The sequence below is a fragment of the Lentzea sp. NPDC037011 genome, from assembly GCF_055607425.1.
Genome location: NZ_JBVJRT010000001.1, coordinates 1 through 56,825, shown reverse-complemented (window position 1 = coordinate 56,825; position 56,825 = coordinate 1). Strand labels below are relative to the sequence as shown.

Here is a 56,825-nt window from a genome sequence, read left to right as displayed (position 1 = left end):
CCGCGCCGGCGTGCGCAAGGTCTGCTTCGCCTCCTCCGGTGGCTCGATCTACGGCACCCCGGACGTGCTCCCGGTGTCCGAGGCCGTGCCGATCAACCCGAAGTCGCCCTACGCGGCGTCGAAGGTCTCCGGCGAGGTGTACCTCAACACCTACCGCCAGCTCTACGGCCTGGAGTGCACCCACCTGGCGCTGGCCAACGTCTACGGTCCCCGCCAGGACCCGCACGGCGAGGCGGGCGTGATCGCGATCTTCGCCAACGCCCTGCTCGCCGGGAAGCCGACCAAGGTCTTCGGCGACGGCGGCAACACCCGCGACTACGTCTACGTCGAGGACGTCGTCTCGGCGTTCGTCGCCGCGTCCGGTGAGGCCGGCGGCGGGCAGCGCTACAACATCGGCACCGGCCACCAGGTGTCCGACCGCGAGCTGCACACGCTCGTCGCGAAGGCGGCGGGTGCCGCGGACGACCCGGAGCACGCCCCGGCCCGCCTCGGCGACCTGCGCGCCTCCGCGCTCGACGCGAGTGCCGCGGAGCGCGACCTCGGCTGGACCCCGGAGGTCGACATCGCGACGGGCGTGTCCCGCACGGTCGACTACTTCCGCGCTCAGCTCTGAGCGACCGGCCGGGCCTGGCGGAAGGTCAGGCCCGGCCGCCCGTCAGGCCTGGGCGACCGCCTGGTCGGCCACGTACCGGGCGATCTCCAGCGACGACGTCGCCGCCGGCGAGGGCGCGTTCAGCACGTGCACCTGGGCCGGTGCCGTCTCGATGAGGAAGTCGTCGACCAGCGAGCCGTCCGGCAGCATCGCCTGCGCCCGCACGCCGGCCTCGGACCTGACCAGGTCCGACTCCTGCACCGCCGGCACGAGCCGGGCCAGCGAGGCGGCGAACCGCTTCTTCGAGAACGACCGCAGCACCTCCTCGGCCCCGGTCTTCGCGAACTTGCGGGCGAGCTTCCAGATGCCGGGGAACCGGGCCACGTCCCAGAGGTCGGCGGGCGAGATCTGGGTCCACCGGTAGCCCTCGCGGCGCAGCGCGAGCACGGCGTTGGGGCCCGCGTGCACGGAACCGTCGAGCATGCGGGTGAGGTGCACGCCGAGGAACGGCAGCGTCGGGTCCGGCACCGGGTAGATGAGGCCCTTGACCAGGTGGCGCGCCTGCGGGGCGAGCTCGTAGTACTCGCCGCGGAACGGCACGATCGTCGCGCGCGGCTCCAGGCCGGCGAGGCGGGCGACGCGGTCGGACTGCAGACCGGCACAGTTGACCAGCAGGTCGGCGCGCAGCACCTCGGTGCCGGTGGCGACCTCGACCCCGCCGGTGCGGCCGGGGCGGATGCCCAGCGCGGGCGTGAACAGGCGCAGGTCGGCGCCGGCCGCGTTCAGCGACCGGACCAGAGCGCCGCAGATGCCGGGGAAGTCGATGATGCCGGTGCTCTCCACGCGCAGGGCGGCCACGCAGGAGACCTCGGGCTCGTAGTCGCGCGCCTCGGCGGGGGAGATCAGCTTGGCGGGCACGCCGTTCGCCTCCGCGCGCTCCGCGAGCACGTTCAGCGCGGGCAGCTCGTCGGGGGAGGTGGCGACGACGAGCTTGCCGCACACCTCGTGCGCCACCCCGTTGGCGCGGGCGAAGTCGATGATCGAGCGGTTGCCCGCCACGCTCATGCGCGCCTTGAAGGAGCCGGGCTTGTAGTACAGCCCCGCGTGCACCACGTTGGAGTTGTGGCCGCTCTGGTGGGCCGCCCAGTGGCCCTCCTTCTCCAGAACCGTTACCCGGTAACCCCTGCTGACCAGCTCGTTCGCCGTTGCCAGACCGAGGATGCCGCCACCGATCACGATCGCGTGCCGCAAGACGTCTCCCTCATTCACCTCGTGGACCGCACGCCCGCTCCGGTGGACCGCGCGTACGGCCGACAAGGATACGTCCGGCCGGGATCGGCGCGGTCGGCCCCGGTATGGTGACGGCCGCTGTGTCATCTGGGCAGCACGCAGAAACTCCGTGGTATGAGCCATTCGCCGGTGCGGTGTCACCGCGGTGGGGAAAAGGGGGCACCGCGATGACTCAGGTCGCGGCAGCACGACGTCATCCGCTGTTGGAGGACGTGCACAGGATCATCGAGGACCGGTCGTGCTCCGTCCTCTCGTTCGACATCTTCGACACGATCCTGTGGCGGCGCGTGCCCCGGCCCGCGGACGTGTTCGGCATCCTCGGCGCCCGCCTGCGCGCCGCGGGGCTCGCGCCGGAGTGGGTGACCGACGCCACGTTCCGCCGGATGCGCGTGGTCGCGGAGGACAAGGCGCGCAACGGCCGCGAGGCGCTGGGCACCGAGGTCTCGCTGTTCGACATCTGGCGCGCGATGCCGTCGAACGTGTTCCCCCGCGAGCGCCTCGACGAGCTGGTGAAGGCCGAGATCGAGACCGAGCGCGAGTACACGGTCGTCGACCTCGACATGGCCGAGGTGGTGAAGAGCGCGCTCAAGCACGACGTGCAGGTCATCTTCGTCTCCGACACCTACTTCACCGAGGAGCACCTCAACTACCTGCTCGACCGCCCCGAGCTGGGCAGCCTGAAGGACGTCAAGATCTTCCGCTCGCACCAGCACGGGCTGGACAAGGCGAGCGGGCTGTTCGAGATCGTGCTCAAGGAGATCGGCAAGGAGCCGGAGCAGGTCGTGCACATCGGCGACAACGTGGTCGCCGACATCGAGGTGCCCGGCGAGATGGGCGTGCGGACCGTGCTGTTCCGCCGCCTCGACGACGAGCTGACGAACGTGCTGGAGCGCGAGAACGACACGGTCGAGCACTTCGGCCCGTACGCGCCGCACTTCGACGCCGTCGAGGGCGACTTCGGCATCACCAGCCTGCGCGCCAAGACGATCCAGGCCGGCCGGCACCAGTCCAACTCGGCCGTCGACACCGCGTGGCGGTACGGCGCCTCGGTGTTCGGCCCCGTCCTCACCGGCTTCGCCGAGTGGGTGGCGTGGAAGGCGCACACGGCGGGCAAGAAGGTCCTCTGGTGCCCGATGCGCGAGGGCGAGCTGCTCTCCGAGCTCGTCAACAACGCGGCGAGGGCCCGCGGCTGGGACGTCACGGCCAAGCCGATCTGGCTGTCCCGCCACGTCACGTCGATCGCGGGTGTCACGGAGTTCGACACCGACTCGATCCACGAGTTCATCCGGCGCAGCTACCAGCTGAACGTGCGCCAGGTGCTGTCGACGATGGGGCTGCGCGCGGGCGACGTGCCGAGCCTCGCCGGCGACCTGAACACGGTCATCGACAACGGCGGCATCGCGGAGCGGGTCAGCATCGCGCTGACCGAGACCCCGCACATCCAGAACCGCCTCAAGGGCAACCTCACCGCCGCCCGCGAGCGGCTGATGCTCTCGCTGCGCAAGGCGGGCGCGCTGGACGGCGACGACATCACCCTCGTCGACCTCGGCTGGGGCGGCACGATCCAGTACATGCTGGCCAAGGCGTTGAAGGCGGCGGGCAGCGACATCGTCCCGGCCGGTCTCTACATCGCCACGGACCACCGCGCCGCCCGCGCGTACCTCGCAGGGCTCCAGGTCGAGGGCTACCTCGCCCAGGCCGGTCACCCCGAGGACACCTGCGCCACCATCGTGCGCAGCCCCGAGGTGTTCGAGCAGTGCGTCAACTCGATCTGCGGCTCGCTCATCGGGTTCACCGAGGACGGTGCGCCGGTGCTCGGCCCGGTCTCCGAGTCGACCTCGCAGAACAACGAGCGCAGGGCCGTGCAGGACGGCATCAAGGCGTTCCAGGCGCAGTGGAACCGCTACGTCACCCACTCCGACGGCCGGTGGGCGGACCTCACCACCTCCCCGGCGGCGAAGGACCGGCTCGCCAACATCCTCGTGTCGGCCCTCAAGGCGCCGACGCCGGAGGAGGCGGCCGTGTTCGGCAACTGGGCGCACGAGGACAACTTCGGTTCCTCGGTCGTCACCAGGATCGTGCCGGAGGACCTGAAGGCCGTGCTGCCGTACCTCTCGCCGGCCGACCTCGACGACCTGCACATGCGCGACTCGTTCTGGCCGGCCCTGCTCGCCGCGTCCGACACCGGTCTCGGTGCGGCCGCGCGCGGTCTCGCCACCGGCCGGATCGAGCCGTCGGTCTTCGAGTCGAGCGGTGAGCCGATGGAGACGGCGCTGTACTACCGCACCGCCGAGGACAAGTGGCGTGAGGCCGGGCGCAAGCGCGTGCGGATCAACCACAACGGCCTGTCGTTCGCCCGGCTGCGGTTCGAGCACCACGACACCATCGACCTCTCCCTCGCACTGCCCGGACGTCCCGCGATCGTGCGGGTCGACTGGATCGAGGCCGAGGTCGTCGCCGCGGGCGGCCGCAAGGTCACCGTCCGCTGGGAGGGCCACGACGACTTCGCCGGCATGAGCTACCGCGAGTGCCGCTGGCTCGGCGCGAACATGGTCGAGTTCGACAACGAGCACTCCGCGCTGATCCTGCCGATCGCGCAGCGCGCCGGCGGCTGGGTGTCGTCGGGCCAGGTCACCGTCGGGTTCGCGGTGCTGCCGCAGTCCATCTCGCACCTCTCCCCGCACCTGCCGACCGCGAAGAAGCTCGCGCGGGTGTCCGGTCGCCTCAAGCAGGAGTACAGGACTCGCGGTCCGGCTGGACTCGCGGCAAGCGCGGCGCGGATCGCGATCCGCAAGCTGGGAGGTAACACGTGATGCTCGACCCGGCGATGACCGGCGACAGAACCGATCCCCACGCCCAGGCGAGGACCGCGCGGCAGCAGCCCTTCCTGCTGCACTCGATGTCCGTCTTCCACGAGATGTTCAAGATCCTCTTCACCTACAAGAAGATCGAGAGCGTCCTCGAGGTCGGTGTCGAGTCCGGTCAGGTCAGCTCGATCTACACCGAGCTGGGTGCGTCGAAGGTCTACTGCATCGACCCGTACCCGACGGCGGAGCTGCGCGAGACGCTCGCGAAGAACCCGAAGCTCGAGCTCGTCGAACGGCCGTCGCCGCAGGTGCTGGCCGAGCTGCCGGCCGCCGACCTGTACGTGCTGGACGGCGACCACAACTACGCCGTGCTGCACGGCGAGCTGACGTACCTGCTCAAGAACACGCCGGACGCGGTCATCGCGCTGCACGACGTGCTGTGGCCCTGGTCGCGCCGCGACCTGTACTACGAGCCGTCGCTGCTGTCCGGTGACGCCAAGCACGAGGTGTCACTCGTCGACGGACCGACGATCTGGCACGACGAGCTCACGCCCGCCGGTTTCGTCGGGCACGGCTCGTACAGCGTCGCCGTCGAGGCGGGCGGCGAGCGCAACGGCGTGCTGACCGCGATCGAGGACGCCATCGCGGAGGCCGACGAGGACTGGCTGTTCGTCATCGTGCCCGCCGTGTTCGGCATGGGCGTGATGGTGCGCAAGGACGCCCCGTTCGCCAAGAAGCTGCTCGACGCGCTCAAGCCGTACACGTCGTCGAAGCTGCTCGCGATGATGGAGAACAACCGCGTCGCCATGTACACGCGCGTGCTGCAGCTGCAGTACGAGGCGGTGGCCGCCGCGGAGAACCACGACCGCTTCGCCGAGGAGGTGGCCCGGCAGCGCGTGGAGATCGAGCGGCTGCACGGCGAGCTCGCACGGCGGAACCACGAGCTCGGGGTGCTCCGCACGCAGAACGCGGAGCTGCAGCGCCACCTGCGCGACCCCGACCTGGCGGGGGAACCCAACATCGGCACCGTGCTGCACCAGCTCAGCCGCGTCGCCGGCAAGCAGATCCGCAAGGCGCGCAACGGGTCCTGACCGGACTCAAGACGAGAGGCCCTCCCGGCGCTGTGCCGGGAGGGCCTCTTCGCGTTGTCAGGCCCGCGGTTGCGTCAGACGGACGTCGTCACCTGCTCCGGTTCGGACTGGACGTGCACCCGCTCCGGAACCCTCGACGCCCACCAGTAGGCGGCGAAGAGCACACCGGCCCCCACCACCCCCAGCACGATCGGCAGCACCGAACCCAGCGGCGGCGTCCACTCGCCCTCGAGCGGGTTGAGCGACTTCAGCCCCGACTGCCAGCGCGTCATCGCGTACAGCAGGCACGCCACGTGGACCGGCAGCGTCAGCACCGCGAACAACCGCGTCATCGTCCGCATGTGCCGGGCGGTGAAACCGTGCCGCACCAGCACGTACGCGGCGAGCATCGGCAACGCCACCGCGACGGTGAGGAAGTACCTGCCCTGGTTGAAGAACCAGATCCGGTTGGCGCTCAGCACCTCCAGCGCGAGCAACGGCACGAACGCGCCGAACGCCAGCGCTCCCAGCCGCCACCGCTCGACCCGGTCGCCGAGTGCGAAAGCGGCCAGCAGCGGCAGCCCGACCACCATGATCCACACGATGTAGACGAGGCGGGGCATCTCCAGCTCGGCCCAGCCGGGCACGGAGATCATCTGGTAGACGTTGTTCGGCCACGCGTGGACGAACGCGTGCTTCAGCACCATCGCGAGCGTCTGCTTGCGGTCCCACCCGGTCGGGTCGGCCGGCTTGACGACCAGCGTCCACGCGAGCGACGCGACGGTCGCCAGCACGACGAGGACCGACCAGCGCTTCACCGACGCCGACCGCCACAGCTCGCGCAACCGGTCCTTCGAGGACGGCAGCAGCACCACACCGAAGATCACGCACAGCCACATGGCACCCGTGAACTTCGGCGTCACGAGCACGGCCGCCGAGATCCCCGCCAGCGCCACGGCCGCGCGGTTCACCCCGGCCCGCTGCTCGTGCACCAGGGCCAGCAGGCTCGCGAACAGCGCCGCACCGGCGGCGATCTCCACGCCCTGCGGGTTCACCGCACCGGCGAGGTGCGCGACCATCGGCGTGGTCGCCGCGACGACACCGGCGAGGAGCGCCCGGTGCCGCGTCCACCGCACCGCGGCCACCACCGTGCCGGCGAGCAGCGCAGCCACGGCGGCACCGGTCAGCAGGCGGGTGAGCATGATCCCGGTCCAGTTCGGCCACGGCAGCAGCGGCCAGCCCGTCACCGCGTAGTAGACCGGGTTGTACCGCGCCGCGGTCGTGTCGAGCTCCCGCAGCGTCTCGTCACCACCGGGCTCCGGCTCGCAGTCGGCGGGCACCGTCGCCTTGGTGGGGAAGCAGAAACCGGGGTAGAGGCTGTCCGGCACGAGCTGCAGACCGCCGTTGATGTCCTGCTTGGCGATGATCTCGCCGCGCACGACCCCCGCCGCGCGCAGCACGTGCTGCGACTCGTCCGGCGGGCCGTTGTACGGCGTGGCGAACGCCCAGCCCGCGAACAGCGCGGCGAAGCCGACGAACGACACCAGCCACAGCCGCACTCCGGCACGTTCAGCTGTTGGCGGCACGGATCGGCTCCTTGACGGGTTCTTCGTCGGTCACGGGCTTCGGCTCGGCCGCCGCGGGAACCCGGGAGATCCGCCAGTGGACGACGAGCGTGATCGCGATCCCGGCCACGGCCAGCACGAGCGGCAGGACCGAGCCGTACGCCGGGGACCAGCTGCCCCGCAACGGGTTGATCGACGCGAGGCCCGACTGCCAGCGGGTCATCGTGTACGCGAGGCACACGAGGTGGATCGGCAGCAGGAACACCGCGAGCAGGCGGGCGATCCGGCCCATCTGCTCGTCGTTCAGCGCCCTGCGGGAGATGACCCACGCCCCGAGCATCGGCAGCGCGATCGCTCCCGGCAGGAAGTAGCGGCCCTGGTTGAACCAGCCGATCTGGTTGGCGCTCAGCAGCTCCAGCACGAGCAGCGGTGCGAACGTGCCGAAGAACAGGAAGAGCAGCCGCCACCGGTCGGTGCGGTTGCCGACGACGAGACCGCCGAGCACGAGCAGTCCGGCCGCCATGAACCAGGCGACGTAGACCAGCCGCGGCATCAGCGTCTCGTTCCAGCCGGTCACCGCGACCATCTGGTAGGCGATGTTCGGCCACAGGTCGGCGATCACGAACTTCGCCATGTAGCCGAACGTCCAGCCGTGGTCGTAGCCCGACGGGTCCGCCGGCTTCACCAGCACGGTCCAGGAGAGGCCGAGTGCCGTCGCGAACGCCACGAACACCGACCAGCGCTTGACCGTCGCCGACCGCCAGAGCTCGCGCAACCGGTCCTTCGAGGACGGCACCAGCGCGACGAGCATGATGCCGACCAGCCACATGATGCCGGTGAACCGCGGCACCACGAGCACGGCGGCGGAGATGCCCGCCAGCGCGACCGCGGCCCGGTTGACGCCCGCACCGGCCTTCTCGGCCTGCACCAGCGCCATCATCGAGGCGAACAGCGCCGCGCCCGCCGGGATCTCCAGGCTCTGCGGGTTCACCGAGCCGTAGACGTGGAACACCATCGGGGTGGCCCCGACGATCAGACCGGCGGCCATCGCCCTGCTGCGGTTCCAGCGCGCCGCCGCCACGACCGTGCTCGCGAGCAGCGCGGAGGCGATGGCGCTGGTGACGAGCCGGCTCAGCACGACACCGGTCCAGTTCGGCCAGAACGCGAGCGGCCAGGCGGCGACCACGTAGTAGGCCGGGTTGTTGCGCCCGGCCGGCGTGGACTCCTCGTGCAGCGCCTCACCCTCGGAGGGGTAGCGCGCGTGCAGGCAGTCCGCCGGCACGGTGACCTGCTGCTGGAAGCACCAGTTGACCAGCAGGCTCGCCGGGACGTCCTGGACCGCACCGGCCGCGTCCTGCTCGGCGATGACCTGGCCCTCGAAGATGCCCGCGGCACGCACGGTGTGCCGCGACTCGTCCGCCGGCCCCTCGTAGGGTGCCGCGATCGCCCACGACGCGCTCAGCAGGAAGAACCCGAGGAACGCGAACAGCCAGAGCCGGGCGGACGACCGGGACACGGTCACGGTGCGCTCTCAGTCACGGCAACGGCTGCCAGGCCCTCGGTCTCGGAGATCAACCGGTGCCGGGTGCCGTCCTGCGGACAGGTCAGGTCCTCGTCCAGGCGGGTGGCGCACCGGCACACCCAGCCCTTCTGCACGGCCGGGTTGCCGACGACGAACGCGTGCGCGGGCACGTCGCGGGCGACCACGGCACCGGCACCGACGAAGGCGTTCTCGCCGATCACCGTGCCGCACACCACGACCGCGTTCGCGCCGATCGTCGCGCCCGACCTCACCAGGGTCGGCAGCAGCGCGTCCGAACCCAGCTTCTGGTGCGCGCGCGGGCGCATGTCGTTGGTGAACACCGCGTTCGGCCCGAGGAACACGTCGTCCTCGCACGTCACGAGGTTGAACACGAGCACGTTGTTCTTCACCGTGACGTTGTTGCCCAGCACGGCCTCGTTCTCGACGAACGCGCCGTCGCAGATGTTGCAGTCGCGCCCGATGCGCGCGCCCTTGAGCACGTGCGCGAACGCCCACACCCGAGTGCCTTCCCCGACGGTCTCGCTCTCGCAGAGACCGTTGGGGTGGACGAAGACGCCGGTCACTTGACCGCCTCCGCGAGGACCTCGACCACGCGCTCCTGCTGCGCACGGGTCAGGCCCTGGTACATCGGCAGCGAGAGGATCTCGCCCGCGGTCTGCTCGGCGTTGGGGAACGAGCCGGCGGTCGCGAACGCCTCGGTCTTGTGGATCGGGGTCGGGTAGTGGATCTGCGCACCGACGCCGTTGTCCTGGAGGTGCTTGAGCACCCGGTCGCGCTCGGCGACGCGGACGACGTAGAGGTGCCACACGTGCTCGTTGCCCTCAAGCGTCACCGGCGTCCGCACGCCCTCGACGCCCGCGAGCAGCTCGCCGTAGTACGCGGCCACCTCCTGGCGCATGACGTTCCACGCGTTGAGGCGCTTGAGCTTCGCGTGCAGCACGACGGCCTGCAGCGTGTCGAGGCGGCTGTTGAAGCCCAGGGTGCTGTGCACGTACTTGGTCGGCGAACCGTGCTGCGAGAGCAGGCGCACCTTCTGCGCGAGGTCGGCGTCCTGCGTGGTCACCGCACCGGCGTCGCCGTACGCGCCGAGGTTCTTGCCGGGGTAGAAGCTGGTGCCGGCGGCGTGGCCCACCGAGCCGGAGATGGCGCCGTTGCGCTTGGCACCCTGCGACTGCGCGGCGTCCTCGATCAGGAAGATGCCCTGCTCGTCGCACGCCGGCTTGAGCTCCTCCAGCGGCGCCATCTGGCCGTAGAGGTGCACCGGCAGGACGGCCTTGGTGCGCTCGGTGAACGCGGCGACCGCTGCCTTGGTGTCGATCAGGTAGGTGTCCGGGTCGCAGTCGACGAACACCGGGGTGGCGCCGGCGCGGGCCACGGCCTCGGCGGTCGCGATGAAGGAGTTGGCGGGCACGATGCACTCGTCACCGTGGCCGACGCCGACCGCGCGCAGGGCCAGCTCCAGCGCGTCGGTGCCGTTGCCGACGCCGACGGTGTGCGCGACACCGCTGTACTCGGAGTACGCCTTCTCGAACTCGGCGATCTGCGGCGCGCCGATGAACGCGGTGTTGGCCAGCACCTGCTCCCAGCCCGCGGCGACCTCGTCGGCGATCTCGGCGTGCTGGAACTTCAGGTCAACGGGAGGGATCTTCATCGCTTGTTCGTCCTCATGAGATCGTCGGACTGCGGGAGAACCCGCAGGCGGCGCGCGGGGGTACCCGCCCACACCTCGTACGGCGGAACGTCTTCGAGCACCACCGCGCCCATGCCGACCAGCGCGTGCTCGCCGACGGACAGGCCTTCCCTGACCAGCGCACCGCTGCCCAGGTAGGCGGCCTCACCCACGGTCACGCCGCCGGCCAGGGCGACCCTGGCCGCGAACGTGACGTGGTCGGAAATCTGGTCGTCGTGCGTGATGGTCACGTGCGGCATCACCACGACGTGCGCGCCGATCCGCTGCGGAGCGGTGACGGCGACGAACGCGAGCAGGACCGACCCGTGGCCGATCTCGACGCCGTGGGCGACGCTCGCGAGGGGGTGGACGACGGTGGCGTAGCGCTCGTCGGGCAGGCCGAGCCGGGCGGAGATCGTCCGCCGCGACGCCTGGTTGCGCGAGCTGGCCGTGCAGATCAGGACCTGCGCGTCGGGGTGCTCGTGGACCGTGTCGGCGCCACCGAGCACCGGCAGGCCGTCGACGAGCTCACCGTGCCGGGCCGGGTTGTCGTCCAGGAAGCCCAGCACCTCGAACGCCGGCGAGGCGGTGTTGAGCGCGCGGACCGCGCCCAACACCTCCCGAGCCAGTCCGCCCGCACCGACGAGCAGCAACGGGCGAGCCGCGGTCACCTCAGCGACTCCGCCAGTGCCGACACGACCTGGTCCTGCTCGGACTCGGTCATCTGGTGGAACAGCGGCAGGATCAGCGAGCGCCGGGTCAGGTGCTCGGTCACCGGCAGCTCGGCGCGCTCGGCCTCCTCGGCACCCGCGTAGGCGGGTTCGAGGTGCGCGGCCATGATGCCGCGGCGGCCGGAGATGCCCTTGCCGAGCAGGTCCGTGAGGACGTCCACGACGGACTTCTCCACCGAGTCCGGCAGCACGACCCAGAACGACTGGTAGTTCGTCGTGCCGTACTCCGGGTCGCTCACCCAGGTCAGGCCGTCGATCTCGGCGAGCATCTTGTGGTAGCGCTCGGCGAGCTCGCGGCGCTTCGCGATGACGCCGTCCAGCTTGGACAGCTGGATGATGCCGACGGCGGCCTGCATGTCGGTCATCCGGTAGTTGAACGCGAGCTCCTCGTACGCCTCCAGCTTGACGCTGCTGGTGGCGTGCCGGTCGGCCGCGGAGACGCTCATGCCGTGCTCGCGCAGCTTGCGCAGGCGGACGGCCAGGTCGGCGTCGTTGGTGGTGACCATGCCGCCCTCACCGGTGGTGAGGAGCTTGCGCGGGTGGAACGACCACGCGGCGAGGTTCGCCGACGCGCTGGCCGGACCGCCCTTGTACGTGGAGCCCGCCGCGCACGCGGAGTCGTGCACCAGCTGGACGCCGTGCTTGTCGCACACCGCCTGCACCGCGTCCACGTCGAACGGCATGCCGCCCTGGTGCACCGCGATGACCGCGCGCGTCCTGGGCGTGATGACCGCCTCGACCGTCTCGGCGGTGACGTTGCCCGTGGCCGGGTCGACGTCGCAGAACACCGGCGTCGCGCCGACGTAGCGCACGACGTTGGTGGTCGCGATGAACGAGAACGACGGGATGACGACCTCGTCGCCGGGGCCGAGGCCCAGCACGTGCATCGCCAGGTGCAGGCCGGTGGTGCAGTTCGAGACCGCGACACCGTGACCAGCGCCCTGGGCGAGCGCGAACTGCTTCTCGAACTCGGCGACCCGCGGGCCCTGGGCGACCCAGCCGGAGCGGACGACCTCCGCCGCGGCGAGCGCCTCCTCCTCACCGAGGAAGGGCTTGATAACCGGGATCATCAGACGTCGCCCTTCACGCTGCGCCACCACTGCACCAGCTCGACGAGACCGTCGTGCATGGAGATGGTGGGCTTCCAGCCCAGCTCGCGCTCGGCGGCCGAGATGTCCGCGAGCCGGCGCGGCACGGCGTTGACCGACCGCTCCGGACCGAACTCCAGGTCACCGGTCGCGCCCATGGCCTCCTGCAGCGCACGCGCGAGGTCGATGAGCGAGGTCTCGGTGGCCGAGGCGATGTTGTAAACGGTGTCGGTGACGTCCGCCTGCGCCGCCAGGATGTTCGCGCGCGCGATGTCCTTGACGTGCACGAAGTCCATCGTGGCCTTGCCGTCGCCGAGGATGAGCGGCGGCTGGCCGGCCTCGATGCGCTCCATCCAGCGGATGAGCACCTCGGTGTACTTGCCGTGCGCGTCCATCCGCGGGCCGTACACGTTGAAGTAGCGCAGCGCCACGTAGTCGAGGTCGTGCATCGCCTTGAAGCTGCGCAGCATGCCCTCGTTGAACGCCTTCGAAGCACCGTAGAAGGTGTCGTTGTTGTACGGGTGGTGGCGCTCGGTGGTGGGGAACTCCTCGGCCAGGCCGTAGACCGACGCCGTGGACGACGCGATGACCTTCTCGACGTTCGCCTCGACGGCCGCCTCGATGATGTTGAACGTGCCGTCGACCAGCACCTCCAGCGCCACGCGGGGCTCCGCGGCGCAGCGCGTGATGCGCAGCGCGGCGAGGTGGAAGACGGCGTCCGCGCCCGCGACGGTCTTCTTGACCAGCGGGATGTCGCGGATGTCGCCCTCGACGAGCTCGACCTTCTCCGGCGCCCGCTCGAGCGCCTCCGCGATGTTCTGCACACGGCCGCGGCTCAGGTCGTCGATGACGACGACCTTCGCGGCACCCGCGTCCAGCAACTGGTCGACCACGTGTGAGCCGATCGTGCCGGCACCGCCGGTGACCACGATCCGCCGGTCGGTCAACTCCATCTTCGGTGCTCCTCAGTTATGCGTTCACTACGGGCACGAAAGTGCCGCCCTGGGCAAGGCTCTGGGATGCGGCCTCGAGCTGCGCGAGCACGCGGAGGCCCGCCCGCCCGTCGGTGAGCGGCGCGCGCTTCTCGGTGATCGCCGCGGCGAACTCCGCCATCACGGCGCGCAGGGCCTCGCCACCCTTGAGGGCGGGCGCCACGGCGTCGCCGATGCGGTAGGAGATGCGGCGTTCCTCGTCGGTCGGCCAGTCGACACCGCGGTCGTAGACGGCCAGCGGCTGCGTCGGGTCCAGGTCGTTCCACACGGCGGTCTTGCTGGAGCCGCCCACGATCATCGTGCGGATCTTGGTGGGGGACAGCCAGTTCACGTGCGCATGCGCGATCGCCCCGTTGGACAGCTGCACCGAGAGGTACGCCACACAGGCGCGGCCCAGGTTCGCCGGGTCGGAGCCGTGGGCGGCGATGGCGACCGGGCGCACGCCGTCGGGGAGGATCGCGTCGAGGATCGACAGGTCGTGCGGGGCGAGGTCCCACAGCACGTCGATGTCGGGCTGCACGAGACCCAGGTTGATGCGCACCGAGTCGACGTACTGCAGCTCGCCGAGCTCACCGCCGCGCACGAGCTCGCGCAGGTGCTGCACGACCGGCGTGTAGACGAAGGTGTGGTCGAGCATGAGGGTGAGTCCGCGCTGCTCAGCGGCCTCGACCAGCTTCAGGCCGTCGGCGTAGGACGACGCCAGCGGCTTCTCGACGAGCACGTGCTTGCCCGCCTCGATCGCGGCGAGCGCGACGGGGAGGTGGGTGGCGGCGGGGGTGGCCACGGCCACGGCCTCGACCTCGGGGTCGGCCAGCACCTCGTCCAGGGACCCGCTGACCTTCACCGTGCTGTACTTGCCCAGCACCTGCTGGGCGCGCTCCACGTTCAGGTCGCACAGGGTGGTCAACCGGAAGTCCGGGGTCGCCTGGATGTTCCGCACCAGGTTCGGGCCCCAGTAACCGGCGCCGACGACGGCCACACCAACCATCGAGAAGTCCTCTCCAAGATCGGAAAACCCCTGACCAAGGCGCAGACCGATCGGGTCGCGCGGGTACCGCGGTGGTGGCCGGGGCAGTACCCGAGGCAGTGTAGAGGGGTGCCGTTGCAGTACGCTCCGGCCGGGTCGTGCGTGCGACGTGTGACGACCCCGTCCCCCATGTAGCGGCTTCTTTGGAGTTCCGTTGTGACCGATTGGCCAGACGTGTGGCTCATCGTCCCTTGCTACAACGAGGGGCAGGTCATCGAAGAGGTCGTCCGCCACGCGCGCCAGACGTTCCCGAACATCGTGTGCGTCGACGACGGCAGCAAGGACGACTCCGCGCAGGGCATCCGCGCCGGCGGTGCCCACCTCGTGCAGCACCCGGTCAACCTCGGTCAGGGCGCCGCCATCCAGACCGGCATCGAGTACGCCCGCAAGCAGCCGGGCGCCAAGTACTTCGTGACCTTCGACGCCGACGGCCAGCACCGCGTCGAGGACGTCCTCACGATGCTGGAGCGGCTGCGGTCCGAGGACGTCGACATCGTCGTCGGCACGCGCTTCCGCGGCGACGTGCAGGAGAGCGTCCCGCTGATCAAGCGGATCGTGCTGAAGACGGTCGTGCTGCTGAGCCCGCGCACGCGCAAGCTCGGCCTGACCGACGCCCACAACGGGCTGCGCGTCTTCAACAAGAAGGTCGCCGACGAGATGAACATCACCCTCAACGGCATGGGGCACGCGTCGGAGATCGTCGAGCTCATCGCCGTGCGGAACTGGCGGGTGACCGAGGAGCCGGTGACGATCCTCTACACCGAGTACTCGATGTCCAAGGGCCAGTCGCTGATCAACGGCGTCAACATCCTCTTCGACACGATGCTGAAGGGCCGGGCGCACTGACATGCCTATTCAGTACATCCTCGTCCTCCTCGTCGCGGGCCTGCTGATCCTCTTCGTGCGCAAGCGGGGCAACGCGAAGTCGGCAGCGAGCGTCAAGCTGGCGTTCATCCTGTTCGTGGTCTTCGGCGTCTACTCGGTGCTCCGGCCGAGCGACCTCACGGTCATCGCCGGCTGGCTCGGCGTCGGCCGCGGCACCGACCTGCTGCTGTACGGCGTGGTCATCGTGTTCACCGCCGCGACCCTGAACACCTACCTGCGGTTCAAGGAGCTCGAGCTGCGCTACGCGCGGCTGGCGAGGGCGATCGCGATCCGCCAGGCCGAGCCGCCGACCGAGGAAGCTGGGAAGTAAGTCATGACCGTCCACTTCGTGGCGCCGTACTACCTCGAGCCGAAGATCCTCTTCGAGATGATCGACAGCGTGTGCGCGCAGACCCGTGACGAGTGGCTGCTCACGGTCGTCGACGACCAGTACCCCGGCACCGCGGCCGAGGACTACATCAGGGAGATCGGCGACCCGCGCATCGAGTACGTGCGCAACGAGGTCAACCTGGGCGCGACGGAGAACGTCACCAGGTCCATGTCCATGGGCCGGGGCACGTACCTGGTCGTGCTGGGCGCGGACGACGCGCTGGAGCCGAACTACGTCGAGGTCGTGCTCGGCATGTTCGAGCGGCACCCGAACGCGATCATGGCCCACCCCGGCGTGATCGTGGTCGACGACAACAGCAAGCCGCACGACCCGCTGCCGCTGGCCGACCGCGTGAAGGTCTTCGCGGGCCGCAACGCGTGGAAGCAGCGCGAGCTGGACGGCCCCGAGGCGCTGGCCAGCCTGATGAACGGCAACTGGCTGTACGTGCCGGCCATGGCCTTCCGCCAGGACGTCGTCGCGGGCACCACCATCCGCCACGACTTCGGCTCGATCGGCGACCTCGGCTGGGTCACGGACCTGCTGCTGGAGGGCGGCACCCTGGCGCTCGACCCGACGCCGGTGTTCCGCTACCGCCGCCACATGGCGAGCCACTCGTCCAACCACGCCAAGGACGTCATCCGGTTCGACGAGGAGAAGCACTTCTACCTCGACGCCGCGAAGCGCCTGGAGGCGAAGGGCTGGACGAAGGCGGCCCGCGCGGCCCGCCTGCACGTCTTCAGCCGCCTGCACGCGATGCAGTCCGCTCTGGACGCCCTCAAGGGCGGCGACGTGAAGCGGACGATGGCGCTGGCCAAGCGCGGCCTGAGCTGACCCGCTCCACACGCTGAACGCCGAAGCGGCCCCCGTCACCGACGGGGGCCGCTTCGCGTTCGGGCCGTTCTCAGCGTTCGGCGGCGGCGACCGCGTCGCTGCGCTGCTGCGCCGCGGCGGACAACCGGAAGAAGCTGACCAAGATCACGAGCAGCGTCAGCGCAGGCCCCACGACCTGCGCGGCGGCCGCCATCGTGGGCACGTCCCCCGGCAGCAGCGCGAAGCCGAACGTCGACGCGGTGCCGATGGCCCACGCGATCGTGATGGTGCGGTCGTGGCCCATCGCGACGAGCGCCGGTTGCACGGCGAACACGCCGATGAGCACCACCGTGCCGAACGCCAGCAGGCCCATGACCAGCGCGGTCAGCGTCGAGGTGTCGGTGGCCATGAACACCCGCAGCACCCACGAGCCGACCAGCACGAACAGCACGGAGTAGACGAGGCCCACCGCCGTGACCGCGCCGAGCGTCAGCATGATGCGGCGCTTGACGAAGGCGAAGTCGCCCCTGGTCACGGCGGCCGTGAGGGCGGGCAGCAACATCGTCTGCACCGGGAAGAACGCGAGCTGCGGGATGCGGGCGACCACCACGGCCTGGGCGAACGCCAGCGCCACCACGCTGCCCTCGCCGAGGCGGGAGGACACCATCAGCGGCGCGAGGTTCGGCAGCAGCTGGGCCAGCAGGCTGGCCGTCGCGAGCGCGGCGAGCGCCTTGGTCAGCAGCGGCACCTCGCCGGGGACGCGGTCGTCGCCCCCGCTCGGGGCGGCGCGCAGCCACAGCAGGCCGGCACCCACGGCGACCAGCGAGCTCGCGAGGTAGCCGATGCCGAAGACCCACGCCGACGACACGTGCCCGAACACCAGCAGCGACACGACCACGATCCGCGCGCCGCCCTCGACCATCAGCGACACGGCGTAGCCGGTGAACCGCTGCAGGCCGCCGAGCGCGCCGCGGACGATGCTCAGCGCCGCGAGGATCGCCGGGGTGGCCAAGACCCCCAGGAACAGGCCCCAGTCGCCGTACAGGGTGTTGGGCAGCAGGTACGGCGACATCAGCAGCAGGCCCGCCATCACGACGCCCACGAGCGCCGCGCCGCCGATGCACGTCTTGCGCACGACCGGGCGCAGCGCGTGCCCGGAGGCGACGGCCGCGCTCACCGACCGGCTGGTGACCTGTTCCAGCGCGAAGAAGATGCCGGGACCGACCACGTTGACCACGAAGTAGAAGTTCGTCGCGCGCAGCGCCTCGCTCGTGACGAGCGTGCGGCTGGTCAGCGTGACGAACAGGTACCCGGCCAGGCCGAAGACGCCGAGCCCGGCCGCCATCAGGACAGGAGGGCTGAGCAGCTTGGGACGTACCGAGAACAGCACCCGGCCACCTTAGACAGTGCCCGCGCACGCCTGAGCGGAAGGCGGCGCTGAGGGGGCGTCGGCAGCGGTGGCCGCCGTCACGGCTACCCTCTTGTGGGTGAGCTTCGCAGGTTATGACCTGATTGTCGTCGGTTCCGGGTTCTTCGGTCTCACGGTCGCCGAGCGCACCGCGTCCCAGCTGAACAAGCGGGTCCTGGTGCTCGATCGTCGTGACCACATCGGTGGTAACGCCTACTCCGAGGCGGAGCCCGAGACAGGGATCGAGGTGCACCGCTACGGCGCGCACCTGTTCCACACGTCCAACAAGCGCGTGTGGGAGTACGTGAACCAGTTCACCGAGTTCACCGGCTACCAGCACCGCGTGTTCGCGATGCACAACGGTCAGGCGTACCAGTTCCCGATGGGCCTGGGCCTGCTCTCGCAGTTCGTCGGCCGGTACATGTCGCCGGAGGACGCGAAGGCCTACATCGCCGAGCAGTCCGCGGAGATCGACACCAAGGACGCGAAGAACCTCGAGGAGAAGGCGATCTCGCTGATCGGCCGCCCCCTCTACGAGGCGTTCATCAAGGCCTACACGCAGAAGCAGTGGCAGACCGACCCGAAGGAGCTGCCCGCGGCGGTCATCACCCGCCTGCCGGTGCGCTACACCTTCGACAACCGCTACTTCAACGACACCTACGAGGGCCTGCCGGTCGACGGCTACACCGCGTGGCTCGAGAAGATGGCGGACCACCCGAACATCGACGTGAAGCTGTCGACGGACTTCTTCGACGTGCGCGACGAGATCCCCGCGGGCACGCCGATCGTCTACACCGGCCCGCTGGACCGGTACTTCGACTACTCCGAGGGCTGGCTGGGCTGGCGGACGCTCGACTTCGAGCAGGAAGTGCTGCCGATCGGCGACTTCCAGGGCACGCCGGTCATGAACTACAACGACGCGGACGTCCCGTACACCCGCATCCACGAGTTCCGGCACTTCCACCCCGAGCGCGACACCTACCCGTCGGACAAGACGGTCATCGTCCGCGAGTTCTCCCGGTCGGCGGAGAAGGACGACGAGCCGTACTACCCGATCAACACGGCCGAGGACCGCGAGAAGCTCGAGCGCTACCGCGAGCTCGCGAAGGCCGAAGCCGCGGAGAAGAACGTGATCTTCGGCGGCCGCCTCGGCACGTACAAGTACCTCGACATGCACATGGCGATCGGTTCCGCCCTGAGCGTGTTCGACAACAAGATCGCCCCGCACCTCAGCGGGGGCGCCGCGCTCGACGGTTCACTCGACTGATGTGATTAGCCCGCCTGACCTGCGGTAACCTGTGGTTCAGGCGGGCTTTTCCGTGCCCATCTCCTACCATGCAACCCGACGGCACGCACGCCGCGTTCACCTGGTGTGGCAGGTGCCGTCGTCGCCATCGACTGAGCTGACTCGAACCGTCGACGCACCCGTGGCGGTTCGCCGGAGGAAGCACGTGACTGAGCAGGCCAAGGCCAAGGCCGCCGTTAAGACGATCGACCCGACGAAGGTCCTCCAGCGCGTGATCCTGCCGCGCGACGAGGACCCGCTCGACGTCCGACCGCTGTACCTCGACGAGCCCGAGCACGTGCACAGCCACGTGTCCTCGCGCCAGGCGGTCACCATCCCGCAGTCCGCGCGGGTCTCGTTCGCCTCGTACTTCAACGCGTTCCCCGCTGCCTACTGGCGGCGCTGGACGGTCATCGACGACGTCGTGCTGCGCATGTCCGTGCGCGGCGCCGGCCGCATCGACGTCTACCGCTCCAAGCCCAGCGGCGACATCGTGCACCTCGAAGGCACCACGGTCCGCAGCCCCAAGACCGCGACCGAGGTCACCTTCAAGATCAACCTGAAGCCGTACGAGGACGGCGGCTGGATCTGGTTCGACGTCTTCACCGACGACTCGACGCTGGAGATCGACCACGCGGCGTGGACCACCGAGCAGGACCTGCCCGCGCAGAAGGTCGCCATCGGCATGACGACCATGCGCCCGGTCGACGCGGTCATCGCGCTGCGCACGCTCGGCGAGGACCCGGCCGTGCTCGACGTCGTGCAGAAGGTCTTCGTCGCCGACCAGGGCGCCGTGAAGGTCCGCGACACCGAGGGCTTCGCCGAGGCCGCCGCGGTGCTGGGCGACCGCCTGGAGGTCATCGAGCAGGAGAACCTCGGCGGCTCCGGCGGCTTCACCCGCGGCCTGTACGAGGCGATCGAGCACACCGACGTCGACCAGATCATGCTCATGGACGACGACATCCGCCTGGAGCCGGACGCGCTGCTGCGGTCCAACGCGTTCGCGCGCGCCGCCGCCCAGCCGGTCATCGTCGGCAGCCACATGCTGAACCTGCAGGCCCGCTCCCGGCTGCACAGCATGGGCGAGGTCGTCGACCTGGGCACCTGCTTCTGGCGGGCCGCCCCCGGCGCGCTCACCGACCACGACTTCGGCGCGTCCTCGCTGCGGGAGACCGCGGAGATGCACACCCGCATCGACTCGACCTACAACGGCTGGTGGATGTGCCTGTTCCCGCGTGAGGTCGTGCAGCGCACCGGCTACCCGCTGCCGCTGTTCATCAAGTGGGACGACGCGGAGTACTCGCTGCGCGCGCTCGACCGCGGCTACCCGACGGTGTCGCTGCCCGGCTCGGCCGTGTGGCACATGCCGTGGACGGACAAGAACGACGCCACCGACTGGCAGGCGTACTTCCACACCCGCAACCGGCTCGTCCTGGCCGCGCTGCACAGCCCGTACGACGTGCGCAAGACGCTGCTCAAGCAGGGTCTGAAGCAGTCGCTGGTGCACCTGCTGTCGATGGAGTACTCGACCGTCGCGATCCAGCAGAAGGCGCTGGAGGACTTCCTCGCGGGCCCGTCGAAGCTGTTCGAGTCGCTGCGCACGGCCCTGCCGGAGATCCGCGAGCTGCGCAAGAACTTCCAGGACGCGCAGACCCTGCCGTCGGCCCGCGAGTTCCCGCCGCCGACCTTCGACATGGTCCGCACCGAGCAGATGCTCAGCAGGCCCTCGAACAAGGTCGTCATGGCCCGCGAGGCCGGCAAGGCCGTGCTGCACAACCTGCGCAGCCCGCAGCCGTCGACCACGGCCCGCCCGCAGGTCAACGTGCCGTCGGCGAACGCGCGCTGGTACCTGCTGGGCAACCTGGACAGCGCGACGGTCTCGCACCCGGACGGCAGCGGTGTCGCGTTCCGCAAGCGCGACCCGAAGGAGTTCCGCGCACTGATGAAGCGCGCGGTCGCCAACTACCGCCGGCTGTCCGCGGAATGGCCGCGGATGCAGAAGATGTACCGCGACGCGCTGCCGGAGCTGACCTCCGTCGAGTCGTGGCGCAAGGTCTTCGAGAACTGATCCGCTGAACGGTCGACGGGCCCCGCTGTTGTGCAGCGGGGCCCGTCGCCGTTCTCAGCCCTTCACACCGGTCTCGGTGACCCCGCGCACCAGGAACCGTTGCAGCGCCACGAACACGACCACCAGCGGGGTGATGGACACGGCCGCGGCGAGGAACAGCTGCACGACGTCGATCGACTGCGCGGTCAGGAACGTCGACAGCGCCACCTGCACCGTCCACGAGTCCTGGTCCTGTGCGATCACCAGCGGCCACAGGAACTGGTTCCAGCTCGTCACGAACGCGATCACGCCCAGCGCCGCGAAGAACCCCTTGGAGTTCGGCACGACCACCCGCCAGTACGTGCCCCAGTGCCCGAGCCCGTCGATCCGCGCCGCCTCCTCGACCTCGCGCGGGAAGTTGAGGAAGTACTGCCGGAACAGGAACGTCGTGAACCCGCTGAACAGGCCCGGGATCACCAGCCCGCGCAGGTCGGACACCCAGCCCAGGGTCGACACCACCACGAACGTCGGCACGAACGTCACCGCCGCCGGGATCATCAGCGTCGCGACCACCAGCACCAGCACGACGTTCGAGTAGCGGTACGGGATGCGCGCCAGCCCGTAGCCCGCGAGCCCGCACAGCAGCAGCTGCCCCGCGGTCTGCAGCACCGCCACCACCAGCGAGTTCACCATGCTGCGCAGCAGCGGCACCGCCGGGTTCGCGAAGAGCTCGCCGAAGTTCTCCCAGCGGATCCGCTCCGGCCAGAACGTCCACGTCGGCGCGGTCAGCTCGGCCTCGGTGGCCAGCCCGTTGCGCAGCACCAGGTAGAACGGGACCAGGAACAGCACCGCCGCCACCGACAGCGCGAGGTACCGGAGCACCCTCATCGCGTGAACACCCGCCCCTGCACCAACGTGACTCCCGCGACCAGCAACGTCAGGATGACCGCGCCCGCGCTGCCGTGCCCGAAGTCCTGGCCACCGCTGCCCAGCGCCGTGTAGTAGAGGTAGATCAACGGTGGCCGTGCGAACGGCGGGTAGCCGCGGTCGGTGCCCAGCACGTTGTAGAACTCGTCGAACGCCTGGTAGGCCGCGACGAGCAGCAACAGCAGCACCGCCACCGACGTCGTGCGCAGCTGCGGCATCGTGACGTACCGCAACGACTGCCAGCCGCGCGACGCCCCGTCGATCCACGCCGCCTCGTAGAGGTGCTGCGGAATCCGTTGCAGGCCGGCGATGAACAGGATCATGTAGAACCCGAGCTGCAACCACAGCCGCAGCGTCACCAGCACCAGCCAGTACCAGGGCGGTGACGTCGACACCGTCCACGCCACGGGTTCCGCGCCGAACCAGCCCAGCACCGTGTTCGCCAGCCCGAACCGCACCCCGTTGAAGATCGACAGCTTCCACACCAGCGACGCCACGACGTACGAGCACGCCGTCGGCAGGAAGAACACCGACCGGAAGAACGCCTTCATGAAGCTGATCTGGTTGACCAGCAACGCGAGCGCCAGCGCCAGCATGAACGTCAACGGCACGATGAACGCCGCGAACACGCTGAACGTCCCGAGGCTCGCCAGGAACGGCTGGTCGGTCAGCATGTCGGCGTAGTTGCGCAGCCCCACGAACTCCGTCGGCGTCACCGTGTTGCGCGCCTCGAAGAACGACAGCAGCACGCTCCAGCCGATCGGCACGTACACGAACACGAGCAGTCCGGCGGCGAACGGGCCGACGAACAGCCAGAACGCCCTGCCGTGCCTCATCCGTAGAGGCGCTTCAGCTCGTCCCGCGCCTTCGCGGCAGCGGCCCGCAGCTCCGCGTCGGCCGGTGCGCCGTCCCGCACGACCCGCGACACCGCGTCGTTGAACGCCGTCCGCGTCGTCGAGGTCCAGTCCGGCGGGTTGGACGCCTTCGCGTTGTCCCGCACGAACTTCACCGCGTCGGCGGCCGGTCCGGCCGACAGCTTGGACGCCTTCGCCGCGATGCTGTCGCGCGGCGGGACGTGGAAGCCGTAGCTCAGGTTGAAGTCCTCCTGGTAGTCGGTCCGCTCGACCCACAGCCAGCGCACGAACTCCTTGGCCTCGTCGACCCGCTTCGACTTGGCGTTGATCATCGCGCCGAACGCCCCGACCGGCACGCTCGGCTTCCCGCTGCCGGTGAGCTTCGGGAACGGCAGCACGCCGAAGTCGTCGCCCAGCGCCTTCTGCACGGCGGGCACCGCCCACAGCCCGGTCCACTGCATGGCGACCAGCCCCTGCGTGAACGCGTCCGGCTCCGCCCAGTCCTTCACCGCGCCCAGCAGCAGACCGCCGCTGGTGTAGAGCTCGCGCAGCTTGCCGATCGCCTGCGCCGCCAGCGGGTCGTCGAACCCGACCTGGTGGTCGCGCACGTAGTCGAGGCCCACCGACCACAGCGCGGGCCCGCCCAGCACCGCACCGCCGCCGTCGTTGCCGGCGAAGAGCCCCTTCACCCCGCCGGTCGTGAGCGTGCGGACCGCGGCGACCAGCTCATCCACAGTGGACGGTGGCTGCACCCCGGCCGCACTGAGCATGCTCTTGCGGTAGAACAACATCTGCATGTCGACGGCCTGCGGGATGCCGTAGAGCTTCCCGTCGACCGTGTGCCCGGCGAGGATCGAGGCGGTGAAGTCGTCCCTGGCGGCGCCGAGCACGTCGTCGAGCGGCACGAGCTGACCCGCCCGCACCGAGCTGATCTGCGGGGTGGACTCGAAGACGTCCGGTCCGCCGTCGGACAGCAGGCTCGTCGCGAGCTTGGAGTCGTAGTCGCCGGGGTTCCACTGCACGTCGACGGGGACCTTCCCGTACGACTGGGCGTACCGCTCCACCGCCTGCTGCACACCCGGCTCGCCGTAGGCGTGGTACCACTGCTTGAGGGCCTGGCCGCTGCCGCCCCTGCCGGTGTTGGAACCGCACGCGGTGAGCAGCGCCGTCGCGCCTGCCAAGGACAGAAGTCTGCGTCGGGAAATCACCCACCCCGTCTTACTCCGATCACCCGAGGTGCGCGAGGGATTACTCGAAGTGCGCGGCGGAAGCGGCGGTTCCGCCGTCAGCAGATCACTTGGCGAGCTCGTCCCAGTCGATGCGGTACAGCTGGAACTCCGGGTTGCGGTAGACGGGGGTGAGCCCGTCGACCAGGTCCAGCTTCTGCAGGCCCTCCGCGCGCTTGAACTCCGCGATCATGCCCCAGCCGACCATCACGTACTTCACGTTGAGCGAGCGGATGGCCTCGGCGACCTGCGGGTCCTTGCCGAAGCGGTTGAACCTGTTCAGCAGCAGCTCGCGCTTCGGCGTGGCCACGCTGCCCTGGAAGTGGCCGATCACCGGACGCCGCCCCGAGATCGCGTACGACCACACGGTGCCGTCGCCGCGGTCGTTCATGATGAGCTCGCCGTCCTTGACGATCTTGCCGGTCTCCAGCAGGCCCTGGTGCTCCAGCGGCGTGAGCACCGGGCTGTCGAACGTCCACGTCATGCGGTCGGCGTTGCGCGCCGCGTAACCGTGGCTCTGGCCGAAGTAGCCACCGGCCAGCACCATCGCGACGACCGCGAGCACGGCGATGGCGGTGCGGCGCGACCTGGTCGTCTCCGGCACGCGCTGCAGCACCTTCTCGGTGACCCAGCGCGCCGCGGTCTGCAACGTCCAGCCCGCGGCCAGCGTGGCGGGCAGGATGATCACGGCAGCGAGCCGGAACCGGTCGTTCCACCACGGCGAGGTGATCGTCTGGACCCACGGGGCGTCCAGACCGGCCGCGGCGACGAGCAGGCCGAGAAACAGCGCGTAGCCCGCGACCATCCAGCGCCAGGTGCCGTCGCGCCACAGCAGCAACAGGCCGGCGAGCGTGCACAGCGCCAGCAGCCACTGCGGCCACGGCGCGTCGCTGCCGAACAGGACCGCGTCGCCGAACGCCCGCGAGACCGTGGTGACGGCGGGCCAGTTGTACGCGGCGGTGGCACCGGCCATGCTGCTCGCGCCCAGCAGGTACGCCGAGGCGAGCACGAGGATCGCGACCGCCACCACGGCGAGCCGCGGCAGCTCCCTGCGGACCCACTCGCGCGGGTCGGCGAGCAGCCGTTGCAGCACCAGGAACACGCCGAGCCCGGCGGCGACGAACACCGACGCCGAGTGCGTGGCGGTCAGACCGGCACCCAGGAACGCGACGAGCACCCCGAGCCGGTCGGCGCGGGTGTCGAGCCAGCGCACCAGCACGGCGAAGAACGGCAGCACCATGGCGAGCGCCGCCGCGTACGGGAAGAGCTGCCCCCACTGGTAGAGGTCCCAGGGGTAGTAGGCGAACGACGTGGACACCAGCGCGCTGGCGGCGGCGAACCCCGCGGCGCCACCGAAGGCCCTGACCAGCGCGATCGTGCCCAGCGGGATGGTCAGCGTGGTGGTGACGAGCATGCCCGTGTTGAGGATTCGCGGGATGTCGGCGCCGCTCACGTTGTAGACCAGCGCCTCGAAGCAGTGGTAGGCGTTCGGGTAGAAGCTGCCGCCGGGGTTGTCCGGCGCGTCGATCCAGGCCAGCGCCCGCGGGCTGGAGTTGCCGGTCTCGGCGATGAGCCGGATCGCGTTGCCGTGGAACGGCGCGTCCCAGCCCTGCGGCACGGTGGCCAGCCCGTGCGTGGCGGCGCGCAGCACCAGCACCGCGACGCACGCCGCGACGACGACCGACACGACCACCGTGAGGTGGCCGGACGTGGACCAGGGACCCTGCGGGAAGGTCAGCTCACGGCCGCGGCGGCGCAGCAGGAGCACGACCGCGCCCATGACACCGGTGATGACGACGCACCAGACGATGAAGGTCCACAGGTTCCACTGCACGCCGACCAGTGGGAACAGCGGCGCCGCGATGCCGACGAGGCTCATGGTGACGGCCGGGGCCGCTCCGATGAGCAGCCAGCCCCGCAGACCTGCGGTCGCCGCCAGCGCCAGCCCCGGTACCCAGAGCAGCACTACCGTGACCAGTGCAGCCAACAACGCGACCGCGTCGAGCATGAAATCCCTACACCTTCACCAGGGCGGCGCCGCCCGCGGCCTCACTTGCGGAAGAAGCGTTCCCTCTGGCCCAGCCGCACCAGCTTCAGCCACTCCACGAACCCCTTCGGGTCGCGCTTGACCCCGAGGAAGTACAGCCCGAACCGGAAGACCTCCAGCAGGCCGAGCTTGCGCATGCCGGGCTGCGAGAGCAGGTAGCCCCGGTTGCGGTAGGTGTAGTAGCGCTTGACCGGGTTCTCCGGGTCCTGGGCGTGGAACTTGCCGCCCAGCATCGGCTTGAACTCGTCGGAGCCGTCCGGGTGGACGTACGCGACCCGCAGCGAGGTGCCGAACGGCACGCCCGAGCGCACCATGCGGCGGTGGATCTCCACCTCGTCGCCGCGGAAGAACAGCCGGTAGTCCGGCACGCCCACGACGTCCAGGGTGGTCGCGCGGAACAGCGCACCGTTGAACAGCGACGCGATGCCCGGCAGGAAGTCGGTGCCCAGCTCGGCGGCCGAGCGCTTCCAGGTCAGCCCGCGGCGCAGGGGGAACGCGAGCTTCTCCGGCCGGTCGATGTTCGTGACGACGGGGGAGATGGCGGCGAGGTTGCGCCGTTCCGCCTCCTCCAGCAGCACCTCCAGCACGTTCTCGTCGGCGGGCCGGCCGTCGTCGTCGGCCAGCCACACCCAGTCGGCACCCAGCGACAACGCGTGCAGCATGCCGAGCGCGAACCCGCCCGCACCGCCGAGGTTGCGGTGCGAGGCGAGGTACGTGGTGGGGAGCGGGCACTGCTCGACCAGGTCGTCGACCGGTTGGTCGGGACCGTTGTCGACGACGACCAGGTGGTCGGGGACGCGCGTCTGGGTCGAGAGCGCCTTCAGCGACTCGGCCAGCAGTTCCCTGCGGTGGCGGGTGACCACCACCGCGACCACGGAGCCCTTGGGCAGTGCCTCGGTGTTCACTGCTTCTCGCCACCATTTCCGCTGAGTACGGGCGCGTCGTGGGAGAGGTGCATGCGCTCGAACGGGTCGTAACCCTTGTACGCGATGAGCACTTCCCTCAGGTCCCCGTGCATTTTGACGTGGCCCTCGTCCATCCAGATCGCGGTGTTGCAGAACTCCGCGAGGAACTCGTCGGAGTGGCTCGCGAACACCAGCAGACCGGAGCGGGCCACGAGGCCCTTGAGGCGGTCGCGGGCCTTGGCCAGGAACGCCGTGTCGACGGCGCCGATGCCCTCGTCCAGCAGCAGGATCTCCGGGTTGATCGACGTGACGACGCCCAGTGCCAGCCGGACGCGCATGCCGGTCGAGTACGTGCGCAACGGCATCGACAGGTAGTCACCGAGCTCGGTGAACTGCGCGATGTCGTCGACCCGCTTCTCCATCTCCTTGCGGCTCATGCCCAGGAACAGACCGCGGATCATGATGTTCTCGTAGCCGGAGATCTCCGGGTCCATGCCGACGCCGAGGTCGAAGACCGGAGCGACCTTGCCGACGATCCGCGACTGGCCGCGGGTCGGCTCGTAGATGCCCGCCAGCAGGCGCAGCAGCGTGGACTTGCCCGCGCCGTTGTGGCCCACCAGGCCGACGCGGTCGCCGTCCTTGAGGGACAGCGTGATGTCGTGCAGTGCCTCGATGATCGGCACCTTGCCCTCGGAGCCGATCTTGCCGCCGACCTTGCCGAGTGCGAGCTTCTTCAGTGAACGGGACTTCGCGTCGAAGATCGGGAAGTCGACCGATGCGTTCCAGACGTCAATGCTGACCATGTCTCGGCCTCCCTCTCAGACCCAGTACGAGACGCGAGCGCGGTAGTTGCGCAGGATGACGAGCGCGGCCAGCCAGCCGACGACCGTGAACCCGCCGACGACCACCCAGTGGTGCCAGTCGACGTGGTGGCCGAGCAGCGGCGCGCGGACGACCTCGACGAAGTGGTACACCGGGTTCAGCTCGGCGATCAGGACGCGCCACTGCGAGTCGCTGCCGGCGGTCTTGGTGACCTTCGTGAGGATGTCGGCGTCCCAGACGATCGGCGTCATGAAGAACACCAGGTTGATGAAGCTGTTCACGACCGGCGGGATGTCGCGGAAGCGGGTGCTGATGACGCCGAACAGCAGCGACACCCACACGGCGTTGACGGCCAGCAGCACGAAGCCGGGGATCGCCAGCAGGATGGTCCAGCTGATGCCGGGCTGCAGCGTGCCGCCGTCGGTCATCCGGTAGGGCTCCGACAGCGTGCCGAAGAAGATCACCATGACGATCAGGTAGATCACCAGGTTGTGCGCGAGGAACAGCACCTGGCGCCACACCATGCGCATCACGTGGATCGTGATCGGCGCGGGGAGGTGCTTGATCAGCCCCTCGTTCGCGATGAACACGTCGGTGCCCTCGGTGACGCAGCCGAGGATGAAGTTCCAGATGATGAAGCCCGCGGTGATGTACGGCAGGAAGGCCGGCAGCTCCGCGTCCAGCAGCACCGAGTACAGCAGACCGAGTGCGAGCGCTGTGGTCCCCATCGAGATGGTGATCCACAACGGACCGATGACCGACCGGCGGTAGCGCTGTTTGATGTCCTGCCAGCCGAGGTGGCCCCACAGTTCGCGGTGGTCCCACGCTTCCCGCACGTCGGCGAACGCGCGCTTGAAGCTGCGCGACTTGACGGCAGGGGGCGCCTCAGCTTGGTCGAGCGTACTGGTGGCTTGCACGAGGACTGAGCGTACCGGCGCCTGAGGAGGCCCTTGGACGCCGGTACGTCACGGAGTGGTCACCGCGCCCGGATGTAGGTCACCATCCGATCGAGGCAACCTTCAGAGGTACTGACCCGTCCCCTTGGGACCGAGACCCGTGTCCGCGGCGTCGCTCCCGCTGCTGCCCGCGGGCAGCGCACGGCCGCGCATCTGCTCCAGCTGGGCGCGTGCGGCCATCTGCTGGGCGAACAGCGCGGTCTGGATGCCGTGGAACAGGCCCTCCAGCCACCCGACCAGCTGCGCCTGCGCGATCCGCAGCTCCGCGTCCGAGGGCGTGCCCTCCTCCGTGAACGGGAGGGAGAGGCGCTCCAGCTCGTCGCGCAGCTCGGGCGCGAGACCGTCCTCGAGCTCGTCGATGGACCGCTTGTGGATCTCCTTGAGCCGGTTGCGGCTCGCCTCGTCCAGAGGAGCGGCCCGCACTTCCTCGAGGAGCTGCTTGATCATCGTGCCGATCCGCATGACCTTCGCCGGCTGCTCGACCAGGTCGGTGAGGTCACCACCGTCCGACGCACCGACGACCACCACTGGCTGCTGCTCCTGGTTCATGCGCTCCATCCTGGTCCTGTCGACGTTTTTGACATTAGTCGGGTGGGGGCTGGGCAACACCGAGTTTGCCCTCATACGTACGGTGTGTGGCATGGCGTTCGACGTCGCACGGGTACGAGGGCTCTTCCCCGCGCTCGGCGACGGCTGGGTGCACCTCGACGCACCGGCCGGGATGCAGGTGCCCGAGCAGGTGGCCACGGCGGTCTCCACCGCCCTGCGCGCCCCCGTCTCCGGTCCCGGTGGGCTCTTCCCCGCCTCCCAGCGGGCGGAGGCGATCGTCGACGCTGCCCGCCGTGCCGTCGCCGACCTGGTGGGGGCGGACCCCGCGGGTGTCGTGCTCGGTCCCTCCTCCGCAGTGCTGCTGCAACGCCTCGCCGACGCCATGACCGACGACTGGTTCATGGGCGACGAGGTACTGGTTTCCCGCTTGGACCACCAGGCGAACATCGCACCCTGGCTGCGCGCCACCCAGCGCACCGGCAGCGCGGTCAAGTGGGCAGAGGTCGACATCGAGACGTGCGAGCTGCCGAGCTGGCAGTACGACGAGCTCGTCACCGACCGCACGAAGCTCATCGCCATCACCGCCGCCTCCGGTGTCGTGGGCACCCGCCCGGACCTGGCGAAGATCTCGGCGGTGGCCCGCGCGCACGGCGCCGTGGTGGTGGTCGACGCCTCCTCGGCCGCGCCGTTCGTGCCGTTGGACATCGTTGGCATGGGCGCAGACGTGGTGGCTCTTTCCGCTGGTCAGTGGGGCGGTCCACCGGTCGCGGCCCTGGTGTTCCGGGACCCGTCGGTGCTGGAACGCCTGCCGTCCTGCTCGGTCGACCCGCAGGCCCGCGGCCCGGAACGCCTGGAGCTGGGCCCGCACGCCTACCCGCTGCTCGCCGGCCTCGTCGCCTCCGTGGAGTACCTGGCGGAGCTCGACGACGCCGCCACCGGCACCCGCCGGGAGCGCCTGCTCACGTCACTGGGCTCGGTGAAGGCGTACCAGGCCGGGCTCCTCGCCAACCTCATCCACGAACTGCGTTCGCTGCGCCACGTGATGGTGATCGGCGACGCCATGCGCAGAGTCCCCGCGCTGGCGTTCACGATCGCCGGGGTGAAGGCGGAGGACGGCGTCGAACACCTCGCCTCGCGCGGCGTCTGCGCCTTCGCCGACCCCGGCCAGCACGGCGTGTTCTCGGTGCTCGGTGTCGGCGAGGTCGGCGGCGCCATCCGCGTCGGACTCGCCCACTACACGAACGCGGTCGAGGTGGACGACCTGGTGCGGGCCGTGGCCGAGCTGGCCTGAGGCTTTCGGGAGACCTGGTTGGACGACTCGCTCGCACGCGAGCTGGCAGACCTCACGGCCCTGCAGCGGCTGAGCCCGCTGTGCACCGGGTACCTCCCGCGCACCTCCGGCGAGCTGCGCCCGTCGGCCCTGGTCGCGGTGCTGGACGAGATCGTGCTCGGCGCCCGCACCGTGCTGGTGGAACTGGGCTGCGGCTCCTCCTCGGTGCTGCTGGCCCGGCTGCTCGCCCAGCGCGGCTTCGGCCGGTTGCTGTCGATCGAGCACGACGAGCGCACCGCCGCGTTCGTGGCCTCCCAGCTGCGGCGGGAGGGCCTCGGCGGCGTGGCGCGGGTCGTCCACGCGCCGCTGTCCCGTCATCCGGCGGCCCTGTCGCGGCACGGCCAGTGGTACGCGCCGCAGCAGGTGCACGCCGAGGTGTTCGGCTACGTGGACTCGTGCGGGCTCGTGGACCTGTTGTTGGTGGACGGCCCCGGTCTCGGCGACCTGCGGTACCCGGCGTTACCGGTGTTGCGCGGGGTGCTGGCGCCGGGCGCGACCGTGCTGGTCGACGACGCCGACCGGGCGGACGAGCAGGCGGTGCTGGGACGGTGGTCCGAGGAGTTCGGCATGGAGTTCCGCACCGCTCCCCGGACCTCGATCGCGTCGGCGACCGTCACCGCTCTCGCTTGAGCACCACCTTGCCGAACACGTCCCCCTCGTCCAGCAGCCGGTGCGCCTCCGCCGCGTTCGGCATCGGCACGACCCGCCCGACGATCGGCTTCACCGCACCGCTCTCCACCAGCGGCCACAGGTGCTCGCGGACCTGCGCGACGATCGCGCCCTTGCCCTCGACGGTCCGCCCCCGCAGCCCGGTCGCCATGACCGACGCGCGCTTCGCCAGCAGCTTCCCGATCGGCAGCTCGCCCTTCACCCCGCCCTGCATGCCGATGACCATCAACCGGCCGTCGGGGGCGAGGACGTCGATGTTGCGCGGCAGGTAGGAGGCGCCCATGTTGTCGAGCACGACGTCGGCCTTCCCGACCTCGGCCACGAAGTCCTGCGTCCGGTAGTTCACGGTGATGTCGGCACCCAGCTCGGCGCAGCGGGCCAGGCGCTCGTCGGAACCGGCGGTGGCGGCCACCGTGGCCCCGAGGGCCTTCGCCACCTGGATCGCGTGCGTGCCGATGCCGCCCGCGCCGCCGTGGACCAGGAAGGTCTCACCGGCCTTCAGACGGCCGTCCATCACGACGTTCGACCACACCGTGCACGCCACCTCGGGCAGCGACGCGGCGGTGACCAGGTCGACACCCGCGGGCACCGGCAGGACCTGGGCCGCGGGCACGACGACCTGCTCCGCGTAGCCGCCGCCGGCGAGCAGCGCGCACACCTCGTCGCCGACCGAGAGACCGGTCACGCCCTCGCCCAGCGCCAGCACCGTGCCGGAGCACTCCAGGCCGATGACGTCCGACGCACCCGGCGGGGGCGGGTAGAGGCCCTGCCGCTGCAGCAGGTCCGCGCGGTTGACGGCCGAGGCGGCCACGTCGACCAGCACCTCGCCGGGACCAGGTGACAGGTCGGGGACCTCGGTCCACTCCAGCACTTCCGGGCCGCCGGGTTCGCGCACAGTGATCGCATGCATGTGATCGACCGTAATCACATTCGACAGCCCCGGCACCATCAGAGCATGAACGCCTGGCCGTTGCGGAACCTCGTGCTCACCACGCCGCGCCTCGAACTGCGCCCGGACGACGACGAAGGGCTCTTCGAGCTCGTGGACGTCGCGAAGGAGGGCGTGCACGCGCCGGACGAGATGCCGTTCAACGTGCCGTGGACCGACCAGCTGTCCGACGACGGCGGGCGCAGCATGGTCCAGTTCTTCTGGGCCAACCGCGCGAAGGTGGCGCCGGGCAGCTGGGCCATCACGTTCCTGGTGCGGCACGAGGGCAAGGTCATCGGCGTGCAGGAGCTCAGTGCGCGCGACTTCGCCGTGCTGCGCGAGGTGGCCACCGGCTCGTGGCTGGGGCAGAAGTTCCACGGCAACGGCTTCGGCACCGAGATGCGCGTCGCCGTGCTGCAGTTCGCGTTCGACCACCTGGGTGCCCGCATCGCCCGATCGGCCGCGTGGGTCGGGAACCGGGCTTCGAACCGGGTCAGTGAGAAGCTCGGGTACGTGCACGACGGCACGACCGCCGCCGCACCGCGCGGCGAGCGGCTTGAGCACGTGCGACTGCGGCTGGACGTGGCGAACTTCGCGCGGCCGGCGTGGCACACCGAGGTCGCGGGGCTCGCTGAGTGTGTTCGACTGATCACCAGCTGAACTCCCACCGACCGACGGATTGTGGCCCGCGTCTCCTCTTTGTGAGGGTGGCCCCACTCGGACGAAGGGGAACGTTCATGTCAGGCAGATCCAGGCTGGCGGCAGTGCTGGCCATCTCGGCACTCGTCGCAGCCCCCACCGCCACCGCGTCCGCCGCGGCTGAACCCGCGGGTCCCGCCCTCGCCAAGAAGCTCGCGAAGAAGGTGACCGTCGAGGGCGTCAACCGCCACCTGATCGCGTTGCAGCGCATCTCGGACCGCAACGGCGGCAACCGCGCCGCGCTGACCCCCGGCTACGGCGCGAGCGTCGACTACGTCGCGGGCAAGCTCCGCGACGAGGGCTTCATCGTGAGCACGCCGACGTTCAACTTCGACGTGATGGTCACCGACGCCGAGCGCGCCACCGTCGCCGGCGTGAACTACCAGGCGCTGATCATGACCGCGTCCCCGCAGACGCCCGTCGGCGGCGTGACCGGCCCGCTGCGCGTCGTGCCGGAGGACGCCACCACCGGCTGCGAGGCCACCGACTTCGCCGGCCAGGACTTCACCGGCTCGGTCGCCCTGATCCGCCGCGGCGGCTGCACGTTCGAGCAGAAGCACCTCAACGCGGCCGCCGCCGGTGCCATCGCCGTGCTGGTGTCGAACAACACCGCCGGGCCGCTGTCGAACGTGACGCTGACCAACCCCGGCAAGATCCCCACCGGTGGCATCTCGCAGGCCGACGGCACCACGCTGGCCGGGAAGGCCGGCTCCGCGGTCACCGTCGACATGCGCTTCCACACCGAGGTCCGCACCGAACGCAACGTCATCGCCGAGACCCGCACCGGCCGCAAGAACAACGTCGTCATGGCCGGCGCGCACCTCGACAGCGTCGAGGTCGGCGCGGGCATCAACGACAACGGCACCGGCTCGGCCGCGCTGCTGGAGACCGCGCTGCAGCTCGGTTCCCGCCCGAAGGTCGACAACGCCGTCCGCTTCGCCTGGTGGGGCGCGGAGGAGCGCGGCCTGATCGGCTCGACGAAGTGGGTGCAGTCCCTGACGTTCGAGCAGCAGCTCGACATCGCCCTGTACCTGAACTTCGACATGGTCGGCTCGCCGAATGCCGCCTACTTCATCTACGACGGCGACAACTCCGACGGCGTCGGCGCGGGCCCCGGCCCCTACGGCTCCGCGCAGATCGAGAAGGCCTTCGCCGACTACTTCGCCGCCAAGGGCGTCCCGACCGAGGGCACCGACTTCTCCGGCCGCTCCGACTACGGCGAGTTCATCGCCCAGGGCATCCCGGCCGGCGGCCTGTTCACCGGCGCGGAAGGCGTCAAGACCGCGGCCCAGGCCGCCAAGTGGGGCGGAACGGCCGGCGTCGCCTACGACCCGTGCTACCACTCGGCGTGCGACAACCTCGGCAACATCGACCGCGTCGCACTCGGCCGCAACGCCGGCGCGATCGCGTTCGTGACCGCCGCCTACGGCGTGTCCACCGAGGACGTCAACGGCGTGCCCCCGCGCGCCAAGCGTGCCGAGGCCCGTCTGTCGGCGGCCAAGGTGTCCTCTGCCGCGCACGCCGACGACCACGCGCACTCGCACGACGCCGTGGCGTAACCGCTTTTCCCGCTGCACGAAGGGGTCCGGCACCGCGCGTGCCGGACCCCTTCGCGTGCCGGTGCTCGACTTGGTCGCTGCTGCTCGACGGTCCAGAGAGGGGGCCGCTACCGGCGCCCGGCTGGTGTGCGTGGGTTGGTAGGGCATGGATCGCAGCGACGGTGGCCAGGCTGGATCGCACGCCGCGAACTCCACTTGAGTTCGCGGCGCTGCTGGGACGTCCGTGTTGTGGGCTGTGAATGAGACTGGACGCGAACAGGGTGGTTCACCAATTGGTGAACCACCCTGTTCGCGCAGTTCAGACTGCGGAAGCGGAGGGATTTGAACCCCCGGACGGTTGCCCGTCTCCCGCTTTCAAGGCGGGTGCATTCGGCCGCTCTGCCACGCTTCCCCGACGCCCGGAGGCGTCACCGACACCCACCGGAGGTGTCAGCGGAGCAGCCTAGCCGTTCGAGTCCCGCAGGTGTGTCATGACCCGGTCGAACACCTTGGCCAGCACCTCACCCTCCTCGGGCGACAGCAGGTCCACGATGTGCGCCCGCACCCCGGCGAGGTGCGTGGGGGCGGCGGTGACCAGCTGGGCGAGACCGGCCGGGGTCAGCTCCGCCAGCACGCCGCGGCCGTCCTCCGTGCACTCGCGCCGCAGCACCAGGCCGGCCTTCTCCATCCGCGCGACCTGGTGGGAGACGCGGGACTTGGAGGAGGCGACGTCCTCGGCGAGCTGGGTCATGCGCATGCGATGGTGCGGTTGTTCGGAGAGGCGCACGAGGATCTCGTAGTCGGCGAGTGACACTCCGTGGGCGTCCTGCAGCTCTCGGTGCAGGCGGTCCATGAGCATGGAGGAGCCGTTCACGTAGGTGCGCCACGCGCGCATCTCACCCTCGTCGAGCCAGTGCGGCTCCTGCTCACTTGATGTCACGCCAACAAGGCTAAACCGGCTCATGACGATCGAGTCATCCCTCTGGAAAACCAGGCGGTCAAAAGGCAGACTCCCGGGCCGTACACGCGCGTTAACCACGCCCTTGAGAGGCCTGTAACCCATGAAGTCGTTCAGACGGCTCACCGTTCTGGCGATCACCGCCGCCGCGGCCACTGTCATCAGCGCTACCGGGCCTGCCCAGGCCGATGTCGAGTCACTGCGCGGTCGGGGCGCGGTCGACGTGCGCCTGATCGGGATCAACGACCTGCACGGCAACATCGAGCCGCCCACCGGCAGCTCCGGCCGGGTCGTGCTGGCGGACGGCACGACCGTCGACGCCGGCGGTGCCGCGTTCAACGCCACGCACATCAAGAACCTCCAGAAGGAGGTCCGCAACTCCGTCATCGTCGGGCAGGGCGACCTGATCGGCGCGAGCCCGATCGTGTCGGCGCTGTTCCACGACGAGCCCACGGTCGAGGTGCTCAACAAGGTCGGCATGGACACGACCGCGGCGGGCAACCACGAGTTCGACGAGGGGTACAAGGAGCTGCTGCGCATGCAGCACGGCGGCTGCCACCCGGTCGACGGCTGCCAGTTCCGGGACAAGTACAAGGGTGCTGACTTCCCGATCCTCGGCGCGAACGTCACGCACGCCAAGACGGGGCTGCCGGCGTTGCCGCCGTTCTGGGTGGAGTTCCGCGACGGGATGCCGATCGGCTTCATCGGCATGCCGCTCAAGGACGTGCCGCTCCTGGTGGACCCCAACGGCATCAAAGAACTCAAGTTCGATGACGAGGTGAAGGCGGCCAACAGGTACGCCAACCTCCTCGACGCGATCGGCGTGAAGTCGATCGTGCTGCTGGTGCACCAGGGTGACCAGGTCACCGCGTCGACCGGTGGGCCCAACGCCTGCAACGTCGCCGCGAACAACCCCGGCAGCTACATCGCGGCCAACGTCAGCCCGAAGATCGACGCGGTGTTCTCCGGCCACAGCCACCAGCACTACAACTGCGTGGTCAAGGACCCGGCCGGCAACCCGCGGCCGTTCATCGAGGGGCTCGCGTTCGGTCGTGAGCTCAGCGTCGTCGACCTGAAGATCGACCGCCGCACCCGCGACGTCATCCGCGGTGAGACCAAGGCCGACAACAAGATCGTCACCCGCACCGTCGCGCCGGACCCCGAGGTGCAGGCGATCATCGACCTGGCCAAGCAGAAGTCGGGCCCGATCGCGAACAAGAAGATCGGCGACATCAGCTCGGACGTCCTCCGCGCGCAGAACCCCGCCGGTGAGTCGCCGCTGGGCAACCTCATCGCGGACGGGCAGCTGGAGGCCACCAAGGGCAACGGTGCCGTGCTCGCGCTGATGAACCCCGGTGGCGTGCGCGCCGACCTCACCTACAAGTCCTCCCCGGCCGGTGAGGGCGACGGCGTGGTCACCTACGGCGAGGCGTTCACCGTCCAGCCGTTCGGCAACATCCTGCAGACGGTCACGCTGACCGGCGCGCAGCTCAAGAACGTGCTGGAGCAGCAGTTCACCGCTGCCAGAACGTTCGTGCTGCAGCCCTCCGCGGGCCTGAAGTACAGCTGGTCGAAGACCGCGCCGTTCGGTTCGAAGGTCTCGGGCGTCACGCTCAACGGCGCCCCGCTCGACCCGAACGCGAACTACCGCGTGACGATCAACAGCTTCCTGCAGGGCGGCGGTGACGGCTTCAGCGAGTTCACCCTCGGCAAGGACATCACCGGCGGTGGCATCGACCTGGACGCGTTCTCCGCGTACCTGGTGGCCCACCCCGGTCAGGGCGCCCCGGCGCTCGACCGCATCACGCAGCTCCCGTAAGGCACGGCCGAAGGCCCTCCCGGTGGCGATCACGCCGCCGGGAGGGCCTTTTCGCGGGCCGCCCAGAAATCAGTCCTGATCATTTCCTGATCCTTTTCCGGCTGCGGCCGATTGCGTTCCGCAGTGTCGATCTCCGCAGGTCACCCGTCCGACTTCACCAATTCAGGTTCGTCGTGAGGTGTTGAGAAATGCGGCGATCAAGCGCATAGTCGAATATGAGCTGGCAGCCGGTACGTGAAGATCTGAACCGGAGGCCACGCCCAGAAGGGGTAGGTGGTGCTGTGCAGGTATCTCCTCGCTGTGGCGAAACGCGGTCTGTTGCATCCCCGCGAGCGGTCCGGCCGTAACCGGACCGATCGCGACCGTGTAGCAACTCCGAACGGGGTTTCGGGTGCCCAGGCACCATTCAGGTGTCGCTCGGCGCATCTCGACGCTGTTGAGCTCGACTTCGGTTTCGTCTCATGGCGTCACCGGTCGGGCGCCACGCCAACCGCCGTAGGCCGTAGTCGCTGCAACCACATGGGAAGTCCTCGGTGCGGTGCCCCGACGTCGGGCGCCGCACCGAGGCACGTTCAGCTCCTGGGCGCGTAAATCCCCCGAGCACGCCCGGTGCTCTATCGTTTGCCGCGTCACGGGGTCCTTGTCAGGAGGCGCGCGGTGCAGTTCAACGAAGGTGCGGAACTCGACGCTTCGCAGGTTTCCGACCAGCGGGGGGTGGGCGGCCGCGTCGCCGGCGTCGGCGGTGGCCTCGGGGTGGTCGGCCTGATCGTCTTCTTCCTGATCCAGCAGTTCACCGGCATCCAGCTGCCCACGAGCGGTCTGGAGGGCGGCAACGTGAACCCCGGCACGCAGGTGGAGTCGGGTCAGCTGGCGGAGAAGTGCAAGACCGGCGCCGACGCGAACCGCGACAGCGACTGCCGGGTCCTGGCCACGATCAACTCGATCCAGGCCTTCTGGACCGACCAGTTCTCCCGCTCCGGCCGCACCTACCAGGTCACCAGGACCAACTTCTTCCGCAGCAGCGTGAACACCCGCTGCGGCAACGCGACCTCCGCGGTCGGCCCGTTCTACTGCCCCGCGGACTCCCAGGTGTACATCGACCTGGACTTCTTCAACGAGATGCGCACGACCTTCGGCGCGAAGGGCGGTCCGTTCGTCGAGGCCTACATCCTCGCCCACGAGTACGGCCACCACGTGCAGAACCAGCTCGGCACCTCGGACCGGGTGAGCACCCGCACCGGCCCGACCTCCGACTCGGTGCGCCTGGAGCTGCAGGCCGACTGCTACGCGGGCGCGTGGGGCAACGCCGCCACCAAGACGCCGACCGCCAACGGCCAGCCGCTCATCACGAACATCACCCAGGAGGACATCGACGCCGCGCTCGACGCGGCCGGTCGCATCGGTGACGACTTCATCCAGCGCGAGCTCGGCGGCGGGCAGGTCGACACGACCAAGTTCAGCCACGGCAGCTCCGAGCAGCGCAAGAAGTGGTTCACGACCGGCCTGCAGACCGGCGACCCGGCCCGCTGCAACACGTTCGACACCAACAACCTGGGCTGAGCTTTGCAGAAGCGCTTCCTCGTCCTGCACGACTACGGCATGGGTGGCCTGTCGTGGTGGATCTGGGCGGACTCGGCCGACCAGATCGTGCGCACGCTCGCCGAGGTCGAGGTGATCACGAACCCCGACGCGGTGCGGCAGGCGGAGGAGTGGGGGCTCGAGGAGTTCGAGCTCAGGGACGTGGACGGCGACCCGGTGCTGCGCCGCATGCGGGACGACCGCCTGCGGCAGCGCGACCAGCCGGGGTTCGGCGTGCTGGCCGGGCGAGAGCGGGTGTACCTGCGCACGTTCGACCAGGGCACCGCCTACCTGCTGGAGATCGGCGAGGACGGCCGGCAGCTGCGGCAGGTCGAGGTGAAGGCGGACGGCACGCTGCTCAGCTCCACGATGGAGGGCTGGCCGATCAACCCGCCGATCGACCTGCACGACCCGCAGTACGTGCCGATGGAGATTCCCGAACGCGAGTTCGAGGACGCGTGGTGCAGGGCGGTGCCCGACCCCGCGTACGAGGACTGAGCACCGCCCCGCTCCGGTTCAGCGGCGGGCCACCGCCAGCAGGCGGTGGTCGCCGAGGCGGAACGCGCTGCCGTCGACGTCGCCGCACAGCTCGACCGACGAGAACCCGGCCGCGTGCAGCATCCGGGTCAGCTCGGCCGCGGTGTAGACGTGCTGGACCGCGGTCGAGCGCTGCGTCCGCTCACCCGAGGTGAAGGTGAAGTCGATCAGCAACCGGCCGGAGGCCACGTCGTAGGTGTTGACGGCGACCATCTCGACGCCGTCCGCCGCGAGCCGGATCTCGCCCGGCAGCGACGGCAGCAACGACTCGGCCGCGCAGCTGTAGTCGACCACGAGCACGGGCGCCACCCGGCCCAGGTCGGCCAGGAACCGCGCGTTCTCGTCGTGCTCCAGGTACCCGAGGCTGTTGCCCATGCAGAGGGCGAGGTCGGCGACCACGCCCTCTGCTGCCAGGTCCCGCACGTCGCCCAGCCGCCAGTCCACGGCCGTGGACGACGAACGGGCGTGCGCGATGGCCTCCGCGGAGATGTCGAGCCCGGTGACCCGGTAGCCGCGGCCGGCCAGCTCGACGCTGTGCCGCCCGCTGCCGCACGGCGCGTCCAGCACCCGTGCGCCGGCCGGGGCGAACCGGGTCACGAAGTCGATCTCCGCGGTGGTGGCGGAAGGGGGAACGGCACCGCGCCAGAAGGTGTTGGCGAGATCGGTGAAGAAGGTGGTGTACCACGTCAAGGTGATGCTCCTGGTGATCGCACGGAAGATGAGCGAATGTCACCGGGCACTGCGGAGCGGCCCGGTGTGTCCGGGGCTGCCCATGGCATCGACCTTGTCTCGTAGAGCTCGTGGAGTGACCCCACCCAACCACGTCCGCGCCGTGAAGCGAAGCGGTTTTACCGAGCGGCGCACGGCTCCGGGTGCGCATGGCGGGCCGTGTCGTGGCGAACACTTCCCACCACACCGGACGTTGGGGTACTTTCCCGTCGTCCTGCGGGCGCGTGCGGGGGCTCTGACGCCGGCGGACCACTCATCACATGGGGTCTTGGGGGATCCATTGTCCGAAAGATCGGTCAGCCGTGCCCTGCTCAGGTTCACGGCGCTGACCACCGCAGCCGTGCTCGCGTTCGGCGGTTCGGCCGCCACCGCGTCCGCGCAGGACGAGCCGACGAGCACCGCTCCGACCCAGTCGGAGACGACCACACCGCCACCACCTGCCGAGACGACCACGCCGTCGTCGACGCCGAGCGAGACCCCGCCGTCGGAGCCGACCGCGAAGCCGGAGCCGACCGAGAAGCCGGAGCCGACCGAGAAGCCGGAGCTAGTGGAGGCACCGTCCGAGACGGCCACGCCGCCGTCGAGTGACGCGCAGCCGCCCGCGGTGCAGCCGCAGGCCGAGCAGAAGGCCGAACAGGCCGCGGCCACGCCGGACCTCAAGCTCACCGTGGACTTCGACCGCGACGAGTACGAGCTGGGCAAGCCGCTCGCCATCACGGTGACGGTGCGCAACTCCGGCACCGCGCCCGCCAACCAGGTCCGGTTCGCGAGCGAGCCCGGCGAGATGTGGCTGACCACCGGCGTGGACGAGCTGGTCTCCCGCCCGAACCTGGCGCCGGGGGAGACGAAGACCATCAAGCTCGGGGCCACGGCGCAGTACAACAGCACCCGGGTCCGCCTCGGGATGCGGACCTACGCCGAGGGCACGACCGACCCGACGCCGAACGACAACTACGCGACCGACACCGCGAGGATCGCGGTGAACGGCGGCACGGCGACCGGCGTCGTCTACGAGGACAAGAACGGCAACGGTGTCGCGGACGCGGGCGAGGGCCTGGCGCACAAGCAGCTGAAGCTGACCGGCGCGACGTCCCTGCCGTTCCCGACCTTCTCCACGGACCAGAACGGCCGCTTCTGGATCTCCGGCCTGCCCGCAGGCACCTACCAGGCGAGGCTGAGCAGCAACGACATCAGCGGCCAGCAGCTCAAGGCCGGCCAGACCATCGTCGTGAAGTCCGGTCAGACCACGGAGACCGCACTCGTCACCGCGCCGCCGCTGTCGCGGTCGCTGCGGCTCACCGGCTACCGCTTCGACAAGCCGAAGTACGCGAAGGGCGAGCAGCTGGCCGTCTCGGTCACGCTGACGAACTCGGGCACCGCGCCGATCGAGCACCTCGTCTGGGTCTGCGACCCGGAGAACGACCCGACCGTGCTGGACGGCACCGGCCCCGGCTGGGCCGAGGTCTCGCCCGACGGCCAGGGCATCTCGATCCCGGCCGGGCAGAGCAGGACCGTCACCGTCACCGACGTGGTGCCGGACGCCGCCTTCCAGGCCGGCAAGGTCTACTTCGCCTGCGCGTTCAGCGTGGACGGTCGCAACGTCGACGTCCCGTCCGGCGGACCGGTCGCCGGCGACCCCGGTCTCACCTTCGGCGCCGAGGTCGTGGGCGCGTTCGGGTCGGTCAGCGGCTGGCTGAACCGGCCGGGCAACGACTCGGTCAAGCTCGTCGCCGTCGACCCGGCGAACGGCCGCGTGCTGGGCACCACCCTGACCGGTGGCTCCTACACCCTCCCGAACCTGCGGCAGGGCCCGGTCGCGATCCGGGTCGTCGGCCCGTGGTCGTTCGCCGACGGCGGCACGAGCAAGCCGGTCACCGTGGTCGGCGGCGAGAACGTGGTCGTCGACCTCACCGTCGTTCCCGGCCCGCAGGTCGCCGACCCGTCGGTCGACGCCCAGGACCTCAAGGTCTCGGTCACCTTCGACAAGGCGACCTACGACTTCAGCGACCCCGTGCAGATGACGATCAAGGTCGAGAACGCCGGCACCGGAACGAGCCCCGTGCCCGGCTGGCTGCTGCACGACTGGGCCCAGGGCGAGCCGAGCTTCGACCACATCGCGCTGCCGAAGTTCCTGAACGAGCGCTTCAGCCTGTGGCCGGGTGAGAGCAGGCAGATCACGCTCACCGGCACCATCAAAGACTACGGCCAGAACGGCCCGGCCGACCGGATCGCGTTCAAGGTGCGCGTCGCCAACGGCTGGTGCTGCGACAAGAACCCGGCGAACAACGAGGCGGAGGCCTCGGCCGCCGTCACCTGGGCCACCGGGTCCGCGACCGTCACCGTCTACGGCGACCGGGACCTCAACGGGCAGCTCGACGCGGGCGAGGAGCTCGCGGGCAGCAACGTCAACGTCGGTGGCGGCAAGCCGTACCGCAACGTGCAGGGCACCACCGGCGCCGACGGCCGGGTCCGGTTCACCGGTCTGGCAGCCGGCCGGTACAACGCGAGCAACCGGTTCAACAACGAGACCGACTGGGTCGTCGCCGACGGCGACCCGGACTTCGTCGTGAACCCCGGTGACGAGGGCACCGCGCAGATCAGGATGGTCCGCCCGCTGTCCGACGCGCTGAAGGCGTCGATCACGTTCGATCAGCCGTCCTTCCAGCGCGGCGAGCGCGTCGGCCTCACCGTGTCGCTCAGGAACGAGGGCACGCAGGCGCTCCAGGTGAAGGCCTGGTGCTACGGCGGTTCGAGCCCGTACCTGGGCAACGCCACCGCGGACTGGGGTGCGCTGGCCGAGGGCGCGGCGGGCGTCGCGCTCGCGCCGGGAGCAACGCAGCAGGTGCACGTCAGCACGCCGATGCCGGCCGGGGCCGAGAACCACGGCCAGGTCGCCACCAGCTGCTCGTTCGGTCCCGAGCAGGCCCAGGGCAACCCGTTCGTGGGTGCCTCGGTGAAGGTCGTCGGCGAGACGAACACCTTCCGCGGTGTCGTGGTCACCGGCCAGTACCCGGACCAGAAGCCGGTGGCGAACGTGAAGGTCGTCCTGCTCGACCCGTGGACGAACCAGCCGGTCGCCCGCGCCACCACCGACACCGAGGGCGGCTGGGTGTTCCCCGACCTGCCCGTCGGTCCGTACACGCCGGTCGTGGTCGGCCCGTGGCGCCTGCTCAACGACTGGTCGGAGAGTCCGCCGTTCGCCAACGTCAAGGGCGAGGAGTACCCGGCGTGGCTGTGGGTCGAGCCGGGGCAGGAGGTCGCCGACCCCGACCTCGCCACCACCCCCGGTGGTGACGGCACGGGAGCCGGCGCCGGTCCCGGTGCGGCGACGGGTGGGAACGCCACCGCGCTGCCCGCCCGCAACACCGCCGCGCTCGCCGACACGGGCGTGAGCGTGCTCGGCCTCGTGCTGTTCGGTGCGCTGCTCGTGCTCGCCGGTGCGGCGCTGCGGCGCAAGCCCGCCCTGGGCTGAGCCGGGCGTTCTGACGCGGAACAACGGGGCGGTGCTCTTCGGAGCACCGCCCCGTTGTCGTGAGAGCCACAACGCGTCGTCCGGGACGGAGTGTTAGCGTCGCTAAACGTTTCTGATCCTGGGGGTGGCATGACGGTCTGGGAAGCAGTCGTGGTGGTCATCGCGGGTGTGTTCGCAGGCGGCATCAACACCGTCGTCGGCAGCGGCACGCTCGTGACGTTCCCCGTGCTGCTCGCCGTCGGGTACCCGCCGGTGGTCGCCAACGTCTCCAACTCGCTCGGCCTCGTCCCCGGCTCGCTGTCCGGTGCCTGGGGCTACCGCGAGGAGCTCAAGGGGCAGAGGTCCCGCATCGCCCGCCTGCTCCCGGCGTCGATCCTCGGTGGCGTGGTCGGCGCGATCCTGCTGGTGACGCTCCCCGACAAGGCCTTCGCCGCCATCGTGCCGGTGCTGATCGTCATCGCGCTGGTGCTCGTGGTCGTCCAGCCGTGGCTCAACCGCAAGCTCGCCGACCGGCGCGGCAACGGGGACGGCGGCGTCCTGCTGTGGCTCGGTGTCTTCGCGGCCGGCATCTACGGCGGCTACTTCGGCGCGGCGCAGGGCGTGCTGGTCATGGGCATGATGGGCGTGCTGCTCAACGAGCACCTGCAACGGATGAACGCGCTGAAGAACGTGCTGACCGCGTTCGTGAACCTGATCGCCGGCGTCCTGTTCATCTTCATCGCCGACGTCGCCTGGGAAGCCGTGCTGCTGCTCGCCATCGGCTCCGTGGTCGGCGGTCAGATCGGCGCGAAGGTGGGCCGCAAGCTGTCGCCGACGGTGCTGCGCGGCGTGATCGTCGTGGTCGGCGTGGCGGCCATCGTGCAGCTGCTCACGAAGTAGCCACGGGCCCGCGCCGGACGGCAGGAGCCCGTGGCCCGGTCAGTTCAGGCAGCTCACGCCACGAACGCGCGTGCCGCGGCCAGGAACGCGTCGTTCTCGTCCGGCTCACCGATCGTCACCCGAGCGCCCTCGCCGACGAACGCGCGCACGACGACCTTGTGCGCCAGGCAGTGCTCGTTGAACGCGGCCGTGCGCTCGCCGAGCGGCAGCCACACGAAGTTCGCCTGCGACTCCGGCACGTCGTAGCCCATCGCCAGCAGCTCGCCGCGCACCCGCGTCCGCTCCGCCACGATCGCCCGGCAGCGGATCATCAGCTCGTCCTCGGCGTCGAGCGACGCCATCGCCGCCACCTGGGCCAGCGAGTTCACCGAGAACGGCACGTACACCTTGCGCAGCACCTCGGCGACGGCCGGCGGCGCCACCGCGTAGCCGACGCGCAGACCGGCGAGACCGTAGGCCTTGGAGAACGTCCGCAGCACCGCCACGTTGTCGCGGCCCTGCGCCCACTGCTGCTTGGCCAGCTCGACGCCGTCGGGGATGTGCGCGTCGTCGACGAACTCCTTGTAGGCCTCGTCGATCACCACGAGCACGTCGGAGGGCACGCGGTCGATGAACGCCTCGATCTCCTCGGTGCGCAGCGCCGTGCCGGTCGGGTTGTTCGGGTTGCAGACGAACACCATCCGGGTGGCCGGGGTGATCGCCGCCGCCATCGCGTCCAGGTCGTGGACGTGCCCGGCGGTCAGCGGGACCCGGACCTGCCGCGCGCCCGCGACGTGGGTGACGATCGGGTACGCCTCGAACGACCGCCACGCGAACAGCACCTCGTCGGACGGGGTGCAGGTGGCCTGGATGAGCTGCTGGCACAGGGTCACCGAGCCGCAGCCGATCGCCAGGTGGTCGGCAGGGACGCCGAGCTTGTCGGAGAGGCGGCCGGTGAGCTCGACGCAGCCGGAGTCCGGGTACCGGTTGATGCCGGTGGCGGCCTCGGCGACGGCCTTGACCACGCTGGGCAGCGGGCCGGCGGACACCTCGTTGCTCGCGAGCTTGATGGCGCCGGGGATGGTCCTGCCGGGCACGTAGGAGGGCAGGGACGCCAGGTCAGCGCGGGTTCGCACGGTCATGCTCCCGATCCTCGCATTGCTCCGTCCGATTGGTCACGTTGACTGGAGTTCACCCCGTCGTGCGAGGGTGGGTTCATGACCACTACCCGTGTCGAGACGCTTGCCCTGACCGACGGCCGTGAGCTGCGGGTGACGATCGCCGAACCCGACGGTGCCGTCCGGGGCGGTCTGGTGGTGCTGCACGAGGCCCGCGGCATCACGACGCGGGTGAAGTCGCTCGTCAGCGGTCTCGCCGCGGAGGGCTGGCTCACCGTCGCACCGCACCTGTACGAGGCCGACCGCGTGCACGGCGACGACATCAGGGACCAGGTCAGCAAGCTCTCCGGTGACCGGCTGCTGGAGGACACCGACGTCGCGTTCGTCTGGCTGGGCCAGCAGGGCGTGAGCGCCGACCGGATGGGCGTGCTCGGCTTCGACGTCGGCGGCACCGTCGCGATGGTGGTGGCCGCGAGCCGCACGATCGGGGCGGCCGTCACCGTGCAGGCGCCCGGCGTCCTCGAACCGCTCTCGGACGGTCTGCCCGCGCTCGTCGACGTGGCGGGCGACCTCTCGTGCCCGTGGCTCGGAATCTACCGCGAAGGCGAGTCCGAGGAGGTCGACAAGCTGCGGGATGCCGTAGCGAGCTCGGAATCCGCGTCTGACGTGGTCCGTTTCGGGGCATCGAGTGACGAAGCGCGGGCTCGCGCGTTGAACTGGTTCGACGCACATATGAGGTAAGAGTCTTTACGGCGGATTGGAACCGAACCGTCGTCCGGGTACATCTAAGGAGTGCTTCGGACGGCTGACTGGGTGTAGCGCTGCGTAACACCCAGTGCTGCGGTGACGACCAAGCAGTGCAGGGGGTTGTGAGGATGGCTGAAGGCACCGGGACAGGCACGCAGACGGGCGCGGAGACGCCCGCTGTGAGCACGGCGACGACCACACCGATCACCGCGGACCAGCTCGCGGCGGCGAAACCGGCACTCCAGACGGAGATGCTGGTGGACAAGGCCGCGGCGAGCTACGCGGCGGCGAAGCTGGACCACGCCGCGGACAGCGGGCGGCTGCAGCTCGACGCCGGCGCGGCAGAGGCGTTGATCAAGGCCGTCGACGACGCGCGCGACCAGGTGATGGCGCTGTGGGAACGGGCCAAGAACCAGCTGGCGACGCCGCTGCAGTTCGGCGACAACCCGGTCGCCCACGCGATCAGCGCGCGGTTCCGCGACATCGCCGTCGGTGAGGACTCCGGTGCGGTCAAGGCGCTGCTGGACCTCTACGACGTGCTCGGCGACATCAGCAACGCGCTGAAGAAGAACCGCGACGAGACCCAGCGGGCCGACGAAGAGGCCGAGCGGCAGATGAAGAAGCACGGGGGTTCGTGGTGAGCCAGAGAGGGCACGGCGGCGGCAACGGCGGCCATGGCGGCGGGAACGGTCATGGCGGCAACGGCGGTCACGGCCACGACGGCAAGGACAAGTGGGACCGCGAGGACATCCACGAGCCGGTCGACTGGATGACCTACACCCACGAGCAGCTCTACAACATGGTGCACACCGGCGTGAACCTGGAGAGCGCGAACGCCGCCGCCACCAGCTGGAACAAGATCGGCGAGGAGATCGCGGGCGTCCGCGAGAACCTCCTCAAGGCCGTCGAGGACTCCACGGTCGGCTGGGAGGGCGAGTCGGCGCGGCTGGCCCGCGACGGCCTGACCGAGGTCACCAACTGGGTGCACGACACCGCGAGCTACGCGCAGAAGGTGTCGTCGGCGATCACCACCGAGACCAGCAACGTCGAGGCCGCGCGGGCCGCGATGCCGCCACCGCCGAAGGCACCGGAGCCCCCGGTCCCGACGGACGCGGTCGTGGAGCCGCGTCCGGCGCTGGTCTCGCGGCTGCGCGAGCCGCAGGAGTTCCACGCGGTCGCCGACCAGAGCATGTACACGCCTGAGCAGAACCGGCTCCTCGCCCAGCAGGGGTCGTTCGCGGGCTTCGGCACCGTCGGCACCAGCGCGGTCGACGCCCTCGCGGCCAACGACGCGTCGCACCGGCGTGCCGCGGACGTGATGGCGGCGTTCCAGCGCAACTCGGCTGCGGTCGACCAGATCGTGCCGTCGCAGTTCACGCCTCCCGTGAACCCGGTCAACCCGGTGCTCGCCGACTCCACGACCGGCACCCGCACGCCCTCGACCCCGGACGCCACGACCGCCGGCGCCGGCGGTGCCGGAGCGGTCGCGCCGACGCCCGCGCCGAACCGGGGCAACACCACCCCGTCACGCGGTGGTGGCGGCGGTGGCTTCGGAGGCGGCGGCCGCGGTGGTGGCGGTGGCGGTGGCTTCACCGGTGGCATGGGCTTCGGCCGCGTGCCCGCCGCGAACCAGGGCAACCAGACCGGTGCCGGTACCGGCACCGGCGGCGGCATGTCGTCCGGTGGCGGAGCCGGCGTGGTCGGTGACGGCCGTTCCGGTGCGGGTGCCGCGGCAGCGGCGTCGTCCGCGGCGACCGGCAACCAGACGAGGGCGTTCCAGAACCCGCTCGCCATGGGTGCCGCGCCGATGGCGGCCGGCGCACCGGGGGCCGGTGGCCAGAACGACGAGCGCGAGCACAAGAGCGCGAGCTACCTGGAAGAGGACGACAACGTCTTCGGCCTGGACCGCAAGGCGGCCCCGCCGGTGATCGGTCAGTGAACGAAAGACGCTTCACGGTCAGCACGCAGGAGTTCTTCCTGCTGTGGCAGGCCGTGCACGGCGAGGACCGCGTCGTGCCGCTCGGAACGCCCCACGTCGGGGCCACCCGAGCGGCCCGGCGGCGGCTCGCCGAGCAGAGCTCCCAGACGCTCTACGCCAGGGGGCTCGGCACCATCGACCGCCCGGACGACTACCTGCGGACGCTGGTCAGCGGCCTCGGTGAGTTCGACCGGGCGCTCGAGATCGCGTACTTCAAGGGAACCGAGCTGGCGCGCGGACTCGCGTGCGCCGGCTGGAGCGGGTCGTTCGCCGCGCGGGTGGGCGACCAGGTCCACCTGCGCGAGTTCCGCCCCAACGCGCTGGCCTCGGCCACCGTCTCGTCGTTGCCCGGCCTCGCACCGGGCAGCGGCCGTTCGGTCAACGTGCGCTGGGACGACTACCTGCGCGCGGGCGAGGCCGGTGAACGCGAAGGCGTGCAGGCGTTCCTGGACGTCCTGCGCGACGCGGGCATCCGCGAACCGGAGGCCCACACGCTGATGCGCATCGTCACCTCCCGCATCGGCGGCGGCGAGCTCGGCCTCACCGCCCGCAACCGCGACGGCGTGCCCCGCCCGACCGGCCGCTCGGTGTCCTGGCTGGACACCCGCGAGGGCCGCTACCTGCTGCGCAAGCACGACGGCTGGCTCGTGCTGGCCCCCGCCGACCAGGCCCGCCTGACCTCGGCCGTGGACGAGCTGCTGGCCGGCTGAGCCCCACACCGCCGGCCGCGTCCTTGTCCGCGAACACCACATGGACGAGGCGCGTTCCACCAGCTAGACATTGGGGCATGACCGACACCGACGTCGAACTGCTGTGGCGCCCGGACCCCACGAGGGCCACCGGGATGACCGCCTTCAGGTCGTGGTTGAGCGACCGCGGCCACGACTTCCCCGACTACGAGTCGCTGTGGGAGTGGTCCGTCTCCGACCTCGAGGGGTTCTGGGGCGCCATAGCCGCGTACTTCGACGTGTCGTTCCACTCGCCGGCCGAGCGCGTGCTGGCCGCCGCGGAGATGCCGGGCGCGTCCTGGTTCCCCGGCGCCACCCTGAACTACGCCGAGCACGCGCTGCGCCGCGGCGGTGACGACGACCTCGCCGTGATCTTCCACCGCGAGGACGGCCTGACGCACTCGCTGACGTACGGCGAGCTGCGGTCCAGGGTGGCCGCCTTCCGCGCCGCACTGGCCTCCGTGGGCGTCTGTGCGGGCGACCGGGTGGTCGCACTCGTCCCCAACGCCCCCGAGGCACTGGTGGCCTTCCTGGCCGCCGCCTCGCTCGGTGCCACGTGGTCGTCCTGCTCCCCGGACTTCGGCTCCCGCGCCGTCGCCGACCGCTTCACCCAGATCTCGCCGGTGGTGTTCGTCGCCGTCTCCGGCTACGTCTACAACGGACGGTCGTTCGACTGCCGCCCGGTCGTCGAGGAGATCCGCTCGCAGATCCCGTCGCTGCGCGCGACCGTGCTGATCGACTACCTGGACAACGGCGCCACCCTGCCGGACACCCTGTCGTACGCGGACCTGCTGGCCGCCAACGAGGGCGCCGCCCTGGAGTTCACGCCGGTGCCGTTCGACCACCCGCTCTGGGTGCTCTACTCGTCGGGCACCACCGGCCTGCCCAAGGGCATCGTGCACGGCCATGGCGGCATCGTGCTGGAACACCTGAAGATGCTGGCCCTGCACAGCGACCTCGGCCCCGGCGACCGGTTCTTCTGGTTCACCACCACCGGCTGGATGATGTGGAACTACCTGGTGTCCGGCCTGCTGGTCGGCACCACGATCGTCCTGTTCGACGGCAGCCCGGCCCACCCGTCGCTGTCCACGCTGTGGCACCTGGCCGAACAGCACCGGGTCACCTACTTCGGCACCTCCGCGCCGTACGTCCAGTCGTGCCTGAAGGAAGGCCTGGAACCCGCCGCGCACTACGACCTGACGGCCCTGCGCGTCGTCGGCTCCACCGGCGCCCCGCTGACCCCGGAGGGCTTCCGCTGGATCGCCTCCGCCGTGGGCAAGGACGTCCAGATCGCCTCCGTCTCCGGTGGCACCGACCTCTGCACGGCCTTCGTCGCCGCCTCGCCCGACCGCCCGGTGTGGCTCGGCGAACTGTCCTGCCGGGCCCTCGGAGCCGCCGTCCAGGCCTTCGACGAGAACGGCACCGCGCTGGTGGACGAGGTCGGCGAACTCGTGATCACCAGGCCCATGCCGTCCATGCCGGTCTTCTTCTGGGGCGACGAGGACGGCACCCGCCTGCGCGACGCCTACTTCGACACCTACCCCGGCATCTGGCGCCACGGCGACTGGATCCGCATCACCCCGCGCGGCTCCGCCGTGATCTACGGCCGTTCCGACTCGACCCTGAACCGCGGCGGCGTCCGCATGGGCACCTCCGAGTTCTACCGCGTCGTCGAGTCCGTCGAGGGCGTCGTCGACTCCCTGGTGATCGACACCTCCGGCGTCACCGAGGGCGAACTGCTCTGCTTCGTCGTCCTCGACGGCGTCACCCTGGCGGACGTGGAACCGTTGTTGCGCAAAGAACTGCGCTCCTCGCTGTCCCCACGCCACGTCCCGAACCGCTTCGTCGCCGTCACCGAGATCCCGCGCACCCTCAACGGCAAGAAGTGCGAGGTGCCGGTCAAGAAGATCCTCGCCGGCGCCGACCCGGACCAGGCCGTCAGCCGCGACGCCCTGCGCAATCCCGAGTCCCTCCAACCCTTCCTGGAACTCGCCTCGGAATGATCTAGGTCACTCCGTTCCGCGCGACCAGCGGTTTTACGCCCCTCTCCGGTCTGGTGAACATGCTCTGACCAGCAGGTTTCAGGCAAGGAGGGGGGCGTTTTGCAACTCGGTTGAAGACCTGTGTAACCTATGTCCCGTGGCCGAGGATGGTCCCGGGAGGCTTCGCCTAGTCTGGTCTATGGCGCCGCACTGCTAATGCGGTTTGGGGTAACCCCCCATCCCGGGTTCAAATCCCGGAGCCTCCGCAAGGCCGAGCCTCTAGGGGATCGGTTATAATTGAAGATACGCGCTCGTAGCTCAACGGATAGAGCATCTGACTACGGATCAGAAGGTTGCAGGTTCGAATCCTGCCGAGCGCACTCGATCGCGGGAGCCCCTGTTTGCGGAAAGCGCAAACAGGGGCTCTCTCGGTTTTTTTGTGGGGGCCGAGCCCCCACACCCCAGCCGGGCGGCTTCGCCCCCGGACCCCCGGACTGCGTGGCGCTGGCGCGCCGACGCAGTCCCACCCCCGAGGTGGGTCCGTGCGGTCCCGTGGTGCGGAGCGTGCATTCGTGGATGCGCCGGAGGTGGTGCCTGCGGCAGAGTTCACGGCGTGGATCAGCGCGAGATCATGCAGCGGGCGCTCGGCGTCCTGACGCTCACCTACGACGCCGAGGCGGGCGAGTCGAGCGACTACCTGCGCACGGCCCTCAAGTCGTTGCAGGAAGGCGTGTTCAGCTACGAGGTCAAGGTCGACGGCGAGCTCAACGAGGCCGGCGCCCAGGCCCTCAAGCAGGCGATGGACCAGGTGCTGTCGCAGTTCGGGTGGTTCACCGCGGGGCTGCTCTACGCGTTCCACGGGGTCGCGCAGGCCTACGAGAACGACTGCGAGGAGGCCGACGTCCAGGACGTGCTCAAGCAGCTCGCCCTCAGGCTCGCCGACTGAGCTCCGCGCGCACCCCGTCGGAGAACGGCGTCCACGCCTCGACCGCCCACGGGCCGAAGCGCAGGTCGGTCAGGGCGACGCAGGCCGCCGAGAGGTCCGGGTCGACCCACAGGAACGTGCCGGACTGGCCGAAGTGGCCGAACGTGCGCGGCGAGTGGGTCAGGCCGGTCCAGTGCGGCGACTTGCCGTCGCGGATCTCGAAGCCGAGGCCCCAGTCGTTCGGCTTCTGCATGCCGTAGCCGGGCAGCACGCCGTTCAGTCCGGGGAAGACCACCGAGGTCGCCTCGCGCACCAGCTCGGCCGAGACCAGCTTCGGCGCCAGCAGCTCCGCGGCGAACAGCGCCAGGTCGGCCGCGCTGGACTCGGCGCCCGCGCCGGCGCTGCCGACCAGCGCGGAGGAGGTCATGCCCAGCGGTGCGAAGACGGCCTCGTGCAGGTACTGCGGGAACGGGATCTCGCAGGCGTCGCCGACGAACGCGGCCAGCACGTCGAAGCCCGCGTTCGAGTAGATCCGCCGCTTCCCCGGCTCTGCCTGGACCTCCGGCTTGTCGAACGCGTACCCGGCCGTGTGCGCGATCAGGTGCCGCACGGTGGCCCCCGGCGGCCCCGCGGGCTGGTCCCACTCGACCGCGCCCTCCTCGACGGCCACGAGCACCGCGTACGCCGTCAGCAGCTTCGTGACCGACGCGAGCGGGAACACGCGCTGCTGGTCGCCCAGCGACCCCACCACGGTCCCGCCGGACACGACGGCCACGGCCACGTTCTCGGCCGGCCACGACGCTGCCACTTCGACGCTCTGCATGGGACAGACGTTAACGTTCGGGGGTGACAGTCCGGGAACTGATCGTCCTGGGAACGGCCAGCCAGGTCCCCACGCGCCAGCGCAACCACAACGGCTACCTGCTGCGGTGGGACGGCGAAGGCCTGCTGTTCGACCCCGGCGACGGCTCTCAGCGCCAGCTGCTGCGCTCGGGTGCGGCTGCGAGCGACATCACCCGGATCTGCATCACCCACTTCCACGGCGACCACTGCCTGGGCGTGCCCGGCATCGTGCAGCGGCTCAGCCTCGACCGCGTGCCGCACACCGTCCACGCGCACTTCCCGCGGTCGGGCGCCCACTTCTTCGAACGCCTCCGGCACGCGAGCGTCTTCTACGACGCCGCGGACGTCCAGGAGCAGCCGGTCGACGCCGACGGGCTCGTGGCGGAGGGGAAGTTCGGCCGGCTGGAGGCGTACCGGCTCGACCACGGCATCGACTCGTTCGGCTACCGGCTGGTCGAGCCAGATGGGCACCGGATGCTGCCGGAGAAGCTGGAGGAGCACGGCATCCGCGGCCCGCAGGTGCGCGAGCTGCAGCGCGACGGCGTGTTCGACGGGGTGCGCCTCGCCGACGTCAGCGAGCCGCGGCCCGGCCAGCGGTTCGCGTTCGTCATGGACACCCGGCTCTGCGACAACGTCTACGAGCTCGCCGACCGGGCCGACCTGCTGGTGATCGAGTCGACCTACCTCGCCCGCGACACCAGGCTCGCTGGCGACCACGGCCACCTCACCGCCCAGCAGGCCGCCCGCGTCGCCCAGGAGTCCGGGGTCCGCACGCTGGTGCTGACCCACTTCTCCCAGCGCTACGACGACCCGGCCGAGTTCCACGCCGAGGCGGCCGCGGAGTTCGACGGCGAGATCGTCGTGGCGAAGGACCTCGACCGCGTCCCGGTGCCGAAGCGGGTCAGCGGTCCACCGCGGCCCACTGGTCGCTGACGATCTCCTCCAGCGAGGAGTGCGCCGGCGTCCAGCCCAGCGACCGCAGCCGGGAGACGTCGGCCCGCTGCGCCTTCACCTCGTCCGGGTTCGCGGGCCGCCAGGTCACGTCCACGGACCGCCCGGTGACCGCCTCGACGGTGTCCAGCACCTCCCGCACCGACGCGGACGTGCCGCCGACGTTGTAGACGGTGGACGAGCCGGCCTCGCACGTCTCCAGCGCCGTCACGAAGGCCGTGGCGACGTCCCGCACGTGGACGAACTCGCGCACCGCGGACCCGTCGCCGTAGACCTCCATGCCCGGTCCCCGCCCGGCCGCCGTGGCGACCGCCCGCGTGATCACCCGAGTGGTGTCGGTGTCACCCCCTCCAGCGACGTTGAACAAACGCAGCGTGGCCGCCCCGATCCGGCCCGACCGCGCCGTCCACGCCACGAGGTCCTCGGCGGCCGCCTTCGACGCGGCGTAGGGGGAGGAGGGCTCCCGGACCGACTCCTCGGTCAGCGGCGCGTCCGACGGGCGGTACACCCCGGCCGTCGACGCGAGGAGGAACCGCTGGCCGCGCAACGCCTTCAGCAGGTTCAGCGTCCCGCCGACGTTGGTCTCCCAGTAGCCCAGCGGATCTCGGAACGACTCCCGCACCCGAGCAAGACCAGCCAGGTGGATGACGGCGTCGGCGTCCGGAACGTGGAACGGCTCCAATACACGTTGACGGGACACCACTGGTTCATGTCCGTGAACCCGCAGCTCACGCACCACAAATCGACCCACGTACCCAGTGGCACCGGTCACCAGAACTCGCACGAGATGACCCTAAAGGTCCACCAAGGTTGGGCCGATAACACACGTGTGAGTTACCCCCATCGCGCTGTGCACACAAGCATCGCCGGACTCCTGCACGACGTGGCCGTGCAGGAGTGCAAGCGGCAGGAGTTCCTGCGCAACGTGGCCGACATCGTGGGAGCCGCACCCGCGCCCGGTCCCGCCGAGCTCACCACGCCGCTGCCCGCGATCAACCCCCGGCGCAGCTTCCTCAACCGCGTTGACCAGGTCCTCCGGGACGCGGCGCGCTCGCTGTAGAGCGGAAGATCGAACACCGATCCACCTGTGGCAGGGCCTGCGCTGACGGGCCCGCCGCAACATTCATCCGGCCGTTGCCGGACCGTGCTTCGACACGCATACCGGGTGGCTCTACGCTACGCGTCACCCGGCGATCGCCGGTCGCATCCTTCTGCTTCTTCTCAAAGCGGGTTTTCGGCGATGGATCATGTCTTCGCAGCGCTCAACGAGCGCTTGGGCGGATTGTTCGGTGACCGGTTGGTCGTGCTGGCCGGTGGTACGCGTCTGGCGAAACGCGCGCATGAGCTCCATGCGCTCGGTGCCCGCCATACGCTCGTGCTGGATACCGATGATCATGCCCCGCTTCATGATTCCGAGATCGCCCGTTGGGTGTCGCTGGGCATCAAGGGCGGCTTCGTCGCGGTCGAGCAGCGCCGTCTCGGCAAGCTGCTGACCAAGCCGAGCGCCGAGGTGCGCGGGATCCTGGGCGACTTCGACCCGGCGGCGGAGGCCGTCGTCATCAGCACGCCTTACAACGAGATCGACACCTTCCAGGGGCGTCCGGTCCTCAACGCGCGCCGCCGCGAGTGGGTCGAGCTGGAGAACAAGACCACCATCGACGCGCTCTGGGACGAGCTCTCCGCCCCGCGTGCGCCCGCGCTGGTGTTCGACCTCGACTTCGAACGCCTCTGGGGCGCCTCGGAGATCCTGGACCGCGGCGCCGGCGTCGTGTGGTCCGGTGACGGGCCCGCGATCAACGGCGGCGCGAACTTCGTGCGCCGGGTGCGGTCCTACGAGGAGGCCAAGGAGGCCTTCGACGTGCTCGCGCCCAAGTGCGAGCAGGTGCGCGTGATGCCGTTCCTGGAAGGCATCCCGGTGAGCGTGCACGGCATCGTGTTCCCCGACGGCACCGCGGTGCTGCGCCCGATCGAGATGGTCGTGCCGCGCCGCCAGGGCCAGGCCAAGTTCCTGTACGCGGGCTGCGCGTCGTTCTACGACCCGCCCGTGTGGATCCGCGACCAGATGCGCAACCTCGCGCGGCGCGTCGGCGAGCACCTGCGTTCCACGGTCGACTACCGCGGCACGTTCACGCTCGACGGCATCGCGACCGAGGACGGCTTCCTGCCGACCGAGATCAACACCCGCTACGGCGGCGCGATGGTGTGCTTCGAGGACGCCGTCCCGTCGCTGCCGCTCGCCCTGGTCCAGGTGGCCCTGGTGGCCGGCTGGGACCTCGGCGTCTCGTCGATGCAGTTCGAGGAGCTCGTGCTGGCGGCGGCGGACGGCCTGCGCTCCGGCGCGGTCGGTGCCAACGTCCGCGCGGTGCAGCCCACCGAGGTCGACGAGCGGCGGCTGGTCTTCACCGGCTGGGCGTGCCGCCTGGCGCACCAGGACGAGCCCGCGCACGCGACGTTGCGGCTCAGCCCGTCCCCGATCGGCGGCCGGCTCGACCTGGACCTGCACCGGGAGAACATGCCGGTCGGCGCGCCGGTGGCCGCGCTGACCGTGGCGGCGTTCGCCCTGGCCGACCAGGAGTGGGGGACCGGTCTCGGTGCCCTGGAGCCCGCGATCGCCGTCGAGGACACCCAGCCCCTCGACCAGCCTCTCGAACAAGAAGCCGTCATCGCCTGACGCTGTCGGTGCACGCGGGGCCCTTTCGTGCGCTAGAAGAGTACGAAAGCTCCCCGCGTGCACTCACCCGGCGCCCTCGTTGCCGGGACGTTGTCGGCGCACGCGGGGGCCTTTCGTGCGCTAGAAGAGTACGAAAGCTCCCCGCGTGTACTCACCAGGCGCCCTCGTCGCCGGGACGTTGTCGGCGTACGCGGGGGCCTTTCGTGCGCTAGGTGTAGTGACTAATCAGGTTGTTGACGGCGTGTCGGGTTGAACATGGGAGGACCTCCGGGCGGAGTGGATGTGTCTGACGCATCCCATCG

51 protein-coding genes and 3 tRNA genes (1 of these 54 running past the window's edge) are annotated in these 56,825 nt (G+C 70.1%); 28 read left to right on the top strand and 26 right to left on the bottom strand.

Going from position 1 to position 56,825, the window contains the following annotated elements:
* Positions 1–613: the 3' portion of an NAD-dependent epimerase/dehydratase family protein gene (locus ACZ7CH_RS00270; protein ID WP_360396973.1), read on the top strand. Its footprint begins 320 nt before the window's first position; only the last 613 of its 933 coding nucleotides appear in the window; its start codon lies off the left edge, out of view; it ends in the stop codon at positions 611–613.
* A 42-nt stretch (positions 614–655) separates the two neighbouring features.
* Here ACZ7CH_RS00270 and lhgO read toward each other — a convergent pair whose 3' ends face one another.
* Positions 656–1,843, bottom strand: coding sequence for an L-2-hydroxyglutarate oxidase (gene lhgO / locus ACZ7CH_RS00265; RefSeq protein WP_360396972.1), 1,188 nt, complete (start codon positions 1,841–1,843; stop codon positions 656–658).
* Between the two features lie 206 nt (positions 1,844–2,049).
* On the opposite strand from lhgO, the gene ACZ7CH_RS00260 reads away from it, so the two are divergent.
* Both ACZ7CH_RS00260 and ACZ7CH_RS00255 read left to right on the top strand, forming a co-directional pair.
* On the top strand, positions 2,050–4,695 hold the full coding sequence (locus ACZ7CH_RS00260; protein ID WP_360396971.1) for an HAD family hydrolase: 2,646 nt from the start codon (positions 2,050–2,052) through the stop codon (positions 4,693–4,695).
* Entirely contained in the window at positions 4,695–5,780 is a 1,086-nt protein-coding gene (locus tag ACZ7CH_RS00255; RefSeq protein ID WP_360397102.1) for a class I SAM-dependent methyltransferase, read from the top strand. The genes ACZ7CH_RS00260 and ACZ7CH_RS00255 overlap by 1 nt, the downstream gene beginning before the upstream one ends.
* A gap of 74 nt (positions 5,781–5,854) precedes the next feature.
* Here the strand turns inward: ACZ7CH_RS00255 and ACZ7CH_RS00250 are convergent, their stop codons facing one another.
* The 8 genes from ACZ7CH_RS00250 to ACZ7CH_RS00215 are packed head-to-tail and all read right to left on the bottom strand — an operon-like array spanning position 5,855 to position 14,335.
* Positions 5,855–7,345: a DUF2142 domain-containing protein gene (locus ACZ7CH_RS00250; RefSeq protein WP_470372867.1), complete on the bottom strand. Its 1,491-nt coding sequence runs from the start codon at positions 7,343–7,345 to the stop codon at positions 5,855–5,857.
* The gene (locus ACZ7CH_RS00245) at positions 7,329–8,846 is read right to left on the bottom strand and encodes a DUF2142 domain-containing protein (RefSeq protein ID WP_360396969.1); all 1,518 of its coding nucleotides are present in this window, start codon (positions 8,844–8,846) and stop codon (positions 7,329–7,331) included. The genes ACZ7CH_RS00250 and ACZ7CH_RS00245 overlap by 17 nt, the downstream gene beginning before the upstream one ends.
* Positions 8,843–9,430: an acyltransferase gene (locus tag ACZ7CH_RS00240; protein WP_360396968.1), complete on the bottom strand. Its 588-nt coding sequence runs from the start codon at positions 9,428–9,430 to the stop codon at positions 8,843–8,845. The genes ACZ7CH_RS00245 and ACZ7CH_RS00240 overlap by 4 nt, the downstream gene beginning before the upstream one ends.
* Positions 9,427–10,518, bottom strand: coding sequence for a DegT/DnrJ/EryC1/StrS family aminotransferase (locus tag ACZ7CH_RS00235; protein ID WP_360396967.1), 1,092 nt, complete (start codon positions 10,516–10,518; stop codon positions 9,427–9,429). The genes ACZ7CH_RS00240 and ACZ7CH_RS00235 overlap by 4 nt, the downstream gene beginning before the upstream one ends.
* Entirely contained in the window at positions 10,515–11,207 is a 693-nt protein-coding gene (locus tag ACZ7CH_RS00230; protein WP_360396966.1) for an acetyltransferase, read from the bottom strand. Before ACZ7CH_RS00230 ends, ACZ7CH_RS00235 begins: the two co-directional genes overlap by 4 nt.
* Entirely contained in the window at positions 11,204–12,337 is a 1,134-nt protein-coding gene (locus ACZ7CH_RS00225) for a DegT/DnrJ/EryC1/StrS family aminotransferase (protein WP_360396965.1), read from the bottom strand. The genes ACZ7CH_RS00230 and ACZ7CH_RS00225 overlap by 4 nt, the downstream gene beginning before the upstream one ends.
* Positions 12,337–13,308, bottom strand: coding sequence for an SDR family NAD(P)-dependent oxidoreductase (locus ACZ7CH_RS00220; protein WP_458429755.1), 972 nt, complete (start codon positions 13,306–13,308; stop codon positions 12,337–12,339). The genes ACZ7CH_RS00225 and ACZ7CH_RS00220 overlap by 1 nt, the downstream gene beginning before the upstream one ends.
* 16 nt (positions 13,309–13,324) lie before the next feature.
* Positions 13,325–14,335, bottom strand: a complete 1,011-nt coding sequence (locus ACZ7CH_RS00215) for a Gfo/Idh/MocA family protein (protein ID WP_470372866.1) — start codon at positions 14,333–14,335, stop codon at positions 13,325–13,327.
* Between the two features lie 195 nt (positions 14,336–14,530).
* Between ACZ7CH_RS00215 and ACZ7CH_RS00210 the strand changes: the two genes are divergently transcribed.
* From ACZ7CH_RS00210 to ACZ7CH_RS00200, 3 genes are read left to right on the top strand one after another with little or no spacing between them, the layout of a single operon-like run.
* Positions 14,531–15,220: a glycosyltransferase family 2 protein gene (locus ACZ7CH_RS00210; protein ID WP_360396962.1), complete on the top strand. Its 690-nt coding sequence runs from the start codon at positions 14,531–14,533 to the stop codon at positions 15,218–15,220.
* A 1-nt stretch (position 15,221) separates the two neighbouring features.
* Entirely contained in the window at positions 15,222–15,569 is a 348-nt protein-coding gene (locus ACZ7CH_RS00205; protein WP_360396961.1) for a DUF2304 domain-containing protein, read from the top strand.
* A 3-nt stretch (positions 15,570–15,572) separates the two neighbouring features.
* Entirely contained in the window at positions 15,573–16,460 is an 888-nt protein-coding gene (locus ACZ7CH_RS00200; RefSeq protein ID WP_360396960.1) for a glycosyltransferase family 2 protein, read from the top strand.
* A gap of 70 nt (positions 16,461–16,530) precedes the next feature.
* Here ACZ7CH_RS00200 and ACZ7CH_RS00195 read toward each other — a convergent pair whose 3' ends face one another.
* A complete protein-coding gene (locus ACZ7CH_RS00195; protein ID WP_470372865.1) occupies positions 16,531–17,829 on the bottom strand; it encodes a hypothetical protein in 1,299 nt (432 codons plus the stop codon).
* A gap of 97 nt (positions 17,830–17,926) precedes the next feature.
* Here ACZ7CH_RS00195 and glf point away from each other — a divergent pair, with 97 nt between their 5' ends.
* Both glf and ACZ7CH_RS00185 read left to right on the top strand, forming a co-directional pair.
* Positions 17,927–19,114 (top strand): UDP-galactopyranose mutase, encoded by a 1,188-nt coding sequence (gene glf, locus ACZ7CH_RS00190; protein ID WP_360396958.1) that lies wholly within the window; start codon positions 17,927–17,929, stop codon positions 19,112–19,114.
* A 184-nt stretch (positions 19,115–19,298) separates the two neighbouring features.
* Entirely contained in the window at positions 19,299–21,200 is a 1,902-nt protein-coding gene (locus ACZ7CH_RS00185) for a glycosyltransferase (RefSeq protein ID WP_458429752.1), read from the top strand.
* A 54-nt stretch (positions 21,201–21,254) separates the two neighbouring features.
* Here the strand turns inward: ACZ7CH_RS00185 and ACZ7CH_RS00180 are convergent, their stop codons facing one another.
* The 8 genes from ACZ7CH_RS00180 to ACZ7CH_RS00145 form a co-directional block, all read right to left on the bottom strand.
* Positions 21,255–22,067 carry a carbohydrate ABC transporter permease gene (locus ACZ7CH_RS00180; RefSeq protein ID WP_470369705.1) on the bottom strand — a complete coding sequence of 271 codons (813 nt, stop codon included), beginning with the start codon at positions 22,065–22,067 and terminating at the stop codon, positions 21,255–21,257.
* Positions 22,064–22,942 (bottom strand): carbohydrate ABC transporter permease, encoded by an 879-nt coding sequence (locus ACZ7CH_RS00175; RefSeq protein WP_470372864.1) that lies wholly within the window; start codon positions 22,940–22,942, stop codon positions 22,064–22,066. Before ACZ7CH_RS00175 ends, ACZ7CH_RS00180 begins: the two co-directional genes overlap by 4 nt.
* Positions 22,939–24,147, bottom strand: coding sequence for an ABC transporter substrate-binding protein (locus ACZ7CH_RS00170; protein ID WP_470373177.1), 1,209 nt, complete (start codon positions 24,145–24,147; stop codon positions 22,939–22,941). Before ACZ7CH_RS00170 ends, ACZ7CH_RS00175 begins: the two co-directional genes overlap by 4 nt.
* Before the next feature lie 106 nt (positions 24,148–24,253).
* Entirely contained in the window at positions 24,254–26,194 is a 1,941-nt protein-coding gene (locus ACZ7CH_RS00165; protein WP_470372863.1) for a DUF6541 family protein, read from the bottom strand.
* Positions 26,195–26,235: 41 nt separating this feature from the next.
* Positions 26,236–27,138, bottom strand: a complete 903-nt coding sequence (glfT1, locus tag ACZ7CH_RS00160) for a galactofuranosyltransferase GlfT1 (RefSeq protein WP_470372862.1) — start codon at positions 27,136–27,138, stop codon at positions 26,236–26,238.
* Positions 27,135–27,941: a galactan export ABC transporter ATP-binding subunit Wzt/RfbE gene (wzt, locus tag ACZ7CH_RS00155; RefSeq protein ID WP_360396951.1), complete on the bottom strand. Its 807-nt coding sequence runs from the start codon at positions 27,939–27,941 to the stop codon at positions 27,135–27,137. Before wzt ends, glfT1 begins: the two co-directional genes overlap by 4 nt.
* A 15-nt stretch (positions 27,942–27,956) precedes the next feature.
* Entirely contained in the window at positions 27,957–28,877 is a 921-nt protein-coding gene (wzm, locus tag ACZ7CH_RS00150; protein ID WP_360396950.1) for a galactan export ABC transporter permease subunit Wzm/RfbD, read from the bottom strand.
* Positions 28,878–28,979: 102 nt separating this feature from the next.
* On the bottom strand, positions 28,980–29,465 hold the full coding sequence (locus tag ACZ7CH_RS00145; protein ID WP_458429749.1) for a bacterial proteasome activator family protein: 486 nt from the start codon (positions 29,463–29,465) through the stop codon (positions 28,980–28,982).
* A gap of 91 nt (positions 29,466–29,556) precedes the next feature.
* Here ACZ7CH_RS00145 and ACZ7CH_RS00140 point away from each other — a divergent pair, with 91 nt between their 5' ends.
* A complete protein-coding gene (locus tag ACZ7CH_RS00140; protein WP_360396949.1) occupies positions 29,557–30,756 on the top strand; it encodes a cysteine desulfurase-like protein in 1,200 nt (399 codons plus the stop codon).
* An 18-nt stretch (positions 30,757–30,774) separates the two neighbouring features.
* The gene (locus ACZ7CH_RS00135) at positions 30,775–31,425 is read left to right on the top strand and encodes a class I SAM-dependent methyltransferase (protein ID WP_360396948.1); all 651 of its coding nucleotides are present in this window, start codon (positions 30,775–30,777) and stop codon (positions 31,423–31,425) included.
* On the opposite strand, the gene ACZ7CH_RS00130 is transcribed toward ACZ7CH_RS00135, so the two are convergent.
* A complete protein-coding gene (locus ACZ7CH_RS00130; protein ID WP_470372861.1) occupies positions 31,409–32,374 on the bottom strand; it encodes an NAD(P)H-quinone oxidoreductase in 966 nt (321 codons plus the stop codon). The genes ACZ7CH_RS00135 and ACZ7CH_RS00130 overlap by 17 nt on opposite strands.
* Positions 32,375–32,419: 45 nt before the next feature.
* Between ACZ7CH_RS00130 and ACZ7CH_RS00125 the strand changes: the two genes are divergently transcribed.
* Together ACZ7CH_RS00125 and ACZ7CH_RS00120 are read left to right on the top strand one after the other, a co-directional pair.
* On the top strand, positions 32,420–33,052 hold the full coding sequence (locus ACZ7CH_RS00125) for a GNAT family N-acetyltransferase (RefSeq protein WP_360396946.1): 633 nt from the start codon (positions 32,420–32,422) through the stop codon (positions 33,050–33,052).
* A 77-nt stretch (positions 33,053–33,129) separates the two neighbouring features.
* A complete protein-coding gene (locus ACZ7CH_RS00120; RefSeq protein ID WP_470369702.1) occupies positions 33,130–34,650 on the top strand; it encodes a M28 family metallopeptidase in 1,521 nt (506 codons plus the stop codon).
* A 306-nt stretch (positions 34,651–34,956) separates the two neighbouring features.
* Here the strand turns inward: ACZ7CH_RS00120 and ACZ7CH_RS00115 are convergent.
* Together ACZ7CH_RS00115 and ACZ7CH_RS00110 are read right to left on the bottom strand one after the other, a co-directional pair.
* Positions 34,957–35,041, bottom strand: a tRNA-Ser gene (locus ACZ7CH_RS00115).
* A gap of 51 nt (positions 35,042–35,092) precedes the next feature.
* Positions 35,093–35,524: a MarR family winged helix-turn-helix transcriptional regulator gene (locus ACZ7CH_RS00110; protein ID WP_360397101.1), complete on the bottom strand. Its 432-nt coding sequence runs from the start codon at positions 35,522–35,524 to the stop codon at positions 35,093–35,095.
* Between the two features lie 166 nt (positions 35,525–35,690).
* Between ACZ7CH_RS00110 and ACZ7CH_RS00105 the strand changes: the two genes are divergently transcribed.
* The 3 genes from ACZ7CH_RS00105 (at position 35,691) to ACZ7CH_RS00095 (ending at position 39,482) form a co-directional block, all read left to right on the top strand.
* Positions 35,691–37,406, top strand: coding sequence for a bifunctional metallophosphatase/5'-nucleotidase (locus tag ACZ7CH_RS00105; protein WP_470372860.1), 1,716 nt, complete (start codon positions 35,691–35,693; stop codon positions 37,404–37,406).
* 657 nt (positions 37,407–38,063) lie between these two features.
* Positions 38,064–38,966 carry a KPN_02809 family neutral zinc metallopeptidase gene (gene ypfJ / locus ACZ7CH_RS00100; protein ID WP_470372859.1) on the top strand — a complete coding sequence of 301 codons (903 nt, stop codon included), beginning with the start codon at positions 38,064–38,066 and terminating at the stop codon, positions 38,964–38,966.
* A 3-nt stretch (positions 38,967–38,969) separates the two neighbouring features.
* Positions 38,970–39,482 (top strand): hypothetical protein, encoded by a 513-nt coding sequence (locus ACZ7CH_RS00095; protein ID WP_360396939.1) that lies wholly within the window; start codon positions 38,970–38,972, stop codon positions 39,480–39,482.
* A gap of 18 nt (positions 39,483–39,500) precedes the next feature.
* On the opposite strand, the gene ACZ7CH_RS00090 is transcribed toward ACZ7CH_RS00095, so the two are convergent.
* Positions 39,501–40,211: a class I SAM-dependent methyltransferase gene (locus tag ACZ7CH_RS00090; RefSeq protein ID WP_360396938.1), complete on the bottom strand. Its 711-nt coding sequence runs from the start codon at positions 40,209–40,211 to the stop codon at positions 39,501–39,503.
* 319 nt (positions 40,212–40,530) lie between these two features.
* Here ACZ7CH_RS00090 and ACZ7CH_RS00085 point away from each other — a divergent pair, with 319 nt between their 5' ends.
* Positions 40,531–43,722: a hypothetical protein gene (locus ACZ7CH_RS00085; protein ID WP_470372858.1), complete on the top strand. Its 3,192-nt coding sequence runs from the start codon at positions 40,531–40,533 to the stop codon at positions 43,720–43,722.
* Positions 43,723–43,851: 129 nt separating this feature from the next.
* A complete protein-coding gene (locus tag ACZ7CH_RS00080; protein WP_470372857.1) occupies positions 43,852–44,601 on the top strand; it encodes a sulfite exporter TauE/SafE family protein in 750 nt (249 codons plus the stop codon).
* A gap of 53 nt (positions 44,602–44,654) precedes the next feature.
* Here ACZ7CH_RS00080 and hisC read toward each other — a convergent pair whose 3' ends face one another.
* Positions 44,655–45,722 (bottom strand): histidinol-phosphate transaminase, encoded by a 1,068-nt coding sequence (gene hisC, locus ACZ7CH_RS00075; RefSeq protein WP_458429738.1) that lies wholly within the window; start codon positions 45,720–45,722, stop codon positions 44,655–44,657.
* 75 nt (positions 45,723–45,797) lie between these two features.
* Here hisC and ACZ7CH_RS00070 point away from each other — a divergent pair, with 75 nt between their 5' ends.
* The 8 genes from ACZ7CH_RS00070 to ACZ7CH_RS00035 all read left to right on the top strand — a co-directional run bounded on the left by ACZ7CH_RS00070 (position 45,798) and on the right by ACZ7CH_RS00035 (position 52,079).
* Positions 45,798–46,439 (top strand): dienelactone hydrolase family protein, encoded by a 642-nt coding sequence (locus tag ACZ7CH_RS00070; RefSeq protein WP_360396934.1) that lies wholly within the window; start codon positions 45,798–45,800, stop codon positions 46,437–46,439.
* Positions 46,440–46,573: 134 nt separating this feature from the next.
* Positions 46,574–47,086: a hypothetical protein gene (locus ACZ7CH_RS00065; RefSeq protein WP_360396933.1), complete on the top strand. Its 513-nt coding sequence runs from the start codon at positions 46,574–46,576 to the stop codon at positions 47,084–47,086.
* On the top strand, positions 47,080–48,384 hold the full coding sequence (locus tag ACZ7CH_RS00060) for a PPE domain-containing protein (RefSeq protein ID WP_470372856.1): 1,305 nt from the start codon (positions 47,080–47,082) through the stop codon (positions 48,382–48,384). Before ACZ7CH_RS00065 ends, ACZ7CH_RS00060 begins: the two co-directional genes overlap by 7 nt.
* Positions 48,381–49,133 carry an ESX secretion-associated protein EspG gene (locus ACZ7CH_RS00055; RefSeq protein WP_360396931.1) on the top strand — a complete coding sequence of 251 codons (753 nt, stop codon included), beginning with the start codon at positions 48,381–48,383 and terminating at the stop codon, positions 49,131–49,133. Before ACZ7CH_RS00060 ends, ACZ7CH_RS00055 begins: the two co-directional genes overlap by 4 nt.
* Positions 49,134–49,210: 77 nt before the next feature.
* Complete coding sequence (locus tag ACZ7CH_RS00050) at positions 49,211–51,154, top strand: acetoacetate--CoA ligase (protein WP_360396930.1); 1,944 nt, start codon at positions 49,211–49,213, stop codon at positions 51,152–51,154.
* 155 nt (positions 51,155–51,309) lie between these two features.
* A tRNA-Ser gene (locus tag ACZ7CH_RS00045) sits at positions 51,310–51,399 on the top strand.
* A 41-nt stretch (positions 51,400–51,440) separates the two neighbouring features.
* Positions 51,441–51,513: transfer RNA gene (locus tag ACZ7CH_RS00040), tRNA-Arg, on the top strand.
* 233 nt (positions 51,514–51,746) lie between these two features.
* On the top strand, positions 51,747–52,079 hold the full coding sequence (locus ACZ7CH_RS00035; RefSeq protein ID WP_065915332.1) for a hypothetical protein: 333 nt from the start codon (positions 51,747–51,749) through the stop codon (positions 52,077–52,079).
* Here ACZ7CH_RS00035 and ACZ7CH_RS00030 read toward each other — a convergent pair.
* Entirely contained in the window at positions 52,063–52,881 is an 819-nt protein-coding gene (locus ACZ7CH_RS00030; protein WP_360396929.1) for a serine hydrolase domain-containing protein, read from the bottom strand. The two genes, ACZ7CH_RS00035 and ACZ7CH_RS00030, sit on opposite strands and share 17 nt — an antisense overlap.
* Before the next feature lie 23 nt (positions 52,882–52,904).
* On the opposite strand from ACZ7CH_RS00030, the gene ACZ7CH_RS00025 reads away from it, so the two are divergent.
* On the top strand, positions 52,905–53,834 hold the full coding sequence (locus tag ACZ7CH_RS00025; RefSeq protein WP_360396928.1) for a ribonuclease Z: 930 nt from the start codon (positions 52,905–52,907) through the stop codon (positions 53,832–53,834).
* Here the strand turns inward: ACZ7CH_RS00025 and ACZ7CH_RS00020 are convergent.
* Positions 53,803–54,624, bottom strand: coding sequence for an NAD-dependent epimerase/dehydratase family protein (locus ACZ7CH_RS00020; RefSeq protein WP_470373176.1), 822 nt, complete (start codon positions 54,622–54,624; stop codon positions 53,803–53,805). The genes ACZ7CH_RS00025 and ACZ7CH_RS00020 overlap by 32 nt on opposite strands.
* A gap of 78 nt (positions 54,625–54,702) precedes the next feature.
* Between ACZ7CH_RS00020 and ACZ7CH_RS00015 the strand changes: the two genes are divergently transcribed.
* Positions 54,703–54,912 carry a hypothetical protein gene (locus tag ACZ7CH_RS00015; protein ID WP_360396927.1) on the top strand — a complete coding sequence of 70 codons (210 nt, stop codon included), beginning with the start codon at positions 54,703–54,705 and terminating at the stop codon, positions 54,910–54,912.
* A gap of 123 nt (positions 54,913–55,035) precedes the next feature.
* On the opposite strand, the gene ACZ7CH_RS00010 is transcribed toward ACZ7CH_RS00015, so the two are convergent.
* Positions 55,036–55,248: a hypothetical protein gene (locus ACZ7CH_RS00010; RefSeq protein ID WP_360396926.1), complete on the bottom strand. Its 213-nt coding sequence runs from the start codon at positions 55,246–55,248 to the stop codon at positions 55,036–55,038.
* Between the two features lie 33 nt (positions 55,249–55,281).
* On the opposite strand from ACZ7CH_RS00010, the gene ACZ7CH_RS00005 reads away from it, so the two are divergent.
* A complete protein-coding gene (locus tag ACZ7CH_RS00005; RefSeq protein WP_360396925.1) occupies positions 55,282–56,523 on the top strand; it encodes a hypothetical protein in 1,242 nt (413 codons plus the stop codon).
* The last annotated feature ends 302 nt before the right edge of the window (positions 56,524–56,825 follow it).

Excerpts from the sequence above, each read along its gene's own strand:
- ACZ7CH_RS00260 (WP_360396971.1), top strand. The coding sequence starts at position 2,050 with ATGACTCAGGTCGCGGCAGCACGACGTCATCCGCTGTTGGAGGACGTG.
- ACZ7CH_RS00255 (WP_360397102.1), top strand. The coding sequence starts at position 4,695 with ATGCTCGACCCGGCGATGACCGGCGACAGAACCGATCCCCACGCCCAG.
- ACZ7CH_RS00235 (WP_360396967.1), bottom strand. The coding sequence starts at position 10,518 with ATGAAGATCCCTCCCGTTGACCTGAAGTTCCAGCACGCCGAGATCGCC.
- ACZ7CH_RS00225 (WP_360396965.1), bottom strand. The coding sequence starts at position 12,337 with ATGATCCCGGTTATCAAGCCCTTCCTCGGTGAGGAGGAGGCGCTCGCC.
- ACZ7CH_RS00220 (WP_458429755.1), bottom strand. The coding sequence starts at position 13,308 with ATGGAGTTGACCGACCGGCGGATCGTGGTCACCGGCGGTGCCGGCACG.
- ACZ7CH_RS00215 (WP_470372866.1), bottom strand. The coding sequence starts at position 14,335 with ATGGTTGGTGTGGCCGTCGTCGGCGCCGGTTACTGGGGCCCGAACCTG.
- ACZ7CH_RS00205 (WP_360396961.1), top strand. The coding sequence starts at position 15,222 with ATGCCTATTCAGTACATCCTCGTCCTCCTCGTCGCGGGCCTGCTGATC.
- ACZ7CH_RS00200 (WP_360396960.1), top strand. The coding sequence starts at position 15,573 with ATGACCGTCCACTTCGTGGCGCCGTACTACCTCGAGCCGAAGATCCTC.
- ACZ7CH_RS00180 (WP_470369705.1), bottom strand. The coding sequence starts at position 22,067 with ATGAGGGTGCTCCGGTACCTCGCGCTGTCGGTGGCGGCGGTGCTGTTC.
- ACZ7CH_RS00175 (WP_470372864.1), bottom strand. The coding sequence starts at position 22,942 with ATGAGGCACGGCAGGGCGTTCTGGCTGTTCGTCGGCCCGTTCGCCGCC.
- ACZ7CH_RS00165 (WP_470372863.1), bottom strand. The coding sequence starts at position 26,194 with ATGCTCGACGCGGTCGCGTTGTTGGCTGCACTGGTCACGGTAGTGCTG.
- wzt (WP_360396951.1), bottom strand. The coding sequence starts at position 27,941 with ATGGTCAGCATTGACGTCTGGAACGCATCGGTCGACTTCCCGATCTTC.
- ACZ7CH_RS00145 (WP_458429749.1), bottom strand. The coding sequence starts at position 29,465 with ATGAACCAGGAGCAGCAGCCAGTGGTGGTCGTCGGTGCGTCGGACGGT.
- ACZ7CH_RS00140 (WP_360396949.1), top strand. The coding sequence starts at position 29,557 with ATGGCGTTCGACGTCGCACGGGTACGAGGGCTCTTCCCCGCGCTCGGC.
- ACZ7CH_RS00130 (WP_470372861.1), bottom strand. The coding sequence starts at position 32,374 with ATGCATGCGATCACTGTGCGCGAACCCGGCGGCCCGGAAGTGCTGGAG.
- ACZ7CH_RS00125 (WP_360396946.1), top strand. The coding sequence starts at position 32,420 with ATGAACGCCTGGCCGTTGCGGAACCTCGTGCTCACCACGCCGCGCCTC.
- ACZ7CH_RS00120 (WP_470369702.1), top strand. The coding sequence starts at position 33,130 with ATGTCAGGCAGATCCAGGCTGGCGGCAGTGCTGGCCATCTCGGCACTC.
- ACZ7CH_RS00110 (WP_360397101.1), bottom strand. The coding sequence starts at position 35,524 with ATGCGCGCGTGGCGCACCTACGTGAACGGCTCCTCCATGCTCATGGAC.
- ACZ7CH_RS00105 (WP_470372860.1), top strand. The coding sequence starts at position 35,691 with ATGAAGTCGTTCAGACGGCTCACCGTTCTGGCGATCACCGCCGCCGCG.
- ACZ7CH_RS00080 (WP_470372857.1), top strand. The coding sequence starts at position 43,852 with ATGACGGTCTGGGAAGCAGTCGTGGTGGTCATCGCGGGTGTGTTCGCA.
- hisC (WP_458429738.1), bottom strand. The coding sequence starts at position 45,722 with ATGACCGTGCGAACCCGCGCTGACCTGGCGTCCCTGCCCTCCTACGTG.
- ACZ7CH_RS00070 (WP_360396934.1), top strand. The coding sequence starts at position 45,798 with ATGACCACTACCCGTGTCGAGACGCTTGCCCTGACCGACGGCCGTGAG.
- ACZ7CH_RS00065 (WP_360396933.1), top strand. The coding sequence starts at position 46,574 with ATGGCTGAAGGCACCGGGACAGGCACGCAGACGGGCGCGGAGACGCCC.
- ACZ7CH_RS00050 (WP_360396930.1), top strand. The coding sequence starts at position 49,211 with ATGACCGACACCGACGTCGAACTGCTGTGGCGCCCGGACCCCACGAGG.
- ACZ7CH_RS00030 (WP_360396929.1), bottom strand. The coding sequence starts at position 52,881 with ATGCAGAGCGTCGAAGTGGCAGCGTCGTGGCCGGCCGAGAACGTGGCC.
- ACZ7CH_RS00010 (WP_360396926.1), bottom strand. The coding sequence starts at position 55,248 with ATGATCATCGGTATCCAGCACGAGCGTATGGCGGGCACCGAGCGCATG.